Origin of the sequence: Pseudomonas sp. NPDC085632, assembly GCF_044541255.1 — a bacterium.
GTDB lineage: Bacteria > Pseudomonadota > Gammaproteobacteria > Pseudomonadales > Pseudomonadaceae > Aquipseudomonas.
Window position 1 is genome coordinate 1 of the sequence record NZ_JBITSX010000002.1, and the last position, 57,671, is coordinate 57,671.

Sequence of the window (57,671 nt, forward strand, 5' to 3'; positions counted from 1 at the left end):
TCGGGTAGAAGCGTTTGATCGCCAGATCCGCGTTGTCGATCAGGGTCATGCACGCCCACACACCGCGCGCGGAATCGCGGGCGGCGTTGGCGTCGCCTTCGAGGTACATGTTCAGACCGCCGGCGTTCCACACACCGAAACTCTGACCGGCAGTGCCCTTGAAGCGGAAGGTGATCGGCGCTTTAGCCATCCCCTGGTTGCCGTGCTTGCGGGCGATTTCGCCGGAGATCCGCGCGCCGATCGAACGGTCGCAGTTGCAGATGTCCAGGTCAAACTCGGCGCCGCTCATGTCGTTGATCGCCGACGAAGCCATCTCGACCATTTTCTCGGCCAGCAGACCTTTGTCGAACGGCGGGTTGCGCTCAACGCCGCAGAACTGTGGCTTGTCCGCCGGAATGTGATCGCTGCCCAACAGCGGCGTCAGATCCAGGTGGTTTTGCTTGGCGGTCTGGCCTTCGAGGATTTCCAGCAGATCAGTACGACCGATCAGCTCTTCGAGGGAACGCACGCCGAGCTTGGCCAGCCACTCACGGGTTTCTTCGGCGACGTAGGTGAAGAAATTCACCACCATGTCGACGGTACCGATGTAGTGATCCTTGCGCAGCTTCTCGTTCTGAGTCGCAACGCCGGTGGCGCAGTTGTTCAGGTGGCAGATACGCAGGTATTTGCAGCCCAGCGCGATCATTGGCGCAGTACCGAAGCCGAAGCTTTCCGCGCCAAGGATCGCCGCCTTGATCACGTCGAGGCCGGTTTTCAGGCCGCCGTCGGTCTGCACCCGGACTTTGCCGCGCAGGTCGTTGCCGCGCAGGGTCTGGTGGGTTTCGGCGAGGCCGAGTTCCCATGGTGCGCCAGCGTATTTGATCGAAGTCAGCGGCGAAGCACCGGTGCCACCGTCGTAACCGGAAATGGTGATCAAGTCCGCATAGGCCTTAGCCACACCGGCGGCGATGGTGCCGACGCCCGCTTCAGCCACCAGCTTCACCGAAACCAATGCTTTCGGGTTGACTTGTTTCAGGTCGAAAATCAGCTGCGACAAGTCTTCGATCGAGTAGATGTCGTGGTGCGGCGGTGGCGAAATCAGGGTTACGCCCGGCACCGCATAACGCAGCTTGGCGATCAAACCGTTCACTTTACCGCCCGGCAGTTGCCCGCCCTCGCCCGGTTTGGCGCCTTGCGCGACCTTGATCTGCAGCACTTCGGCGTTGACCAGGTATTCCGGGGTTACACCGAAACGGCCAGTCGCAACCTGCTTGATTTTCGAGCTCTTGATGGTGCCGTAACGTGCCGGATCTTCACCACCTTCGCCGGAGTTCGAACGCGCACCGAGGCGGTTCATGGCTTCGGCCAGGGCTTCGTGAGCTTCCGGCGACAAGGCGCCCAGCGAGATACCGGCGGAGTCGAAGCGCTTGAGCACCGATTCCAGCGGTTCGATTTCACTGATGTCCAGCGGCGTGTCGAGGGTCTTGACCTTGAACAGGTCGCGGATCATCGACACCGGACGATTGTCCACCAGCGAGGTGTATTCCTTGAACTTGGCGTAGTCGCCCTGCTGCACAGCGGCTTGCAGAGTGTTGACCACATCCGGGTTGTAGGCGTGATATTCGCCACCGTGGACGAACTTCAGCAGACCGCCCTGCTGGATCGGCTTGCGCGGACTCCAGGCTTCGGTGGCCAGCGCTTTCTGCTCGGCTTCGATGTCGACGAAACGCGCACCCTTGATGCGGCTCGGTACGCCACGGAAGCTCAGATCGCACACTTCTTCGGACAGGCCGATGGCCTCGAACAGTTGTGCACCACGGTACGAAGCAATGGTCGAAATGCCCATCTTCGACAGGATCTTCAGCAGACCTTTGGTGATGCCTTTGCGGTAGTTCTTGAACACCTCGTAGAGGTCGCCCAGCACTTCACCGGTGCGGATCAGGTCGCCCAGCACTTCGTAGGCCAGGAACGGATACACCGCCGAGGCGCCGAAACCGATCAGCACGGCGAAGTGATGCGGGTCACGGGCGGTTGCGGTTTCAACAAGGATGTTGGAATCGCAACGCAGGCCTTTTTCGGTCAGGCGGTGGTGCACGGCACCGGTCGCCAGCGAGGCGTGGATCGGCAGCTTGCCCGGAGCGATATGACGGTCGCTCAGGACGATCTGGGTCCGGCCGGCACGCACGGCTTCTTCAGCCTGATCGGCAACGTTGCGGATCGCCGCTTCGAGGCCGACGCTTTCATCGTAGTTGAGGTCGATGATCGCCCGTTCGAAACCCGGGCGGTCGAGGTTCATCAGCGAGCGCCACTTGGCCGGCGAGATCACTGGCGAGCTGAGGATCACGCGCGAGGCGTGTTCCGGCGACTCCTGGAAAATGTTGCGCTCGGCACCGAGGCAGATTTCCAGCGACATCACGATCGCTTCACGCAGCGGGTCGATCGGCGGGTTGGTGACCTGCGCGAACTGCTGGCGGAAATAGTCGTACGGCGTGCGCACGCGCTGGGACAGCACGGCCATCGGCGTGTCGTCGCCCATCGAGCCAACGGCTTCGTAGCCTTGTTCGCCGAGCGGACGCAGGACCTGATCGCGTTCTTCGAACGTGACCTGATACATCTTCATGTATTGCTTGAGCTGATCGACGTCGTAAAACGCCGAACCGTGGTCGTTGTCTTCCATGGTCGCCTGAATGCGCAGGGCATTCTTGCGCAGCCATTGCTTGTACGGATGACGGGATTTCAGACGGTTGTCGATCGCATCGGTGTCGAGGATCTGCCCGGTTTCGGTGTCCACGGCGAAGATCTGGCCAGGGCCGACACGACCTTTGGCAATCACATCTTCCGGCTTGTAGTCCCACACGCCGATTTCCGATGCGAGGGTGATGAAACCGTTGGTGGTGGTCACCCAGCGCGCCGGGCGCAGACCGTTACGGTCGAGCAGGCACACCGCGTAGCGACCATCGGTCATGACCACACCGGCCGGGCCGTCCCACGGCTCCATGTGCATCGAGTTGTACTCGTAGAACGCACGCAGATCCGGGTCCATGGTTTCGACGTTCTGCCACGCTGGCGGAATGATCATCCGCACGCCACGGAACAGGTCGATGCCACCGGTGACCATCAGCTCCAGCATGTTGTCCATGCTCGAGGAGTCGGAACCGACACGGTTGACCAGCGGGCCGAGCTCTTCCAGATCCATCAGATCGTTAGTGAACTTGGTCCGACGAGCCTGGGCCCAGTTACGGTTACCGGTGATGGTGTTGATCTCGCCGTTGTGGGCGAGGAAGCGGAATGGCTGAGCCAGCGGCCATTTCGGCAGGGTGTTGGTGGAGAAGCGCTGGTGGAATACGCAGATCGCGGTTTGCAGGCGCTCGTCACTCAGGTCCGGATAAAACGCGGCCAGGTCGGCCGGCATCATCAGGCCTTTATAGATGATGGTCTTGTGCGAAAAGCTGCAGATGTAATGGTCGGCGTCGACGGCGTTGGATACCGACGAACGACGACGCGCACTGAACAGCTTCACGGCCATGTCCTGATCGCTCAGGCCTTCGCCGCCGATGTACACCTGCTCGATCTGCGGCAGGCGCTCAAGGGCGAGGCGGCCGAGGACGCTGGTGTCGATGGGCACTTTGCGCCAGCCGATCAACTGCAGGCCTTCAGCGAGGATCTCGCGGTTCATGTTCTCGCGAGCGGCTTCGGCCTTGGCCGGATCCTGGTTGAAGAAGACCATGCCCACTGCATATTGCTTGGGCAACTCGACGCTGAAGGTTTCCTGGGCAATGGCCCGCAGGAACGCATCAGGCTTTTGAATCAGCAGACCGCAACCGTCACCGGTCTTGCCGTCGGCATTAATCCCACCGCGGTGGGTCATGCAGGTCAGGGCCTCAATGGCCGTTTGCAAAAGGGTATGACTGGGTTCGCCCTGCATATGGGCTATCAGGCCGAAACCGCAGTTATCCTTGAATTCATCTGGTTGGTACAGACCTGCTTTCATAGACACTTTCTCACCAGGCTGCCTCTTTTCGAGGCAAATTTCTTTTCAATTCAACCACTTGCATCCCGCGCCGAACGTACGCCAGCTTAGCAGGGGCAAAAGGGTGGTCATTGTACACAGCGACACAGAGGCTCACAAATTTGACGACGAAATGTCGCAAATTCATGTCGCATTTGTGAAAGGTTTAAAGCGATATGCTGTGCTAGTCAAAACTTTTTTAATTTTGACCGCAACGACTCAAAGACTACTGTGACGCAGACACCACAAGGCACGCGGCCCGTAAGGGCGGCGCGCACTCGTAGAAATTTTGAGGTGCTTGGAGAGGCGGCCTGGGTAAGGCCGCCGAATCTTCAGCGAGTTGTTGCCAGTTCCTGTTGGACGCTGGCGACAGTGCGAGGCCAAGGTTTACCAGCCTGAACCTTCGCTGGCAAGGCCTTGATGGCAGAAACGGCCGCATCACGATTGGCAAAGTTGCCGTAGGTGATCACGTAAAGTGGTTTGCCGTTGAGGACTTTCTTGAAATAACGGTACTCGCCGCCCTGCTCCTTGACGAAGTTTTGCGCGGCGGATTCCGAGCTCGTACCAAGGATCTGCACCACGTAGTTGCCGGTCGGCTGACCCGCGTACCAACTGCCACCGGCAGCTTTTGCGACGGTAACCGGCTTCTCGGCCGGTTTAGCCGCTGCAACTGGCTTGGCTGGCGCTGGAGCCGGTTTCGCTGCAGGTGCTGCCGGAGCAGGCTTGGCGGTGGCGACTTGCGTCGGCGCTGGCGTAGGCTTGGTGGCTGGCAACGGCACCGGTGTCGGCGCAGGACCGGCCGGAACCCCGGCAGGCGGTGCGGAAGTGGTTACGGTTGGCGGCGTGGCGCTGGAGCCTTCGAGCGGCACGCCGTCGTCACCTTCAGTAATACCACCGGCCGCCTCGGCCAGCGGGCCGCGCATCACCGGTTGCGAGTTGCCGACCAGCGGCAGCGGCATCGGTTGTGTATTACCGGCGAACTCGACGTTCGGCGCGCCGCCATTGGCTGCGCCCTGGCCCAATGGCAACTGTGCCTGCTCATTGGCCGGTGCACCGGTGGTCGGCGCCTTGTTGCGACCCGGCATCAGCCAGGCGGCAGCGACCGCGACCACAACGACGGCGGAAATCGCCAATACGTGTTTCTTCGGCATGTTGAACCCCATACTTGGACGCTTGACCGCAGAGCGGCTGGCAATCATGACTTCGATCAGAGCATCGCGAGCGACCTGGTTGATGTTGCCCGGCCAACCCTCGGCGCTTTCGTGAATATCAGAGATCTGATCCGCGGTGAAAAGTTCGACACCCCGGCCGGCCCCTTCGAGCCGTTGGTCGAGATACTCGCGGGTCTCTTCTTCGGTGTACGGCTGCAATTCGATGACATGGAAACGCTCTTCCTCAAGGTGCAAAGCCTCAAGCTGAGCGATCAGCGACGACTCACCGAACAGGAACACATGCGGACGGCCTTCCGGTGCGCCGGCACCCAGCGCCATCAGCGCTTCGAGCGCGGATTCGTCGAGCTGCTCGGCATCATCCACCAGCAGATAGACTTCCTGGCCGGTCAGTGCGAGCTGCACCACCTGATCCAGAATCGCACCAACTTCGGCCTGAGCGACATTCAGTGCCTGCGCCACTTGGCGCAGCACGCCAGCGGCATCACCGGCGCCACGGGCGGAAATCACCACGCTCTGCACAGACTGCTTGTTGGTGCTGGCGACCAGCGCTTGGCGCAGCAGCGTCTTGCCGCTGCCTTGCGGGCCAGTGACCACCAGCAGCAACTGGCTGTAACGCGCCAGATGATGCAATTGACCCAGCACCGGTTTGCGCTGGGCCGGGAAGAACTTGAAGCCCGGTACGCGTGGCGCGAACGGGTCGTGACTTAACTGGAAATGGCCGAGGAACGCCTCGTCGGCATGCAAACTAGTCATCGGAATCTTATTAACCTTTAAGCTGAGCCAGGGCGCGGTAATCCGCTCCCAGCGTGGCCTGTAGAACCTCTTTCGGATAATCGTCGGTCACTACCGCTTCGCCCATCCGGCGCAGCAGCACCAGGCGCAGACGACCGTCGATCACTTTTTTGTCGATTGCCATGTGTTGAAGAAAATCGGCCTGGGTCATTTCAGTCGGTGGCACCACCGGCAAACCGGCGCGCAGGAACAGACGGATGCCACGATCGCGCTCCGCATCACTGATCCAGCCCAGGCGCGCGGACATTTCCAGCGCCATCACTGTGCCAGCGGCGACCGCCTCTCCATGTAGCCAGACACCATAGCCCATGTGGGTCTCGATGGCGTGGCCGAAGGTGTGGCCGAGATTGAGCGTGGCGCGTACGCCGGTTTCCTTCTCATCGGCGCCGACCACCGCAGCCTTGGCCGCGCAGGAACGCTCGATGGCGTAAGTCAGGGCCTTCTGGTCCAGGGCGCGCAGGGCGTCGACGTTGTCTTCGAGCCAGCTCAGAAACGGCTCGTCGCAGATCAGCCCGTACTTGATGACTTCGGCCAGACCGGCGGACAGCTCGCGCTCTGGCAGGGTTTTCAGGGACGCCGTATCGATCAGCACCACGTTCGGCTGATAGAACGCGCCGACCATGTTCTTGCCCAGCGGATGGTTGATGCCGGTCTTGCCACCCACCGACGAATCGACTTGGGACAGCAACGTGGTAGGAATCTGGATGAAGTCGACGCCGCGCTGATAGCAGGACGCGGCGAAACCAGCCATGTCGCCGATCACACCGCCGCCGAGGGCGATCACGGTGGTGCGGCGGTCATGACGGGCGGTCAGCAGGCCGTCGAAGATCAGTTGCAGGGTTTCCCAGTTCTTGAAGGCTTCGCCGTCCGGCAGCACCACGGAGATCACCGAGAACTGCGCCAGGCTGCGGGTCAGACGTTCGAGATAGAGCGGCGCAACGGTCTCGTTGGAGATGATTGCCACCTGCCGCCCATGGATGTGCGGAGCCAGCAGCTCAGGCTGATCCAACAAACCTTCGCCAATATGAATCGGGTAGCTGCGCTCGCCTAGATCGACCTTGAGTGTCTGCATGTGTCCCCACAGTGAAGATGGAAGCAGGCGTCCTGCCCTGAATTATTGGTTGTCTGCGGCCTATAGCGGGTATGACGCCGCTCGCACGCCATCCGCCACAACCTCGGTGGGCTGTGACAGGACGTCGAGGATAGCGCATTTCGGGCGATGCTTTAACGGGGTGGCAGCTGCGCGAGGCGATCAAGAATGTCGAGGACCACCATGCGTGGCGGCCGTTCGTCGGTTTCCACCACCAGATCGGCGATTTCCCGATAAAGCGGATCACGGATCGCCAGCAGATCACGCAGGGTTTTTTCAGGATTGGCGGTGCGCAGCAACGGCCGATTGCGGTCGCGCGCGGTACGGCCGACTTGCTGTTCGACAGAGGCGTGCAGGTACACCACGCGCCCGCCCTCATGGAGGGCCTTGCGATTGGCATCGCGCATCACCGCGCCACCACCGGTCGCCAACACCACACCATCGAACGCGCACAGCTCGGCGATCATCGCCTGCTCACGGTCACGAAAGCCGGGCTCGCCTTCCTTGTCGAAGATCCACGGGATATTGGCGCCCGTGCGCAATTCAATTTCCTTGTCGGAATCTTTGAACGGCAGGCGCAGCTCTTTGGCCAGTAACCGGCCGATGGTGCTTTTGCCAGCACCCATCGGTCCTACAAGAATCAAATTTCGCACAGAATCAACGACTCACAGCAATCGCCTGGTTATTCATGATACGTGGTGTGAGAAATACCAGCAGCTCGGATTTTTTCTCCGAAACCACATCACGCCGGAAAAGGCGGCCAAGATACGGCACATCGCCAAGAAATGGCACCTTATCTACGACCTTGCTTTGAGTATTTGAGAAAACGCCCCCAATCACGATGGTTTCGCCGTCGTTGACCAGCACCTTGGCGTTGACCTCGTTTTTCTTGATCGGCGGCACATCCTGCACCTTGTTCAGGTAGTCCGGTTCGTCCTTGGTGACCTTGACCTCCATGATGATGCGGTTGTCCGGGGTGATCTGCGGGGTGACTTCCAGCGACAGCGAGGCCTCCTTGAACGACACCGACGTCGCGCCGCTGGAGCTGGCTTCCTGATACGGAATCTCGGTGCCCTTGAGGATCTTCGCGGTTTCCTTGTCGGAGGTGACCACTTTCGGCTGCGAGACGATTTCGCCGTTGCCGGTCTTCTCCATCGCGGTCAGCTCGAGATCCAGCAATACGTTGTCAGTGATGAAGGCGATACCGATACCGGAGGTATTGCCCACTGTGCCCATGTCGACGAACGGCGAGTTGGTGCTCGTGCTACCCGGCGTGCCGATCGTGGTCGATGAGCCATTGCTGACGCCCGAGGTATTCCAGTTACCCTTGTTCTGGATCGACCCACCCCAACGCACGCCCAGGCTCTTGTCGTAATCGACGTTGGCCTCGACGATGCGCGCCTCGATCATCACCTGCCGCACCGGAATATCCAGTTGTGCCACGATCCGCCGCAGCTCATCGAGTCGATCCTGGGTCTGATAGGCAATGATGTTGTTGGTCCGCTCATCGACCGTGATCGAGCCACGTTCGTCGATTTTCGTCTCAGCACTGGTCACCGACTGAAAGAGCTTGGCGATGTCCGCCGCCTTGGCGTAATTCACTTGTAGCAGCTCGCGGCGCAACGGTGCCAGTTCGGCGATCTGTTTCTGCGACTCCAGTTCCTGCCGCTCGCGGGCGGCAATTTCATCGGCCGGCGCAACAAGCAGTACATTGCCGATCTTGCGTTTATCCAGCCCCTTGGTTCTCAAAACCAGATCCAGCGCCTGATCCCACGGCACATTCTGCAGGCGCAAGGTGATACCACCCTGCACGGTATCGCTGGCGACCAGGTTGAGGTTGGTGAAGTCGGCGATCAGTTGCAGCACCGAGCGCACGTCGATGTCCTGGAAGTTCAGCGAGAGCTTTTCGCCGACGTAAGCCTGACGATCAGCGTTACGCTTTTGCAGGTCATCGACCGTCATCGGGCGGACGCTGATGGTCAGTTTGTTGTCGGTCTGGAAGGTCGAGTACTCATAAGTGCCGCTGGGTTCAACGGTAATAACCGTGCGATCAGCGGTCACTCCGGCATTGACGAACTGCACCGGGGTGGCGAAATCCTTGACGTCGAGGCGCACCCGCAGCTTGTCCGGCAACTGCGTGCGGGCGAAGCTGAGGATGATCTTGCCGTCATGCTCCTGAATATCCGGGGCGATGGTCGGATCGGACAGATCGATGACGATATTGCCTTCCCCCGCCGTACCGCGCTGGAAGTCCACACCACGAATCGCCCGGTTTTTCGGCACAAAGGCCTTGGCGGGCGCAGCCGCTTTAGCATTAGCACGAGGTGCAACGGCAGCAGGACGCGGCGCCGCTGCGGGGGCGCCCTGACCGACCACCACGAACAGGTTATTGCCTTCGACCCGCGTCGTGTAAGGCGCCAGTTGCGTGAGACTGACAATCAGCCGAGTCCGCTCCTTGGCCTCGACCACCGTGGCCGTGCGCGCATTACCACTGCCCAGATCAAGGTTCTTGCTGGCCAGTTGACTGGCGACACCGGGCAGATCCAGCGCAATCCGCGCCGGTGATTCGGTGGTGTAGCCCTTCGGTTGTGGCGGTGGGCCGTCGAACGACAACTTCAGCTCGACGCGATCACCCGGCAACGCCGCCACGTCCAGCGTCTTCAGATTGGCCGCGACTACCATCGGCGACAACAGCGCTATCCATAGCGAAAAACCGAGGGTGGAGAAAATCCTGTTCATTGTTCGACTTCCACTATGAGTGCTCTTTCAAAGGAATGGTGCGCGGACGCTCCAGCCAGGCGCCTTCGCCGTCGGGCACGATTTCGACCACATCGACCTGGGTGGCGCTGATGGCGACGATGCGACCGTCGTTGCGCCCAAGGTAATCGCCGACTTTCAGCCGGTGCACCCCGCCTGCTCCGCGCAACAACGCGAAGGAGCCGGAAACATTGGCGATCGTGCCGACCATCTCGAACTGCTCGATGTTGAAACCTTCGAGGTATTGCTTGACCCGGTTGGGGTCGGGTTTGACGTTGCGTGACCCATGCTTCTGCCCGGCCAGATCGACCCGCACCTGGCGCGAGAACGGACTGCGCAGATTGGCCGCGCTATAAGTGAATATGGGGTAAGACCGGAATGTCGGTGCGGGTTCAATCTTGCCTGCCGGGCGCAGGCGTACTTCATTCATGTAGGCATCAAGATCGCTGAAGTCATCGCTGCCACCACAACCGTTCAGCGCGAGCAACGTCATCGACAAAGCGATGTAACGAATCGGGGTCATTTCTGCAGCCCCTTGTCGTTATAGCGATAGGTCTTGGCAAGGATGCTCATGCGCAGCTTCGGCCCGCCCTCTTTGTCGACGGGGGCAAGTTCGAAATCATGCAAGGTGACAATGCGCGGCAGCCCGGCCACGCCACTGACGAAAGTGGCCAGGTCGTGATAGGCGCCGGTGACGGTGATCTGGATCGGTAGCTCGATGTAAAACTGCTGAGTGACCTCCGGCAGCAGTTTGATCTCTTCGAACTCCAGGCCACTGCCCAGACCAGTGCGGGTGATATCTTCGAGCAGGCCCGGCACTTCAGTGTCACTGGGCAATTGCCGTAGCAACACGCCGAAGGTATTTTCCATCTCCTTCATTTGCTGGGTGTACAGCTCAAGATTGGCTGACAAGCGCGCCTTGCTCGCGAATTGTTCCTTGAGCGTGGCCTCTTCTTCGCGCTTGGCCTCCAACTGGTTTTCCATATCACTGATAAAAAAGTTATAGCCCAGCGCCAACACCAGCACCATCAACAGCGCCCCGGCGATGGCTTTCACTGCCGCCGGCCACGAGCCGATGTTGCTCGTATCGAGGTCGTTGAAATCAATGTCCCGCAGAGTTTCCAGCCAGTTGGACGGCTTCATTGCTCGTCCTCCAGGGTCTTGGGCTGGGTCTGCCGAACGGTCAGTTCAAAGGTGTTGGCCTGATCCACCTGGCCTGCGGTCGTCGACTTCACCTCATTGAGGCTCGGCGCGTCGAACCAGTCGGAGGCATCCAGATTGCGCATCAGCTCGGAGACCCGGTTATTCGATTCTGCTGCACCGTTGATCGACAGGGTTTTACCGACCATCTTCACGTCGGTGAAATACACACCGTCCGGCAACGTACGCGCCAACTGATCGAAGATTCGCCCGCTGATCTGCCGGTTGCCTTGCAAATCCTGAATGATGCGCATGCGTTCGACCAGTTGCTGACGGCGTGCCTTGAGTTCGCTGATCTGCTTGATTCGTTCGTCGACCACGGCGATCTGCTTGCCGATGTAGTCGTTGCGTACCACTTGTCGCTCAATGGCCGCACTGATGATCTGATCGGCAATGAGCACCGCACCGACCGATCCTGCCACAACGCCGATCAAGGCCAGCAGGAAGCGCTTGCGCCGCTCTTCACGACGCTCCTCGCGCCAGGGTAGGAGGTTGATCCGCGCCATCAGTCGAAACTCCTGAGCGCGAGCCCGCAGGCGATCATCAGGGCTGGCGCATCGCTGGCCAATGCTCCGGCGTTGACCTTGCTGCTCAAGGCCATATTGGAAAACGGGTTGGCCACTTGTGTTGGCGTGCTCAGACGCTGCTCGATCAGCCGATCCAGCCCAGGCACTGACGCCGTGCCGCCGGCCAGCAGAATGTGGTCAACCGCGTTGTATTGCCCCGAGGCGAAGAAGAACTGCAGCGAGCGTGACACCTGCTGTACCAGCGCCTCACGAAACGGCTGCAAGACTTCGCTGATGTAATCATCGGGCAGGCCACCCTGTTTTTTCGCCAGCCCCGCCTGTTCGACGGTCAGGCCATAACGCCGCTGGATTTCCTCGGTCAGTTGTCGGCCGCCGAACAATTGCTCGCGGGTGTAGATGATCTTGCCGTTGTGCAGGACGCTGAGGGTGGTCATGGTTGCACCGATGTCGACCACAGCGACGGTCAGGCGCTCCTGCGAGGCGGCCAGTTGCGTCGCGAGCAAGCCGAACGAGCGCTCCAGCGCATAGGCTTCGACATCGACTACCCGCGCCGTCAGTCCGGCCAGAGCCAGTGCTGCTTCGCGGACTTCGACGTTTTCCTTGCGACACGCGGCCAGCAGCACGTTGACCCGCTCAGGGTTGCGCGGCGATACACCCTGGACTTCGAAATCGATGGCGACTTCGTCCAGCGGATAGGGAATGTACTGGTCGGCTTCGATCTTCAGCTGGTTTTCCAGTTCATCGTCGGAAAGCCCCGCGTCCATCTCGATGACTTTAGTGATCACGGCGGAACCGGCCACCGCAACCGCCACGCTCTTGAGCCCGGTACGGGCCTTGATCAGCACCCGGCTCAGGGCCTGACCAACGCCTTCCAGCTCGGCGATGTTCTTTTCGACCACGGCGTTGACCGGCAAAGGTTCAACCGCGTACGCCTCGACCCGGTAGCGATCACCCTGACGGCTCAGTTCCAGCAGCTTCACTGACGTGGAGCTGATGTCGATCCCCAGTAACGTATTGGTCTTTTTATTGAAGAGTCCCAGCACTACCAATTCCCTATGACTTTCCGTGAGTTACGGACTCTGTAATACGCATTGCGTTCCTTCACCCCGTCTTGACAGAAGCGCAAATGACGCCTCCAGCAGAAAAGTGCTTATAATGCCCAGCGTTTTTTTCCGCTTTTTACTGCCCGCGCGGATGGTTCTGTGTGTAGCCGGAACCCCGTCGCCAAATTCATTCTTTGCACTGGATGTCCAAACGCCTTGATTCGTCTGCTGAAATTTTTCGGTTGGTCCATCGTCGCCGTTTTCTGCGGACTGCTTTTAGGTCTCAGCGGCGCGTTTCTTTACCTTAGTCCGGGTTTGCCGTCTGTGGAGGCTCTGCGAAGCATTCAGTTGCAGATTCCGTTGCGGGTCTACTCCAGCGACAACAAGTTGATCGCAGAATTTGGCGAAATGCGCCGGACTCCGATCCGTTTCGCCGACATTCCCCCCAATTTCATTAATGCGTTACTAAGTGCTGAAGACGACAATTTCGCCAACCACTATGGCGTCGATCCGAGCAGCCTGATGCGCGCCGCGACGCAACTGGTCAAAAGCGGGCACATTCAGTCGGGCGGCAGCACCATCACCATGCAGGTGGCGAAGAACTTCTTCCTGACCAGCGAACGCAGCTTCTCGCGCAAAACCACCGAAATCCTTCTGGCCCTGCAGATCGAACGACAGCTGACCAAGGACGAGATCCTTGAGCTGTACGTGAACAAGATCTATCTGGGCAACCGTGCCTATGGCATCGAAGCGGCCGCGCAGGTGTATTACGGCAAGTCGATCCGTGACGTTAGCCTGGCGCAGATGGCGATGATCGCCGGTCTGCCGAAAGCGCCTTCGCGCTTCAATCCGCTGGCCAACCCGGCGCGCAGCAAAGAACGTCGCGACTGGATCCTCGGGCGCATGTACAAGCTCGGCAAGATCAGCGAAACGGACTACACCGCCGCGATCAACGAGCCGCTGAACGCCAGCTATCACGTGCCGACCCCGGAAGTGAACGCGCCGTACATCGCCGAGATGGCCCGCGCCGAAATGGTCGGCCGCTATGGCAGTGACGCCTACACCGAAGGTTTCCGCGTCACTACCACAGTGCCGAGCAACCTGCAGGAAATGGCTAACACCGCGCTGCACGAAGGCCTGATGACCTACGACCAGCGTCACGGCTATCGTGGCCCCGAGTCGCGCCTGCCAGGCAAGACTCGCGAGGCCTGGGCCAGCGAACTGACCAAACAACGCACCATCAGCAGCCTCGAGCCGGCCATCGTCACCCAAGTCGACAAGAACGGCCTGCAAGTGCTGACCCGCACCGGCGAAGAACACGTCGCCTGGGACACCATGAAATGGGCGCGACCATTCCTCAACACCAACAGCATGGGCGCCAATCCGCGCCAGCCGTCGGATGTTGCGCAGGTCGGCGATCTGGTTCGCGTGCAGCGTCAGAAAGACAATTCGCTGAAATTCAGCCAGATCCCGCAGGCACAAGGCGCGCTGGTGTCGCTGGATCCGCAGAACGGTGCGATTCGCTCGCTGGTCGGCGGCTTCGCATTCGAACAGAGCAACTACAATCGCGCCATGCAGGCCAAGCGTCAGCCGGGTTCGAGCTTCAAGCCGTTCGTCTACAGTGCTGCGCTGGACAGCGGCTACACCGCTGCCACGCTGGTCAACGACGCGCCGATCGTATTCGTCGACGAGTACCTGGACAAGGTCTGGCGTCCGAAGAACGACACCAACACCTTCCTCGGCCCGATCCGCTTGCGTGAGGCGCTGTACAAGTCGCGCAACCTCGTATCGATCCGCTTGCTGCAGGCGATGGGCGTGGGCAAGACCATCGACTACATTACCCGCTTCGGTTTCAACAAGCAGGACCTGCCGCCAAACCTGTCGCTGGCGCTGGGCACCGCAACGCTGACACCGATGGAGATTGCGACCGGTTGGAGTACGTTCGCCAACGGTGGCTACAAGATCACCCCGTACATCATCGACAAGATCGAAAGCCGCAACGGCGACACGCTGTTCGTCGCCAACCCGCCGACCGTGCCACAGGGTGGTTCGGCGACGGACGGTATCGCTGCGCCGGATGCTCAATCTTTCACGGTCAATGCCGCACCGGTTCCGGGTGAAGCACCGGGCAACGCTGCCGTACCGCAAGCGCCGGCGGTGGCTGAGCGGATCGTCGATGGTCGCACCACGTACATCCTCAACAGCATGCTGCAGGACGTGATCAAGCTCGGCACCGGCCGTCGCGCACTGGCCATGGGCCGCAGCGACATCGCCGGCAAGACCGGTACCACCAACGAATCGAAAGATGCCTGGTTCTCCGGTTACAACGCCGATTACGTGACCACGGTCTGGACCGGTTTCGACCAGCCGGAAAGCCTCGGTCGTCGCGAGTTCGGCGGTACTGTGGCGTTGCCGATCTGGATGAACTACATGTCGGCTGCGCTGAAAGACAAGCCGCCGCACGTGCAGCCTGAGCCGGAAGGCTTGCTGAGCCTGCGCGTGGACCCGGTCAGTGGCCGTGCGGCGACGCCGAGCACGCCGGGCGCGTACTTCGAGCTGTTCAAGTCTGAAGACACGCCACCGTCGGTGAATGAACTGGGCAATGGCACGGCGCCGGGCAGCCCGCTGCCGGCGGATGAGCAGGCGCCGATCGATTTGTTCTGATCCAGCGGCATTGAAAAGCCCCGCCTTCGTGAGAAGTGCGGGGCTTTTTTATGGCTGAAGATCAAGAGCCCCTCACCCTAGCCCTCTCCCAGAGGGAGAGGGGACTGACCAAGTTGTCTAGCGCTCTACATCGACCTGAGAGAGCTGTGTCGATTATGGATTCAAAACAATACGTTCAGGTCGGCGTAACTTCCGAACATCCCCCAATCAGTCCCCTCTCCCCCTGGGAGAGGGTTAGGGTGAGGGCCCTTGTCGATATGAAATGCGATCCTGAGAATTCCCGAAAACAAAAAAGCCCCGACTCTCACGAGCCGGGGCTTTCGGTTGAAGCGCTACAACGGCTTAGCCGTTGAACACGTCATCCACGCTTTTCAGCGGGTAGTTCTTCGGATACGGCAGGGTAGCCACACCGGTCTCGATTGCGGCTTTGGCCACAGCATCGGAGATCAGGGTGATCAGGCGCTTGTCCATTGGCTTCGGAATGATGTACTCACGACCGAATTCCAGCGGAGCGCCACCGTAGGCATCGCACACGTCCTGTGGAACAGGCAGCTTGGCCAGTTCACGCAGGGCGTTGGCGGCAGCCACTTTCATTTCTTCGTTGATGCGCTTGGCGCGAACGTCCAGGGCACCACGGAAGATGAACGGGAAGCCCAGTACGTTGTTGACCTGGTTCGGGTAGTCCGAACGGCCGGTGGCCATGATCACGTCGCTACGGGTGGCGTGTGCCAGTTCCGGGGAGATTTCCGGATCCGGGTTCGAGCACGCGAACACGATCGGGTTGGCTGCCATCGACAGCAGGCCTTCAGCGCTCAGCAGGTTCGGGCCGGACAGACCGACGAACACGTCAGCGCCTGCCAGTGCGTCAGCCAGGCTGCGCTTGTCAGTGGCGTGAGCGAACACGGCTTTGTACTGGTTCAGGTCGTCACGGCCGGAGTGGATCACGCCGGTACGGTCAACCATGAAGATGTTTTCGATGCGTGCGCCCATGCTCACCAGCAATTTCATGCAGGAGATGGCGGCAGCACCGGCGCCCAGGCAGACGATTTTCGCTTCCGGCAGGGTTTTGCCAGCGATTTCCAGGGCGTTGATCATGCCCGCAGCGGTCACGATCGCGGTGCCGTGCTGGTCATCGTGGAATACCGGAATGTCACACTGCTCGATCAGAGCACGTTCGATCTCAAAGCACTCGGGTGCCTTGATGTCTTCCAGGTTGATGCCACCGAAGGTGATGGAGATGCGTTTTACGGTGTCGATGAAGGCTTGCGGGCTTTCGGAATCGACTTCGATGTCGAAAACGTCGATGCCGGCGAAGCGCTTGAACAGCACGCCTTTACCTTCCATCACTGGCTTGGAAGCCAATGGGCCGAGGTTGCCCAGACCGAGAATCGCGGTGCCATCGGAAATGACTGCAACCAGGTTGCCCTTGCCGGTGTATTTGTAGGCCAGTTCAGGATCGCGAGCGATCTCACGCACTGGTTCAGCTACGCCGGGGCTGTAGGCCAGCGACAAGTCGCGAGCGGTAGCAGTGGCCTTGGTGAGCTCGACACTCAGCTTCCCTGGACGAGGATTGGCATGATATTCGAGAGCGGCAGTTTTCAGATCAGACATTTTGGCATTCCGCTTTTTACTGTTGGACAGACTGGTCAGCGAGGATACGCGCCTCGCAAAGTCCCCACAAGACTGAGCGGTCACCCCTGTCAAGCGCCCTGCCCTACGACTTTGGGCCAAGAGCCACGGCGCACAAGGGCTGGACTGTTCACAATCGACAGAAAAAATGTCTACAATTTTTCTTCAGGGCGGCGTTTGCAACATTGATGGATCGGTCAGCGGAAGTAGCCAACGCGACTGACCGGATTGCAATCCGCCGCGCCGCGAGCGATCAACGATCCAGCCGCGAGCCTCGATTTGCCTGCCTTTCAGCGCCTGTACCCGGGCATTGTCGAATTGTCCGACCAGATTGGGCGCAACGCGCAATACAAGCGCGTCCTGCAACTCGATCCAGATTCCCCCGCGATTGCGCTGAACCTTGCTCACACGCCCACTGACCACAGCAAAACCCGAGCGCTGGATCTGCTCCGCTTTCAGTACAGGCGACTGCCGCCAGAGGCCCAACCCGGCCTTTCGCGCGCTGCGTTCGGCGGCCTGCTGACAGGCAACAAGATCGACATTCGGCGCAACGGCGACCTGGAAACCGAGGCCATCGGCGAGCATCTGCGCTTCGAGATTGGCACCGCTGGCGCTGTAAATATGCGCAAGCGTACGCCCGTAATGGTCTTTGGCTTGCTTGCCGGCGCGCAAACCGACACGTCCGCCGCTGGCATCGACCAGCGCTTGCAGGCGCTTGCGTGCGGCCACCGCGAAGGCTTCATCGCTGCGGCCCTGCTTGCCCAGTTCAGGCGTGTTGAGGCCGATCATCCGCACGCTGCGGCCATCGCTCAAACGCAAGGTGTCGCCATCGACCACGCGCTGCACTGCGACGCTGGTCAGTCCCGAAGGCGCCGGACAAAAGGCTTGCGCGCCGGACAACCAAATCGCAGACACAAAAAAGGCGCCCGCGAGGGACGCCTTTTTCAGCAACGAGGAAAAGCCCACCGGGCCCTTCAACCTTACTCTGCAGCAGGTTTCTTGCCGAAAGCACCGAAACGGTCTGCGAACTTCTGAACGCGACCACCGGTGTCCAGAGTCTTCTGCTTACCGGTGTAGAACGGGTGGCATTCGTTGCACACGTCGATTGGCAGAGCTTTGCCGAAAGTCGAACGGGTTTCGAACTTGTTGCCACAGCTGCAGGTAACAGCGATGACTGGGTAATTCGGGTGGATATCAGCTTTCATGGTGTCTTCCTCAGCTAGCGTGCCGCCATCCAACACTATTGTTGAATACCGCACGTAATTAGGCCGCGGATTCTACCAGACCTTTTCAATCACGCAAGCTGTCACCGAGACCGACCGTCTGCTAGGCTCCCGGCCCAATACGCGATCCCCTGTAGGAGCGAGCCTGCTCGCGATAGCGGTCTGCCATTCAACATTGATGTCATCTGATACACCGCTATCGCGAGCAGGCTCACTCCTACATTAGGTATGTGCCATGCCCTTGTTCTGCTTATAGAGATCCCCCCGCGTGCCCGACGCCATTCTGCGCCTCGCTTTGCCTTCGCCCCTGCGCCGCCTGTTCGACTATCGAGCGCCGGCCGGCGTGCTGCGCGAGCAATTGCAGCCGGGCATGCGCCTGCGGGTGCCGTTCGGTCGACGCGAGATGATCGGAATTCTGGTCGAGGTCACCGACACCAGTGAAGTGCCGGTGGAGAAACTCAAACCGGCGCTGGCCCTGCTCGATGCCACGCCGCCGCTGCCACCGGCGCTGTTCAAGCTGTGCCTGTGGACATCACAGTATTATCAGCACAGCCTCGGCGACACCCTGAACTGGGCACTGCCAGTCCTGCTGCGTCAGGGTGAGCTGGCCGAAGCCCGTCAAGAGCGCTTCTGGTCGATCACGCCCGGTGCCAGCCTCGATGACCCGCGCATTGCCCGCGCCCCGCGCCAGCGTGAAGCACTGGCGACGCTGGCCCAGCACCCCCACGGCGTTGCCCATCAGTTGCTGAGCAAACTGATGCTGAGCAAGGACAGCCTCGACCTGCTGCTGGCCAAGGGTCTGGTGCAAGTCGAGATCCGTCGTCACGCACCAGGCGCGCGCCATGAACATTGGCTGGCGCAACCGGAATTGCCGCTGAACACCGAACAACGCGCCGCGTACGAAGCGATCCGCGCCGGTTTCGACAGTTATCACGCGTTCCTGCTGGCCGGGGTTACCGGCAGCGGCAAGACCGAAGTTTATTTGCAGTTGATCCGCGAAACCCTCGAAGCCGGCAAGCAGGCGCTGGTGCTGATCCCGGAGATCAACCTCGGCCCGCAGACCCTGGCGCGCTTTGAGCAGCGTTTCAACGCGCGGATCGCCTTGCTGCACTCGGCAGTCAATGACCGCGAGCGCCTCGACGCCTGGCTCGCCGCCCGGGATGGCGAGGCCGACATTATTATTGGCACCCGATCGGCGCTGTTTACGCCGATGAAGAATCCCGGGCTGATTATCATCGACGAAGAGCACGACGGCTCTTATAAACAGCAGGAAGGTTTGCGCTACCACGCCCGCGATCTGGCGCTGGTGCGTGCGCGCCAGGAAAACATCCCGATCGTGCTTGGCTCCGCAACGCCGTCGCTGGAAAGCCTGCACAACGCCTACACCGGTCGCTACGGCCTGCTGCGCCTCAACGAGCGCGCCGGTGGCGCCAAACAACCTCGTTTCCTGCGCCTGGACGTGAAAAGCCGCCCACTGGACAGCGGGATTTCCGGGCCGATGCAACAAGCCATCGGCCAGACCCTCGCCAACGGCCAACAGGTGCTGGTGTTCCTCAACCGTCGCGGCTTTGCGCCGACGCTGCTCTGCCACGATTGCGGCTGGATGTCCGAGTGTTCACGTTGCGATGCGCGAATGACCGTGCACCAGCGTTACGGAGAACTGCGCTGCCACCATTGCGGTTACGTCGAGCGCACCCCGCGCCAGTGCCCGAAGTGCAACAAGGTTGACTTGCGGCCCGTGGGCGCCGGCACCGAGCGCGCCGAAGAACGCCTGGCGATTCTGTTTCCGGACTATCCGGTGCTGCGCGTTGACCGCGACAGCACATCGCGCAAAGACGCGATGAATCAGCTGTTCGCGACGATTCAGAAGGGCCAGCCGTGCATTCTGGTCGGCACGCAGATGTTGGCCAAGGGGCACCACTTTCCACGAGTGACGCTGGTGTCGATCCTCGATGCTGACGGCGGCTTGTTCTCCGGCGACTTCCGCGCCAGCGAGCGCATGGCGCAGTTGATCGTGCAGGTCGCCGGACGTGCCGGGCGAGCGGAAGAGCCGGGCAAGGTGATCATTCAGACGCACCTCGCCGACCATCCTTTACTGGTGCAACTCACCGAACAAGGCTACTTCGCCTTTGCCGAACAAGCCTTGAGCGAACGCCGGGCTGCCGGGTTGCCACCGTTTGCGCATCTGGCGTTGTTGCGTGCCGAAGCGCACAAACCCGGACAGGCGGAAGGCTTTCTCGATGAGGCGTGCAGTGAGGCTGAGCGCCTGTTGGCTGAACAGAATTTGAGCGGAATCGAATTGCTCGGGCCAGTGCCGGCACCGATGGAGCGCCGTGCCGGCCGGTATCGCGCGCAGCTGTTGTTGCAGGCGAACGCGCGGGCACCGCTGCATCGGTTGCTGGCGAGCTGGTTGCTGGTACTGGAGCAAATGCCGAGCGGGCGGGCGGTGCGCTGGTCGCTGGATGTCGATCCGGTCGATTTGTATTGAAGATCAAAAGATCGCAGCCTTCGGCAACTCCTACAGGGTTAATCGCGTTTACCTGTAGGAGTTGCCGCAGGCTGCGATCTTTTGCCTTTAATGTCACCACATATCCATAAGCTGCCTGCTAAGGTTGGCAAGCCCGTCTTCGCAACGGATAATGCCCAGTTTTTCCACCCGCGCATCGATGCGCCCGCCGCGCTTGCGGTCGAAAGAGAAGACCATGAAAGACACCATTCGCCAGCTGATCCAACAAGCCCTCACCCAACTCGTCAACGAAGGTGTGTTGCCTGAAGGCCTGACGCCGGCGATCCAGGTGGAGAACGCCCGCGACAAGACCCACGGCGACTTCGCCAGCAACATCGCGATGATGCTGGCCAAGCCTGCGGGCATGAAGCCGCGCGATCTGGCGGAAAAAATCATCGCCACGCTGCCGGCTGACGAGAACGTCACCAAGGCCGAAATCGCCGGCCCGGGCTTCATCAACTTCTTCCAGAACACCCAGGCGCTGGCTTCGCGTCTCGACGCTGCGTTGGCTGATGCCCATGTTGGCGTGCGCAAGGCCGGCCCGGCGCAGCGCACCGTGGTCGACCTGTCGGCACCGAATCTGGCCAAAGAGATGCACGTTGGCCACTTGCGCTCGACCATCATTGGCGACGGCGTGGCCCGCGTCCTCGAATTCCTCGGCGACGAGGTGATCCGTCAGAACCACGTCGGCGACTGGGGCACCCAGTTCGGCATGCTGATGGCCTATCTGCAGGAAAACCCGATCACCAGCGACGAGCTGTCTGACCTGGAAAACTTCTACCGCGCCGCCAAACAGCGTTTCGACGAGTCCGCAGAATTCGCCGACCGCGCCCGTGGTCTGGTGGTCAAGCTGCAGGCCGGCGATGCCGAGTGCCTGGCGCTGTGGACCAAGTTCAAGGACATCTCGCTGTCGCACTGCCAGAAGATCTACGAACTGCTCAACGTCAAACTGACCATGGCCGACGTGATGGGCGAAAGCGCCTACAACGACGACCTGATCAACGTGGTCAACGACCTGAAAGCGGCCGGCATGCTGGTCGAGAGCAACGGCGCGCAGTGCGTGTTCCTCGACGAGTTCAAGAACGCCGACGGCGGCCCGCTGCCGGTGATCATCGTCAAGGCTGACGGCGGTTACCTCTACGCCACCACTGACCTCGCGGCCGTGCGCTACCGCAGCGGCAAACTGAAAGCCGATCGCGCGTTGTACTTCGTCGACCAGCGTCAGGCCCTGCACTTCCAGCAAGTGTTCGCCGTGGCGCGCAAGGCTGGCTTCGTGACCCATCCGATGGAGATGGAACACATGGGCTTCGGCACCATGAACGGCGCCGACGGCCGTCCGTTCAAGACCCGTGACGGCGGCACCGTGAAGCTGATCGACCTGCTGACCGAAGCGCAGGAACGCGCCTACAACCTGGTGAAAGAAAAGAACCCTACGCTTGCCGAAGACGAGCTGCGCAACATCGCCAAAGTCGTCGGCATCGGCGCGGTGAAATACGCCGACCTGTCGAAGCACCGCACCAGCGACTACAGCTTCAACTTCGACCTGATGCTGAATTTCGAAGGCAACACCGCGCCGTACCTGCTTTACGCTTACACCCGCGTGGCCGGCGTGTTCCGCAAACTGGGCAAGGACTTCAGCGAAGTCGACGGCCAGATCGTCCTCGAAGCGGCGCACGAACAAGAACTGGCGGCGAAACTGGCGCAGTTCGGCGAAGTGCTGAACAACGTGTCCGACAAAGGCACGCCGCACATTCTCTGCACTTATCTGTACGACGTTGCCGGCCTGTTCTCCAGCTTCTACGAGAACTGCCCGATCCTCGCTGCCGAAACCCCGGCCCAGATGCAGAGCCGTCTGCGTCTGGCCGCGCTGACCGGTCGCACCCTCAAGCAAGGCCTGGAGCTGTTGGGTCTGGAAACTCTGGAGCGTATGTAAGTTGGCTGCCAAGAAAAAACCTGCACCCAAGCGTGGCGCCAGCCGTTACCAAGCTCCTGCGAAGCAACCGATTCCGGGTTGGCTGTGGATGGCCATCGGCCTCACGGTCGGCGCGTTTATCGTGTTCCTGATGAAGCTGGAACCAGGCAAGGGCAGCGACACGGTCAAGCGTGAGAAGGTCGAACAGGCGCAACAGCAGAAAGCGTCGAAAATCGCCGAGGCCAACAAGACCCCGCCGAGCCCGACCCAACCAGTGAAGCCGAAGTACGACTTCTACACCCTGCTGCCGGAATCGGAAGTGATCGTGCCGCCGGATGCGGTGCCGGAGAAGACCTTGCCGACGCCACAAGTGCCGGCCATCCCGACCACGCCGGTGACCCCGGCGGAAGCGGCGAAGATCGACACCGCGCGCGCTCAGGCAGCCTTGGCCGGTATTACCCCGCCGCCAGCGCCACCGGTGAGCAAAGCGGCGCCGGTGACCAAGTTCTTCCTGCAGGCCGGTTCGTTCCGCAAGGAAACCGATGCCGACAAGGTCCGCGCGCAGATCATTCTGCTCGGTCAGGCGGTGGCGGTTGAATCCGGCACGGTGAAGGATGAAACCTGGTATCGCGTTTTGGTCGGCCCGTTCAGTAACCGTGAACAGCTGACCACGGCGCAGAAACAACTGGCCGGCGCCGGCTTCAGCAACCTGTTGTTACAACAACGCCAGAGCCGCTGATACACCGACGATCGTTCCCTCGCTCTGCGTGGGAATGCCTCAAGGGACGCTCTGCGTCGCAGCAGTGAAGGGACGCGGAGCGTCCCGGGCTGCATTCCCACGCAGAGCGTGGGAACGATCAAATAAAAGACGCCGCTCGTCCCCTCTCCTGCGCTACGGTTGAAATCCTCTCCAGCACCCCCATATGAATGGGCATAAGGCACTTTCGCCCCGCTGTGTGGAGACTCTTCCCTTGACCACCATCGTTTCAGTCCGCCGTCACGGCAAAGTCGTCATGGGCGGCGACGGCCAGGTTTCTCTCGGCAATACCGTGATGAAAGGCAACGCGAAAAAAGTTCGTCGCCTGTACCACGGTCAGGTCATCGCCGGTTTTGCCGGTGCCACCGCCGACGCCTTTACCCTCTTCGAACGTTTCGAAGGCCAGCTCGAGAAACACCAGGGCCACCTGGTGCGCGCCGCTGTCGAACTCGCCAAAGAATGGCGCACCGACCGCTCCCTGAGCCGCCTCGAAGCGATGCTCGCGGTTGCCAACAAAGACGCTTCGCTGATCATCACCGGCAACGGTGACGTGGTCGAACCTGAAGATGGCCTGATCGCCATGGGTTCCGGCGGCGGTTACGCGCAGGCTGCGGCCAGCGCCCTGTTGAAAAAGACCGACCTGTCGGCCCGCGAAATCGTCGAAACCGCGCTCGGCATCGCTGGCGACATCTGTGTATTCACCAACCACACTCAGACCATTGAGGAGCAGGATCTCGCCGAATAAGCCTGTCTTGGCCACCGTGCCACGGCTTGTTTGTGCTTGAGGACCGCCAACTACTATGTCCATGACTCCCCGCGAAATCGTCCACGAACTCAATCGCCACATCATCGGCCAGGACGATGCCAAGCGCGCCGTCGCGATTGCCTTGCGCAACCGCTGGCGCCGCATGCAGCTACCTGAAGAGCTGCGCGTTGAAGTGACCCCGAAAAACATCCTGATGATCGGCCCGACTGGTGTCGGTAAAACCGAGATCGCCCGTCGCCTGGCGAAACTGGCCAACGCGCCGTTCATCAAGGTCGAAGCGACCAAGTTCACCGAAGTCGGTTACGTCGGTCGTGACGTCGAATCGATCATCCGTGATCTGGCCGACGCTGCGATCAAGATGCTCCGCGAGCAGGAAATGACTCGCGTGCGTCACCGCGCCGAAGACGCTGCCGAGGATCGTATCCTTGACGCGCTGCTGCCGCCGGCCCGCATGGGCTTCAGCAATGAAGAAGCGCCGAGCTCCGATTCCAACACCCGTCAGTTGTTCCGCAAGCGTCTGCGCGAAGGTCAGTTGGATGACAAGGAAATCGAGATCGAAGTGGCCGAGGTTGCCGGCATCGAAATTGCCACGCCGCCGGGCATGGAAGAGATGACCAACCAGCTACAGTCGCTGTTTGCCAACATGGGCAAGGGCAAGAAGAAGGCGCGCAAGCTCAAGGTCAAAGAAGCACTCAAGCTGGTGCGCGACGAAGAAGCCGGGCGTCTGGTCAACGAAGAAGAGCTGAAAGCCAAGGCGCTGGAAGCGGTTGAGCAGCACGGCATCGTGTTCATCGACGAGATCGACAAAGTCGCCAAGCGCGGCAATGTCGGCGGCGCCGATGTGTCCCGTGAAGGCGTACAGCGCGACCTGCTGCCGCTGATCGAAGGCTGCACCGTCAACACCAAACTGGGCATGGTCAAAACTGACCACATCCTGTTCATCGCGTCCGGCGCGTTCCACCTGAGCAAGCCGAGCGATCTGGTGCCTGAGCTGCAAGGTCGTCTGCCGATCCGCGTTGAACTCAAAGCGCTGAGCCCGTCGGACTTCGAACGTATCCTCAGCGAACCGCATGCCTCGCTCACCGAGCAATATTGCGCGCTGCTAAAAACCGAAGGCCTGAACATCCAGTTCCAGCCCGAAGGCATCAAGCGTCTGGCGGAGATCGCCTGGCAGGTCAACGAGAAGACCGAGAACATTGGTGCCCGTCGTCTGCACACGCTGCTTGAGCGCCTGCTCGAAGAGGTGTCGTTCAGCGCCGGCGATCTGGCCAGCACCCACGATGAGAAGCCGATTCTGATCGACGCCGAATACGTCAACAGCCACCTCGGCGAATTGGCGCAGAACGAAGACCTGTCCCGTTATATCCTGTAGGTCACTTCTCCCTGTAGGAGCTGCCGCAGGCTGCGATCTTTTGACTTTGATTTTTAACAGACAAGATCAAAAGATCGCAGCCTGCGGCAGCTCCTACAGGGTGTTCCTCTAGTCGGATGACCTGCAATGACTACTATCCCCACCGACATCAAACTGCACAAAGCCTCGAAAACCCTGACGCTCACTTACGCGTCCGGCGAGGAATACACTCTGCCCGCCGAATTCCTGCGCGTGCATTCTCCCTCCGCCGAGGTCCAGGGCCACGGCAAACCAATCCTGCAATTCGGCAAGATCAATGTCGGTCTGAGCAAACTGGAACCGGCCGGTCACTACGCACTGAAACTGACCTTCGACGATGGTCACGACAGCGGCCTCTTCACCTGGGATTATCTCTACGAGCTGGGGCGACGTTATGACGCACTCTGGGCCGATTATCTGGCCGAGCTCAAAGCCGCCGGAAAAACCCGCGATCCGAACGAGTCGATCGTCAAGCTGATGCTCTAGTCCGAGCGTTGCGCTCATTAGAGGGCATTTTCTAAATTCATCTGTTTGAATGCTCCGCTTAAGTGGTCGAGGATCGGCTGCTTGCGAAAAAAATTAAACTCGGGTAACCAATGGAGCTGGCAAGTTCCCTGCAGTGCTCTACGACTGTAAAGCAGCTATGCAGAATTAACGGTCACCCGAGCAGTAGTACCTGGCATTGGCTGTGGAACTGCACAGCAGAAAACCGGGTACTCGTCTCAGGACAATGGAGCGTCGTAGATGAGTAACAAGAATAACGATGACCTGAAGTACCAAGCCTCGGAAAACACCCTGGGGCTTAATCCCGTCGTTGGGCTACGCGGAAAGGATCTGCTGGCCTCTGCTCGTATGGTGCTGAAACAGGCCATTAAACAACCGATCCATAGCGTCAGGCACGTCACCCATTTCGGCCTCGAACTGAAGAACGTGCTGTTTGGCAAATCCGAACTGCAACCGGCTGGCGATGACCGTCGCTTCGCCGATCCTGCGTGGAGCCAGAACCCGCTCTACAAACGTTATCTGCAAACTTACCTGGCGTGGCGCAAGGAACTCCACGCCTGGATCGACGACAGCAGCCTGTCACCCAAAGACATCGCGCGCGGCCACTTCGTTATCAACCTGATGACCGAAGCCATGGCCCCGACCAACACGGCCGCCAACCCGGCTGCCGTCAAACGTTTCTTCGAAACCGGCGGCAAAAGCCTGCTCGACGGTCTCTCGCATCTGGCCAAGGATCTGGTCCACAACGGCGGCATGCCGAGCCAGGTCAACATGGGCGCGTTCGAGGTCGGCAAGAGCCTTGGTGTCACCGAAGGCGCGGTGGTGTTTCGCAACGACGTGCTGGAGCTGATCCAGTACAAGCCGATCACCGAGCAAGTCCACGAGCGCCCGTTGCTGGTGGTGCCGCCGCAGATCAACAAGTTCTACGTATTCGATTTGAGCCCGGACAAGAGTCTGGCGCGCTTCTGCCTGCGCAATAACGTGCAGACGTTTATCGTCAGCTGGCGCAACCCGACCAAGGCGCAGCGCGAGTGGGGCCTGTCGACCTACATCAATGCGCTGAAAGAAGCCGTCGACGTGGTTACCGCCATCACCGGCAGCAAAGATGTGAACATGCTCGGCGCCTGCTCCGGCGGCATCACCTGCACCGCCCTGCTCGGCCACTACGCGGCGATCGGCGAGAAGAAGGTCAATGCCCTCACGCTGCTGGTCAGCGTGCTCGACACGACGCTGGACAGCGACGTCGCCCTGTTCGTCGACGAGCAGACCCTGGAGACCGCCAAGCGCCACTCGTACCAGGCCGGCGTGCTCGAAGGCAAAGACATGGCCAAGGTCTTTGCGTGGATGCGCCCGAATGACCTGATCTGGAACTACTGGGTCAACAACTACCTGCTCGGCAACGAGCCGCCGGTGTTCGACATCCTGTTCTGGAACAACGACACCACACGGTTACCGGCGGCGTTCCACGGTGACCTGATCGAGATGTTCAAAAACAATCCACTGATCCGCCCGAATGCACTGGAAGTGTGCGGCACGCCGATCGACCTCAAGCAGGTCACGGCCGACATCTTCTCGCTGGCTGGCACCAACGATCACATCACACCGTGGAAGTCCTGCTACAAGTCGGCGCAGTTGTTTGGCGGCAAGGTCGAATTCGTGCTGTCGAGCAGCGGGCATATCCAGAGCATTCTGAACCCGCCGGGCAACCCGAAATCGCGTTACATGACCGGCGAAGAAATGGCGGCCAATGCCGATGAGTGGCAAGAGAACTCGACCAAGCACACCGATTCCTGGTGGCTGTACTGGCAGGCGTGGCAGGCCGAGCGCTCGGGCAACCTGAAAAAGGCTCCGTTGAAACTGGGCAACAAGGCGTATCCGGCGGGTGAAGCCTCGCCGGGCACTTACGTACACGAGCGGTAACTGACACACCCGGCCCAATGTAGGAGCTGCCGCAGGCTGCGATCTCTTGATTCTGTTTTTAAAATCAAGATCAACAGATCGCAGCCTTCGGCAGCTCCTACACAGGGGCGGGGTGTACTTGAAATCCACAGGGCCTGAAGCATGCCGCAACCGTTCATATTCCGTACCGTCGATCTGGATGGCCAGACCCTCCGCACGGCGGTACGCCCCGGCAAGCCTCACTTGACGCCCTTGCTGATTTTCAACGGCATCGGCGCCAACCTGGAGCTGGTGTTTCCGTTTGTCGCGGCGCTGGACCCGGACCTGGAAGTGATCGCTTTCGACGTCCCCGGTGTCGGCGGCTCGTCCACGCCTAATCGGCCTTATCGCTTTCCCGGTCTGGCCAAGCTGACCTCGCGCATGCTCGATTACCTCGACTATGGGCAAGTCAACGTCATCGGCGTGTCGTGGGGCGGCGCCCTCGCGCAGCAGTTCGCCTACGACTACCCCGAGCGCTGCAAGAAACTGGTGCTGGCGGCGACCGCTGCCGGTGCCGTGATGGTACCGGGCAAACCGAAAGTGCTGTGGATGATGGCCAGTCCACGGCGCTACATTCAGCCTTCGCACGTGATCCGCATCGCCCCGCTTATCTACGGCGGCTCGTTCCGCCGCGACCCGACGCTGGCGGCCAGCCACGCGGCGAAAGTGCGTTCGGCGGGCAAGCTCGGTTATTACTGGCAGCTGTTTGCCGGCCTCGGCTGGACCAGCATTCACTGGCTGCACAAGATCCATCAGCCGACGCTGGTGCTGGCCGGCGATGACGATCCGCTGATCCCATTGATTAACATGCGCATGCTCGCCTGGCGCATTCCCAACGCCCAACTGCACATCATCGACGACGGTCATCTGTTCCTGATTACCCGCGCCGAAGCGGTGGCGCCGATCATCATGAAGTTTCTCCAGGAGGAACGTCAGCGCGCGGTGATGCACCCGCATCCGACACCGCTCGGCGGTTAACCCCGGCGGCAGGCTTTATGCAGGCCTTTGGCAGAGAGTGCGCGGCAGGACGCCGCGCAGGCAGCAACCCGCAACAGCGTCTATGGTGTTCTGGTTCGGTGAGTGTGTTTTTGGCCTGAAGACGAAGGAGTGTTGAGTCATGCGCGACAAACCAGCGACGGGCGTGGTGCCCAGCCCCGCCGTGTTTATCAACGCACAAAGTGCGATCACCGGCCTGCGTGGGCGGGATTTGATCTCGACCTTGCGCAGCGTCGCCGCCCATGGCCTGCGCAACCCGATTCACAGCGCGAAGCATGCCTTGAAGCTTGGCGGCCAGCTGGGCCGCGTCCTGCTCGGTGAAACCCTGCACCCGACCAATCCGAACGACAGCCGTTTCGCTGACCCGGCGTGGAGCCTCAACCCGTTTTACCGGCGCAGCCTGCAGGCCTATCTGGCCTGGCAGAAGCAGGTCAAAAGCTGGATCGATGAAAGCAACATGAGCCCGGACGATCGCGCTCGGGCGCACTTCGCCTTCACCTTGCTCAACGACGCCGTGGCGCCGTCCAACACCCTGCTCAATCCGCTGGCGGTCAAGGAGCTGTTCAACTCCGGTGGGCACAGCCTGGTGCGCGGCCTCAGCCATTTATTCGATGACTTGCTGCACAACGACGGCCTGCCACGTCAGGTGACCAAACAGGCTTTCGAGGTCGGCAAGACCGTCGCCACCACCACCGGTTCGGTGGTATTTCGCAACGAAATGCTGGAGCTGATCCAGTACAAACCGATGAGCGAAAAGCAGTACGCCAAGCCGCTACTGGTGGTGCCGCCGCAAATCAACAAGTACTACATTTTCGACCTGAGCCCGCACAACAGCTTCGTCCAGTACGCCCTGAAGAACGGCCTGCAAACGTTCATGATCAGTTGGCGCAACCCGGATGTACGCCATCGCGAATGGGGCCTGTCGACCTACGTCGAAGCGGTAGAAGAAGCGATGAACATCTGCCGGGCGATCACCGGCGCCCGCGAGGTCAATCTGATGGGCGCTTGCGCTGGCGGGCTGACCATCGCCGCCCTGCAAGGGCATTTGCAGGCCAAACGACAACTGCGGCGGGTTTCCAGCGCAACCTATCTGGTCAGCCTGCTCGACAGTGAAATCGAAACCTCGGCCACGCTGTTCGCCGACGAACAAACCCTCGAAGCCGCCAAGCGCCGCTCCTATCAGAAAGGCGTGCTCGACGGTCGCGACATGGCCAAGGTCTTCGCCTGGATGCGCCCCAACGATTTGATCTGGAGCTACTTCGTCAACAATTACCTGCTGGGCAAAGAGCCGCCGGCCTTCGACATTCTCTACTGGAACAACGACAACACCCGCCTGCCCGCCGCGTTTCACGGCGATTTGCTGGACTTCTTCAAGCACAACCCGCTGACCCATCCGGGCGGGCTGGAAGTGTGCGGCACGCCGATTGATCTACAGAAAGTTACCGTCGACAGCTTCAGCGTTGCCGGCATGAACGACCACATCACCCCGTGGGACGCGGTGTATCGCTCGACCCTGCTGCTCGGTGGCGAGCGACGCTTTGTGCTGTCCAACAGCGGCCATGTGCAGAGCATCCTCAACCCGCCGAGCAATCCGAAAGCCGCGTACGTCGAGAACGGCAAAATGAGCAGCGACCCGCGTGCCTGGTACTACGACGGCAAACACGTCGACGGCAGTTGGTGGCCGCAGTGGCTGGAATGGATTCAACAGCGCTCCGGCGCCCAGCACGACACCTCGTTCACCCTCGGCAACCCGAACTATCCACCGATGGAGGCCGCACCCGGTACCTACGTGCGCGTGCGCTGACGCTTAACCGAACTTTTCTAAGAAGACTGGATGAAAACCCGCGACCGGATTCTCGAATGTGCTTTGCAACTGTTCAACGAAAAGGGCGAGCCGAACGTCTCCACCATGGAGGTCGCCAACGAAATGGGCATCAGCCCGGGCAACCTTTACTACCACTTCCATGGTAAGGAACCGCTGATTCTCGGGTTGTTCGAACGCTTCCAGAATGAACTGGCGCCACTGCTCGATCCGCCGGCAGATGTGGAACTGGCGCCGGAAGATTACTGGCTGTTTTTGCATTTGATCGTCGAGCGGTTGGCGCAGTACCGCTTTCTGTTTCAGGACCTGTCGAACCTGGCCGGGCGATTGCCGAAACTGGCCAAGGGGATTCGACATTTGCTCAACGCGCTGAAGCGCACGCTGGCGTCGTTGCTGGCGCGGTTGAAGGCGGGGGGGCAATTGGTCAGTGATACGCAGGCGTTGGGGCAGTTGGTTGAGCAGATCACCATGACGTTGCTGTTTTCGCTGGATTATCAGCGGATTCTGGATCGTGAGGGTGAGGTGAGGTTGGTTGTGTACCAGATCATGATGCTGGTGGCGCCGCATCTACTGCCGCCGGTAAAAGTCGCCACCGAACGTATGGCCCTGCAATACCTCGAAGACCACGAGTGAAATCAAAAGCCCCTCACCCTACCCCTCTCCCGGAGGGAGAGGGGACTGATTGGGGGATATTCGGGAATTACGCCGACGTGAAAACCAAGCGCTGAATCCATAATCGACTCGATCTTTCAGGTCGATGTATAGCGTCAGACACCTCGGTCGGCTCCCTCTCCTTCCGGGAGAGGGCTGGGGTGAGGGTACGCTTTTAAAAAGCACAAACAAAAACGCCCGACCTTCGCAGGCCGGGCGTTTTGTTTTGCCCTGATAAATCAGGACTGACTGGTTGGCGTCGACGGCGTCGATGCAACAGTCGGGGTAGCCGCCGGAGTCGGTGCGGCGGCGGAGTTCGACGCGCTCACCGGAGCTGCCGGGGTGGCCGGCTTGGCTGCAGCAGGTGCTGCTGGCTTCGGCGCAGCGGCTTTCGGCGCGGCCGGTTTTTTCACTGCCGGTTTTTTCGCTGCTGCCGGTTTCGCCGCAGGCTTGGCAGCCGGTTTGGCGGCAGCGGTTTTCGCGGCTGGCTTGGCGGCAGGTTTTGCTGCAGTTTTGGCCGCAGGTTTCGCTGCCGGTTTCGCAGCGGCTTTGGCGGCAACCGGTTTGGCTGCTGCTTTTGCTGCTGGCTTGGCGGCAGCAGTTTTCGCAGCCGGTTTAGCCGCGGCTTTTGCAGCGGGTTTAGCCGCCGCTTTGGCCAGTGGCTTGGCAGCGGATTTTGCTGCTGGTTTGGCCGCCGCAGTTTTCGCTGCCGGTTTTGCCGCTGCGGTTTTCGCCGCCACAGGCTGAGCTTTCAGACCGGTAAGCTTTTCGATCTGTTTGGTCAGCGTGTCGACCTTGCTGTTGAGCGCTTTGACTTCATTGCGGCTCGGTACGCCCAAGCGCGAAATCGCGCTGTTCAGGCGCTTGTCGAAAGCCCCTTCCAGCTCGTCCCACTTGCCCAGTGCGCGATCTTTCACGCCGCTGATGCGCGACTTGGCCGAAGAAGCCGAGTCCTTGGCGGCATCGACTTTTTTGCCGACTGCGGACTTGGTGAGCTTCTCGGCTTTCTCGCCGTCTTTGACCAATGTATCGAAGAGCTTGCTGCCGTCAGTGTCGATCTTCGAGTACACGCCTAAACCAGCCAGCCAGATTTTGCGGGAGTAGTCTTCGACTTTCCCGATCCACGAGCTGCCTTCTTTATCGGTGTTCTTTTTACCAGCCATCCCGTTCTCCTTAAGATTTACGCGCGACGCGTTCGAGCAATGCCGTCAGCTCATCGAGCTTAGCAGAGAGTGTCTCAACGTCATGTTTAGACGGAATGCCGATACGATTCAAGGCGCTTGCGACACGGGAGTCGAACGCCTTCTCGACCTTGTCGAGCTGAACTTCGACACGACCTTTGAAAGAGCTCACTTCGCTCTTGGCTTCATCGATCTCGGCGTTGGCCGCTTCGAGTTTTTCGGTGACGGCTTTTTTGCCTTTCTTTTCAACAGTTTGACCAGCCTTGATCAGCTCTTGAAAGTACTCGCTGCCCTCTTGGCCGACCTTGGCGTAGGCACCCAGGCCTGCCAGCCAGATCTTGCGGGCATAGGATTTGACGTCGCTCAGAGCAGAAGTCGAAGCGTCGATTTTTTTCTTCAAAATAACTTTGGCCATGGTGCACCTCACGCGCAGAAGGTTTGAGGAACTGCCCGGGAAAGTGTCGGGCTCAGGCACAAAGTAGGCAGAAAAATTAGAAACGGCACCCTAACAACTGACATGAATCGGTGGTGCCTGAATGAAAAGACCGCAGCCTTCGGCAGCTCCTACAGGGGAATGTGTATCTCTGTAGGAGCTGCCGAAGGCTGCGATCTTTTGATGTTCAGACCAGAGCTTTATCGAGGGCTTTCTCGATCTCGGCTTTGATCATGCCGCTCATGGCCGACATCATGATGCCCAGTTCCACATCGACCTTGATCGAATCGTCCGCCACATGCACCGCGCCTTTCACGCCCGAGCGCTTGAGGTTCAGCGTGTCGCCCGACCATTGCGGCTCCAGGCCATATTGCTCGGAGAGTTTCTGCGCCAGCTTGTCGGCCTTCTCGCGGGCGGCTTCCTTGCCCAGGCTGTGGGCACGCTCAACAGTGATTTTGGCCATTACATGACTCCTGATTTAAAAAGATGTACCGGTAAATCTTGACCGCCGCTGCGGCAAATCGTCCCGAAGGTTGCCCATCTTACCTTTAGCCATTCCAAGACAAAGCATGGCTTGGGGATTAGAATGTCGCGCATTCTCTTTTGGTGACAGCGATATGACTGATCAGCGCAAAGGCAGCGATGCCGAACCCACCACTCACTTCGGCTTAATAAACGTTCCGGAAAGCCAGAAAGCGGAAAAAGTCGCTGAAGTTTTCCACTCGGTAGCCGCCAAGTACGACCTGATGAACGACCTTCTGTCGGGCGGCATGCACCGTCTGTGGAAGCGTTTCGCGATCGAACTGTCGGGCGTACGCAGCGGTAACCGCGTCCTGGACATCGCCGGCGGTACCGGTGACCTGACCAAAAAATTCTCGCACCTGGTCGGCCCGACCGGTCAGGTGGTCTTGGCTGACATCAACGAATCCATGCTCAAGGTCGGTCGTGACCGCCTGCTGGATCTGGGTGTCGCCGGCAACGTCGAGTTCGTTCAGGCGGACGCCGAAAAGCTGCCGTTCCCGGACAACCATTTCGACTGTGTGACCATCGCCTTCGGCCTGCGCAACGTGACGCACAAAGAAGACGCCCTGCGTTCGATGCTGCGCGTGCTCAAGCCTGGCGGTCGCCTGCTGGTGCTGGAATTCTCCAAGCCAACCAACGCGCTGATGTCGAAAGCCTACGACGCCTATTCGTTCGCCTTCATGCCGCTGATGGGCAAGCTGATCACCAACGACTCGGAAAGCTATCGCTACCTGGCCGAATCGATCCGCATGCACCCGAATCAGGAAACCCTGAAGTCGATGATGGTCGACGCCGGTTTTGACCGCGTGACCTATCACAACATGACCGCAGGCATCGTTGCCCTGCACCGTGGCATCAAGCCCTGATGTTGCTTACCGGGCTGCTCGCCAGCGTTGAACTCGGCCTCAACCGGGTGCTGCGTCTCGACAGCACGGCGCTGCCGCGGCTGGCGCATTTGACCGGCAAGGTGATTGCCGTCGACTGCCGCAGCCCGGCGCTGCAACTGTTCATATTGCCGAGCGACGAAGGTCTGATGCTGGCCTCGCACTGGGAAACCGGTGTCGACTGCACCCTGCGTGCGCCGGCCTCCAGCCTGGTCAAACTGGCCGTGAGCAAAGACAAGACCGCGGTGTTGCACGCCCCGGAAGTCGAACTCGATGGCGACAGCAGCGTGTTGCTGGAGCTGGCCGGTGTGCTGCAGGATCTTGAGCTGGACTGGGAGTACGAACTCTCGCGCTGGCTGGGACCTGTCGCCACGCAACTGGTCGGTGGCCATCTGCGCAGCCGCGCGCGCTGGTATCAACAAGGATTTGCCAGCCTCAACCAGAACCTCGCCGAATACCTCGCCGAAGAATCGCGCACCCTCGTCGGGCAGCGCGAAGCCGAAGCGCGGTTCAGCGAACTGGACCGGATCAAACTTGATCTGGAACGTCTCGAGGCGCGTTTCGAGCGCCTTTCCCGATCCCTCGACCCAAGCGATAACGCATGAAGCTGCTTGCCGTCCGCCGTCTGTTGCGCATCCAGCGCGTCGTGATCCGCTACCGCCTCGATGACCTGCTGTTCGATCTGCCGCTGCCCTGGTTCCTCCTCGCGCTGCGCTATGTGCTGCCGTGGCGCTGGTTCCCGCGCAAGCCGCTGGATCTGAGCCGGGGCGCGCGTTTGCGTCTGGCGTTGCAGGATCTCGGGCCGATCTTCATCAAGTTTGGGCAGATTCTCTCGACCCGCCGTGACCTGCTGCCGGAAGACATCGCCGATGAGCTGATGCGCTTGCAGGATCGCGTGCCGCCGTTCGATTCGCAGCTGTCGATCAAGCTGATCGAAGAACAGCTCGGCAAGAAGATCAGCGACGTGTTCAGCCGTTTCGACGTCGAACCGCTGGCCTCGGCCTCGGTGGCGCAAGTGCATGCCGCGCAGTTGAAAACCGGCGAAGAAGTCGTCGTAAAGGTCATACGCCCGGGTCTGAAGCCGATCATTGCGCAGGATCTGGCGTGGCTGTTCATCCTTGCTCGCGCTGCCGAGAAAGTGTCTGCCGACGCGCGTCTGCTGCACCCGGTCGACGTGGTCCAGGACTACGAAAAAACCATTTACGACGAACTCGATCTGCTGCGCGAGGCGGCCAACGCCAGCCAGTTGAAGCGCAACTTCGAAGGTTCGCCGCTGCTCTATGTGCCGCAAGTCTATTGGGACTGGTGCCGGCCGAAAGTGCTGGTGATGGAGCGCATCTACGGCATTCAGGTCACCGATCTGGCGACCCTCGCCGACCAGCGCACCGACATGAAAATGCTTGCCGAGCGTGGCGTGGAGATTTTCTTCACCCAAGTATTCCGCGACAGCTTCTTCCACGCCGACATGCACCCGGGCAACATCTTCGTCAGCACCGTCAATCCCTGGAGTCCGCAGTACATCGCGATCGACTGCGGCATCGTCGGCAGCCTGACCCCGGAAGACCAGGATTATCTGGCGCGCAACCTGTTCGCCTTCTTCAAGCGTGACTACCGGCGTGTGGCGCAATTGCACATCGATTCCGGCTGGGTGCCGGCAGAAACCAAACTCAACGAATTCGAAGCGGCGATCCGTACCGTGTGCGAACCGATCTTCGAAAAACCGTTAAAAGATATTTCATTTGGCCAGGTGCTGATGCGCCTGTTCCAGACCGCACGGCGCTTCAACATGGAAGTGCAGCCGCAACTGGTGCTGCTGCAAAAGACCCTGCTGAACATCGAAGGTCTCGGCCGTCAGCTGTATCCGGATCTGGACCTGTGGAACACCGCGCAGCCATTCCTCGAACGCTGGATGCGCGAGCGTGTGAGCCCGAAAGCCTTGCTCGGCAACGTGCAGAGCCAGTTCGAACAACTGCCGCATCTGGCCAACATGGCCCGCGATCTGCTCGAACGCATGTCGCAACCGCACGCCTACGACCCGCCGCCACCGTGGCATAAACGCAAGGACGACTGGTTCCTGCGCCTGCTTGGTTGCTCGCATCTGGCCGGCGGGGTGATCCTCGCCATCGGTGGCCCGCTGCATGAACTGGGGCATTGGCCGGCCGGAATCATGGTGGCAGTCGGCTTGTATCTGGTCGTTCGCCGATAGCACGAATCAGCTGCAAGTTATAAGCTGCGAGCTGCAAGCCTGACGATACTGGAACACCGCAATCTGCTTTTACTTGCAGCTTGAAGCTCAAAGCTTGTAGCTGCGTTTCGGGAATTGAAGATGAAAAACTGGCTGGACGAGATCAAGTGGGACGCTGATGGCCTGGTGCCGGCGATTGCCCAGGATCACAAGACCGGACGCGTGCTGATGATGGCCTGGATGAACCGCGAAGCGCTCGAACTGACCGCTGCGGAAAACCGTGCAATCTACTGGTCACGTTCCCGTGGCAAGCTGTGGCGCAAGGGCGAAGAGTCCGGCCATGTGCAGACCTTGCATGAGATGCGTCTGGACTGTGACGCCGACGTGATCATCCTGATGGTTGAACAGATCGGCGACATCGCTTGCCATACCGGCCGTCAAAGCTGCTTTTACCGGGTCTTCGAAAACGGCGACTGGAAGACAGTCGACCCGGTTCTGAAAGACCCGCACGCCATTTATTCCGCAGGACACAAACATGAGTGACACCCTGACCCGCCTCGCTCAGGTGCTTGAAGAGCGCAAGGGCGCCGCTGCCGACAGCTCATATGTAGCTAGTCTGTATCACAAGGGCCTGAACAAGATTCTGGAGAAAGTCGGCGAAGAGTCGGTCGAAACCATTATTGCCGCCAAGGACGCCGCGATCAGTGGCGACTGCAGCGATGTGATCTACGAGACCGCCGACCTGTGGTTCCACAGCATGGTCATGCTCGCCCAACTGGGGCAGCATCCGCAGGCCGTGCTGGATGAACTGGATCGTCGCTTCGGCCTGTCCGGACACGTCGAGAAAGCCTCGCGTCCGTCCGCCTGAACAATTTTTAGAGAGGAACAGCAACATGGGCATTTTTGACTGGAAACACTGGATCGTCATTCTGGTTGTCGTGGTGCTGGTGTTCGGCACCAAGAAACTGAAAAACCTCGGCACCGACGTCGGCGAGTCGATCAAGGGCTTTCGCAAAGCCATGAACGACGACGAGAAACCGGCCGCTGATCCAACCGTGACGCCTGCGCAGCCGGTGCCACCGGTGCAGCCGCAAGCCACCGCTCAGGCTAACCCGCCGCACACCATCGACGTGCAGGCGCAGAAAGTCGAAGAGCCGATCCGCAAAGACGTGTGAGCACTGACTAATGTTTGGTATCAGCTTCTCTGAACTGCTGCTCGTCGGCCTCGTCGCCCTGCTGGTGCTGGGCCCCGAGCGTCTGCCGGGCGCTGCGCGCACCGCTGGCCTGTGGGTCGGACGGCTGAAGCGCAGCTTCAACGCGATCAAACAGGAAGTTGAACGTGAAATCGGTGCCGACGAAATACGTCGGCAACTGCACAACGAGCACATTCTGTCGCTGGAGCAGGAGGCGCGGAAGATTTTCAATCCGGTTCAGCAGGAGCCGACGCCGGTTGAAGTCGAACATGTCGGGCAGCAGACGATTCATGCGCCAGCTGCGCCCGCTGTAGCCGCACCTGCTGCCGTTGTAGCACCGACAGAACCGGCAGCCGTAGAAACTTCGGTTGAACACGTAGCCCCGACCGCCGCGCCGATCCAACCAGCGCCTCACGACCCAACATTGCCGCCGCGAGCCCCATGAGCGATCTCCCCGAAAACGACCAGCACATGCCGCTGGTTTCGCACCTCACCGAGTTGCGCACCCGCCTGCTGCGTTGTGTGGCGGCGATCTTCATCATCTTCGCCGGGCTGTTTGCGTTCACCCAGCAGATCTACACCTTCGTCTCGACGCCGCTGCGCCAGTACCTGCCGGTCGGCGCGACAATGATCGCCACCGACGTGTCGTCGCCGTTCCTGACGCCACTGAAGTTGACGATGATGGTTTCGCTGTTCCTCGCGATCCCGGTGATCCTGCATCAGATCTGGGGCTTTATCGCGCCAGGTTTGTACAAACATGAGAAACGCATCGCCGTGCCGTTGCTGGTGTCGAGCATTCTGCTGTTCTACACCGGCATGGCGTTCGCCTATTATTTCGTGTTCCCGCTGATCTTCAAGTTCTTCGCCGCAGCCACCCCGGCCGGCGTGGAAATGATGACCGACATCGCCAGTTACCTCGATTTCGTCATGACGCTGTTCTTCGCCTTCGGCGTGGCGTTCGAGATCCCGGTGGCCGTGGTGCTGCTGGTATGGATCGGCGTGGTCGACGTCAAATACCTGAAGAAAATCCGCCCGTACGTGATCATCGGCTGCTTCGTGGTCGGCATGATCCTGACGCCGCCGGACATTTTCTCGCAGACCTTGCTGGCCGTGCCGATGTGGATGCTGTTTGAAATCGGCATTCTGTTCGGCGGTTTGATCAGCAAGCGCGAACGTCCGGACGAGAACCCGGCCGACGATCACAACGACCAGCCGCCAGCGACCCAGGCATGAACCTGCTGTTGCTCGAAGAGGCCGATTTCATTGCGGCCGACCGTGTGGTGCTGCGTGATCGCCGCTTGACGCACATGCAGGAGGTTCACCGTTCGGAAGTCGGTGACAGCCTGCGCGTCGGCCGCATCAACGGACTGATGGGTTCCGCTGAGTTGCTGCGCCTCGAAGCGGGTGAAGCCGAATTGCGCGTCAGCCTCGATCAGCCACCGCCAGCCAAGCTGCCATTGACCTTGGTACTGGCGCTGCCGCGTCCGAAGATGCTCCGTCGGGTGTTTCAGACGGTGGCGACCATGGGCGTGTCGAAGGTGATTCTGGTCAACAGTTATCGGGTCGAGAAGAGCTTCTGGCAAACGCCGTTTCTTGAGCCTGAGGCGATTCGCGACAATTTGATCCTCGGCCTCGAACAGGCCCGCGACACCGTGTTGCCGGAAATCATCATCGAAAAGCGCTTCAAGCCTTTCGTTGAAGACCGGCTGCCGGCGATTACCGAAGGCACTCTCGGTCTGGTCGGCCATCCCGGCAACTACCCGCCGTGCCCGCGCGCGCTCAGCGAACCGGTGACACTGGCCATCGGCCCTGAAGGCGGCTGGATTCCTTACGAAATCGATCTGCTCGCCAAGTCCGGCCTGCAACCGGTGCAACTGGGCGAACGTATCCTGCGCGTCGAAACCGCCGTCACCGCCCTGCTCGCCCGCCTCTTCTAACCAAACACCGCTCCCCTGTAGGAGCTGCCGAAGGCTGCGATCTTTTGATGTTGTTTTTTAGAAGCAAGATCAAAAGATCGCAGCCTCGTTCCACTCGACAGCTCCTACACGATGGCGGCGTCTCGGATAAATGGTGTTACAGATTGCCATCATTCGGCCGATACCCTCCCCATAAGTCCAATTAGTGGTCGGGGAGTCGTCGCATGTACCGTTGGTTAGCCGAGAATCTTGGGAACGTCAGCGTCAAACGCAAGCTGGGAATCGGTTTCGGCCTGGTGCTGTTGCTGACACTGTTGATCACCTTCACCGGCTGGACCGGCATGAGCGGCATTATCAGCCGTGGTGACAAGCTCGGTTTTATCTCCAGCCTCAATGAGCTGACCAAGGACCTGCGCCTCGCGCGTCTGGACTACGAAGCACGCCGTGGCGAACAAGGCCCGGGCGCGGTCACCGATCTGCTCAACAAACTCGACAGCGGCCTGCAAACCGCGCGCAGCCTGATTGAACAGCCGTCCGACGCGGCGATGGTCGATCAACAACTGGCCGCCGTTGCCGAATACAAACGCGCTTTTGCCGACATGACCCAAGCCACCGTGCAGCGCGAAGACGCCCGCAGCAAGCTTGGCGCGAGTGCCGACAACGCCGTGGCGAAAGTCGCGGAAGTGGAAAAATCCATGCTGGCGGGTGACAGCGTCGCGCAATTCAACAGCGTGATCGAGCTGAGCAAACTGCTGCAGCAAGCACGCTACCAAGTGCGCGGCTACACCTACAGCGGCAAGGCCGAAGCCGAGCAACCGGCGCTCGACGCCATCGACAACGCCCTGAAAAACCTCGACAGCCTGCCAGCCAAGCTGCCGGAGCAACACATTGCCAACCTGCAACAGGCCACTGATTCGATCAAAGCCTATCGTGCGGCGGTCGCTCAGTTCCGCGACTCGCAGGTCAACAACGCCAAGGCCGCAGCGCGCATGTCGACTCAGGGCGACATCCTCATCGACGTCAGCAAGAAACTCACTGAATCGCAGACCGTGGTGCGCGACACCGATGCCGCTCACGCCAAGAACATGCTGATCATCGCCACTCTGCTGGCCGTGGCGTTCGGTCTGCTGGCCGCTTGGGCGATCACTCGCCAGATCATCATCCCGCTGAACCAGACCCTGAAAGTTGCCGAGCGCGTAGCCGCCGGCGACCTGACCCACAACCTCGTTTCCCTGCGTCGCGACGAACTCGGCCAACTGCAACGCTCGATGCAGAGCATGACCCAAGGCTTGCGCGAACTGGTGGGCGGGATCAGCGATGGCGTCACTCAGATCGCCAGCGCTGCCGAAGAACTCTCGGCGGTGACCGAGCAGACCAGCGCCGGGGTCAACAATCAGAAGATCGAGACCGACCAGGTCGCCACGGCCATGAACGAAATGGCCGCCACCGTGCAGGAAGTCGCGCGTAACGCCGAAGAAGCTTCCGAAGCCGCCGTCGCCGCTGACCAACAGGCCCGAGAGGGCGACAAAGTGGTGGGCGAAGCCATCGCGCAGATCGAGCGTCTGGCCGTTGAAGTCGGTCACTCCACCGAAGCCATGGGCGAGCTCAAGCGCGAGAGCGACAAGATCGGCAGCGTCCTCGACGTGATTAAATCCGTGGCCCAGCAAACCAACCTGCTGGCCCTCAACGCCGCCATCGAGGCCGCGCGTGCCGGTGAAGCCGGGCGTGGTTTCGCGGTAGTTGCCGATGAAGTTCGCAGCCTCGCCCAGCGCACGCAGAAGTCCACCGAAGAGATCGAAGAGCTGATCGTCGGCCTGCAAAACGGCACCCAGCAAGTGGCAACGATCATGGACAACAGCCGCACCCTCACCGACAGCAGCGTTGAGCTGACCCGTCGCGCGGGCGGTTCGCTGGAAAGCATCACCCGTACCGTGTCGGCGATTCAGGCGATGAACCAGCAGATCGCGGCGGCCGCCGAGCAGCAGAGCGCGGTGGCGGAAGAGATCAACCGTAGCGTGCTGAATGTGCGGGATGTGTCGGATCAAACTTCGGCGGCGAGTGAAGAGACGGCGGCTTCCAGCGTTGAACTGGCGCGGCTGGGCAATCACCTGCAGATATTGGTGGGGCGCTTCAAGGTTTGAGGTGATTGATTTGCCTCGGTTCGCTGTGGACCGAGGTGATGCTATCGCTGGCAAGCCAGCTCCCACAGTGAAGGTGTTGAACACAAACTTTGTGATCGACTACAAACCCTGTGGGAGCTGGCTTGCCAGCGATGGCGTCCGAGAGGACGCCGCAGTTACAGAACCTGACGCAGGAAGGCCTGCGCGCGCGGATCCTTCGGTGCATCAAAGAACTCCGCCGGCGCGGCATCTTCCAGCAACTTGCCGTGATCGAAGAACAACACCCGATCCGCCACTTCCCGGGCAAAGCCCATCTCGTGGGTCACGCAGACCATGGTCATGCCTTCCACGGCCAGGTTTTTCATCACGTCCAACACCTCACCGACCATCTCAGGGTCAAGCGCCGAGGTTGGCTCATCGAACAACATCACCTTCGGCTCCATCGCCAGCGCCCGGGCAATCGCCACGCGCTGTTGCTGACCGCCGGACAAGCGTGACGGAAATTCGTTGGCCTTCTGCGCAATGCCGACCTTTTTCAGCAACTCCATCGCCTTGGCTTCGCGCTCCTTCTTGTCGCGCTTGCGCACGACTTTCTGCGCCAGGCAAAGGTTTTCCAGCACGGTCATGTGCGGGAACAGGTTGAAATGCTGGAACACCATGCCGACTTCACGGCGGTAGGCGTTGACGTCGGTTTTCGGGTCGGCCAGTTGCAGACCATCGATGCTCACCGAGCCGGAATCGAACTCTTCCAGACCATTGAGGCAACGCAGGAAGGTCGATTTGCCGGAACCCGACGGGCCGATGACCACCAGCACTTCGCCCTTGGCTACCGTGGTGCTGACGTTATCCACCGCGCGCACCACTTGCCCACGGGTGTCGAAGACTTTTACCAGATCGCGGACTTCAATCACTTTGCGCGAGCCTCCGCTCAAGCCGGCTGGCGATTTTCGACAGCGGCAGGTTGATCAACAGGTACAGACCGGCGACGCAGAACAGAATCTCGAACGGCGAAAACGAAGTGGTGATCACTTCACGGCCGCTTTTCAGCAGCTCCGTGATGGCGATCACCGACACCAGCGAGGTGTCCTTGACCAGACTGATGAACTGCCCGGCCAGCGGCGGCAGCACGCGTTTCAGCGCTTGCGGCAGTACCACATGGCGCATCGACTGGCCGGCACTCAAGCCGAGCGAGCGCGCCGCCTCGTTCTGGCCCCGCGCAATCGATTGCACGCCGGAACGGATGATCTCCGCCACGTAGGCACCAGTGAACAGCGACAGTGCGGCGATCCCGGCGAACTCGCGGGACAGGTTCATCACCGTGCCGATGAAGAAGTAGAAAATGAATATCTGCACCAGCAGCGGCGTGCCGCGTACCAGTTCGACATAGATCGTCGAGAGGTCGCGCAGGGTCGGGTTGTTCGACAGACGGCAGAGACCGGTGATCAGACCGATCAGCAACCCGAGAATCCCGGAAACGACTGACAGCCAAAGCGTCGTCCACAGTCCCCACAACAGCGGCCCTGCCGCCCAATGCCGGGTCACGCCCACGACGTCACCTTCGGCCACATCGTCGCCCTGCGCGAATTGCAGGCTGTTCTCGTCGACGGTCAGGTGCTGCTCGTCACCGGCGTCATTGCGCAGGGTGACTTGCGCGCTGCTGCCCTTGCGCACGAGTTCAGTGACGGTGGAAATGTCCGTGGCACGCTGGGTTTCTTCCGCCTGATAGGCGAAGTACTGCGGCACACGGTTCCAGCGCCATTCGTAAGACATCAGCGACGTCGCGTAATACAACGCGCCCGCCAGGCCGACCAGCACCAGCACGGTGAGGACGTGCCAGGGCCATTGGGCTTTTTTCTGTTTCATTGCAGGTTCTCGGATGATCGTTCCCACGCTCTGCGTGGGAATGCCGCTCGGGACGCGGAGCGTCACAGGATGCGTTACCACGCAGAGCGTGGGAACGATCAGCGGATGCGCGTTATTCCATGTCCTTGAGCCACTCGGTGCTCTTGAACCACTTGTCATGGATGCGATCGTAGGTGCCGTCTTCGTGGATCTGGTGCAGGAAGTTGTTGATGAAGTTGAGGCTGTCGTAGTCGCCCTTCTTCAGACCAAACGCCAATGGCTCGTAGGTGAACGGCTTGTCGAGGAACACCAGCTTGCCGGCGCCGACCTTGGTCACCGCGACCACGTTGTACGGGGCGTCGTAGATGAAGGCGTCAGCCTTGCCGTTGACCACGTCGAGCACCGCTTCCTGCTCGTTGTCGTAGCCGTGGTACTTGGCTTTGGAGATCAGCTTCTTGGCGACCATTTCGCCGGTGGTGCCGAGCTTGGAGGTGATGCGGTAGTCGGCGGTGTTCAGGTCTTTGTACGACTTGATGGTGCCTTCCAGTTCCTTGCGGATCAGCAGGGTCTGGCCGACCACAATGAACGGTTCGCTGAAGTTCAGGCGCAGGTTGCGCTCCTGAGTCAGGGTCATGCCGCTGCCGATCATGTCGAACTTGTCGGTCATCAGCGCCGGGATGATGCCGTCGTAACCGGTGGAAACCAGCTCCAGCTTGACGCCCATGGCCTTGGACATGGCTTTGAGGATGTCGACTTCGAAGCCGATGATTTCGCCGCGCTTGTTGGTCATTTCGAACGGCATGTAGGTCGGATCCATACCGACTTTCAACGTGCCGCGCTTGACCGCGTCATCGATCGCGCCAGCCTGCGCCGCGTTGACTGCAACCAGTGCCGTGACGCCGACCAGCAGCATCGACAGATACTTCTTCATCTTCAAGTCCCCAAAACCATTGCGTATGCGGCGCGAAAACCAACAGAAATGGGCCAAAAAGCCCGGGTGCGCCAATTCGGGGACGGATGCTAACGCACTCGTTTTTTTGCACAAGGTTTAATGGACGATTTGTTTAACAATCAAGATCGCTCCCCCTCACCCCAGCCCTCTCCCCCAAGGGGGCGAGGGGGAAGGGAGCAGATCGGGGAATGTTCAAAACTCGAGTTCGACTCAATATCTCAGGTCGGCGTATCTCGAACATTCAACTCGGTCAGTCCCCTCTCCCTCTGGGAGAGGGCTAGGGTGAGGGGCTTTTCAGCAGGCAAAAAAAACCCCGCAACATCGCGGGGTTTCTTCATCAGGCCGGCTGAGCCTGCAGGCTCACCGGTCGCAACGGCAGCAGCGGCGCATGCGGATCAGCTTTCACCGAAGCCCGCCACGCATCCAGCCACTCGGCATGACCTTCAGCCCAAACCTGCTCATGCAGACGCGCCAAGGCAACAGGGTCGCTCAGCAATTGCAGACGATCATGGTTGTTCAGCCCGGCCGGGCCAACCTTGATCGCGTGACGCACACGTTCCTGACGCAGCCACTCGATCGGCTCGGCCTGACCGTGACGCGAGGTTGCCAGCGAGCACGCCAAAGCGTTCTGCTGTGGGTCGACCACCGCGCGGACAAAACCGTCGTTGAGGGCGTGGTAACGATTTTCGTGGGTGTACTGATCAGTCGCCAGCAGCGCCTGTGGCGGATTGTATTCCTCAGGGATGAGGAACAGGCTCTCGTCACGGGACTTCAGACCCAGACCGACACGGCTGGAGATCACCGACACCGGGATCGACAGCATCAGCGAACCGACGATTGGCACCAGCCACCAGAGGAAGCTCGGGTTCAGCCAGATCACCAGCAGAGCCCAGCAGAAGCCCAGCAGAGTCTGCGGGCCGTGGCGTTTGACTGCTTCGCTCCATGGCGTCGAGTCGTCGTCACGTTGCGGCGAGTTCCAGGTCGCGGCCCAGCCGAGGAACGCGGCCAGGACGAAACGGGTGTGAAAAATCATCCGCACCGGTGCCAGCAGCATGGAGAACAACATCTCCAGCAGCATCGACAAGGTCACCTTGAACTTGCCACCGAACTCTTTCGCGCCCTTGGCCCAGATCAGGATGATGCTCAACAGTTTCGGCAGGAACAGCAGCACGATGGTCGTCGAGAACAGCGCGATCGCCTTGTCCGGGTGCCATTGTGGCCACAGCGGATAAAGCTGACGTGGTTCAAGGAAGTACTGCGGCTCCATCAGTGTGTTCACCGCCAGCAGCGCGGTCGACAGCACCAGGAAGAAGAACCACAACGGCGCCGACAGGTACGACATCACGCCGGTGAGGAACACCGCGCGGTGCACCGGGTGCATGCCTTTGACCAGGAACAGACGGAAGTTCATCAGGTTGCCGTGGCACCAGCGACGGTCACGCTTGAGTTCGTCGAGCAGGTTCGGCGGCAGTTCTTCGTAGCTGCCCGGCAGGTCGTAGGCAATCCATACACCCCAACCGGCACGGCGCATCAGCGCGGCTTCAACGAAGTCGTGAGACAGAATCGCCCCCGAGAACGCGCCTTTACCCGGCAACGGCGCCAGGGCGCAGTGGTCGATAAACGGCTTCATGCGGATGATCGCGTTGTGACCCCAGTAGTGGGATTCACCCAACTGCCAGAAGTGCAGCCCGGCGGTAAACAGCGGGCCGTACACGCGGGTCGCAAACTGCTGCATACGCGCATAGAGAGTGTCCATGCCCGACGCACGCGGCGCGGTCTGGATGATCCCGGCGTCCGGCGTGGCTTCCATCAAGCGCACCAGACTGGTCAGGCACTCGCCGCTCATCACCGAGTCGGCATCGAGAACGACCATGTACTTGTAGTCACCGCCCCAACGACGGCAGAAGTCGTCGAGGTTGCCGCTCTTGCGTTTCACACGGCGGCGACGGCGACGATAGAAGATCTTGCCGAAACCTTTGGCTTCGCGGCAGACGTCCAGCCAGGCCTGTTGCTCGGCGACGCAGATATCGGTGTCGTTACTGTCGCTGAGGACGAAGAAGTCGAAGCGATCCAGATCACCGGTGGCGGCGACCGATTCGAACGTAGCGCGCAAACCGGCGAACACGCGCGGCACGTCTTCGTTGCAGATCGGCATGACCAGCGCGGTACGCGCGTCTTTGGCAATCGGCTCGTTGCCGGCGCTTTTGCCGGAAATACGGTATTTATCGTGACCGGTGAGCAACTCGAGGAAGCCCATCAACGCGGTCCAGAAACCGGCCGACACCCAGCAGAACAAAATCCCGAACAGAATCAGGATGCTGGTTTGCAGCGCATACGGCAGCACTTGCGTGGCGGTCTGCAGCAACGGCTGATGCAGGACTTCTTCCAGATCGACGAACGACCAACCCTGGTACGGCATGATGCCTTTCATGTACCAGCCAGCGACGATGGTCTGGCCAAGCATCAGCAGCAACAGAATGTAGCGACGGATCGAACCGACGGTGCGCCAGCGCGCAGCCGGCAGGACGTTCTCGTCTTTCGGCGGCTGCGGCGGGTTGGTGCGACCGGTCATACGACGCCAGCCACGCACCAGAATATTGGTGCGCCACGGCTCCGGAACGACCTTGGTGCGGCGGATCGGCGGCGTTGCCTTCAGGCTGACGCGACCGCTGGCATCAAGCACCAGCATCTCCGCTTCTTCCAGCTGTTCGGCAGTGCTCAGGATCAGACGCTTGCCCACCGAAGCCTGGGCGGCTTCGGCAGGTGCGTCGAATGTCGAGGACGACAGGCGTTCATGCAACTCGCTGAACGACTGGCAGCCCGCGAGTTCCGCGCGCTGCTCGTCGGTCATCGGCAGATGCGCCAGATACTCGGACAGAGTCTCTGGCTGTACTTGAGAGTTACTCATCGGCAGGCAACTGATAGCTCCAGGTCTCGGTCAGGACTTCTTCAGTCGGTGCCGATTCCGGTGTGGCTGGGGCCGCGTCGGCAGCAACAGGCTGCTTGGCGTCTTTGTTGGCCTTGTCCTTGGCTTCTGCCGCTGGCTTGGCGTCGGCCTGTTTGGCCTCGGCGGCCTTGGCTTCCTTATCGATTTTCTCTTGTTGCTTGGCGGCAACCTTGTCAGCCTTGGCAACGGACGAGTTGGACGCCGGCACCGATTTCGCCAGATCAGCGGTCACGACTGGTTGAACCAGTGCGGCACGCATCTCGGTCGACTTGCTCGCGTCCTTGATCTTCATCCGCAGGGTCAAGCGCCAGCCCTTGGTTTCCGGGTTGTAGCGCACGCTGTTCTCAACCAGTTCGGCGTTGTCGCCAACGCTGACTTGACTGCGCACGTCGGCATCCGGGGTCAGCGCGGCCAGCGATGGACCTTCGAAGTCGACCAGATAGGCAACGCTGCCGTCCGGCTGACGGATCAGGTTCGATTGCTTGACGTCACCGGTCGAACGCAGGGTCTGCGAAACCCAGGCGCTGTCCGGCGCGTGAATTGCCGATTCGTCCATGGTCCAGTGCATGCGGTAGGCGAAGTCCAGCGGCTGGCCCGGCTCCGGCATTTTTTCCGGGCTCCAGAACGCAACGATGTTGTCGTTGGTTTCGTCGGCGGTCGGAATTTCTACCAGATCAACGGTGCCCTTGCCCCACTCGCCCTTCGGCTCGATCCAGGCGCTTGGGCGCTTGTCGTAGCGATCGTCGAGGTCTTCGTAGTGGCTGAAGTCGCGACCACGTTGCAGCAGACCGAAACCACGCGGGTTCTCAATGCTGAAGTTGCTCACGGCCAGGTGTTTCGGGTTGTTCAACGGGCGCCAGATCCACTCGCCGTTGCCGGCATGGATCGACAGGCCGCTGGAGTCGTGCAGTTCACGACGGTAGTTGAGGACTTTCGACGGCTGGTTGGCGCCGAACAGGAACATGCTGGTCAGCGGCGCGATGCCCAGTTTGCCGACCTTGTCCCGCAGGAACATCTGCGCCTTGACGTCGACAATGGTGTCGCTGCCCGGACGCAGGATCAGACGGTAGGCGCCGGTAGCGCGTGGCGAATCCAGCAGGGCGAAGATCACTAGGTGCTTGTCGCCCGGCTTCGGCTGTTGAATCCAGAACTCGCGGAAACGCGGGAATTCTTCACCCGACGGCAGCGCGGTATCAATCGCCAGACCACGTGCCGAGAGGCCGTAGGTATGGCCCTTGCCGACAACGCGGAAGTAACTCGCGCCGAGCATGGTCATGATTTCGTCTTGCTTGTCAGCCTTGTTGATCGGGTACAGCACACGGAAACCGGCATAACCCAGCTGTTCGGTGGCTTTCGGATCGAATTTCAGGTCGCCGAAATCGAAGCGCGTCGGATCATATTTGATCTCTTCGACGGTGTTCGCCGTGATTTCGTTGATTTTCACCGGCGTATCAAAGTGCATACCCTGGTGATAGAAGGACAATTTGAACGGGGTCTTCTGATCAGCCCACTCAGCCTTTTCGGTGAGGAAGCGGATTTTCTGATAATCCGCGAACTTCATGTCGCGGAATTCGTTCGGCAGGTTGCTGCGCGGGGCTTCGAACTTCTGCCCGGCCAGTTCTTTAGCCTTCGCCGATACATCGTCAAGATTGAACGCCCAAAGCTGGCCGGCGCTGAGCAGGCACAGGAGCGCCGAACCCGCTACCAGGGCACTTCGCATGCGTTTGGCAGACATTTTTGCTGCATTACAGGGACTAACAATCACGAGCAACCCTCGCCGAAAACAGATCAATAAACCAACGGCCAGATGAAGTGCCTTTGAGATTTTCGGCAGTGAAAAGCCGACCTTCCAGAACACCCTTGCCAAGTTGGCGAGCATTGTTCCGACTCCGCTGGGGCAAAATGATTCCCCAATCGGATCCGGACAAGTCTCTACCTAAGTCAAAAATGAATCAGCGAACGCTGATCCCAGTGCGCGCGATTATCTAGTAGCCCGCATGACAACGCATCAGGGGTAACAAAGTATTTATCGCGAAAACACCCTAAAAACAGTCGAAATTTCCCAAAAAGGTGTTTCAAGCGCTTTCAGGTCTGTAACAAAAAGGTAACCGGGCCATCGTTGACCAAATGCACCTGCATATCGGCGCCGAATCTACCTGATGCCACAGTGCCATGCACCTGTTTCGCACTGCTCAATAGATAGTCGAACAATTCCTCGCCCAAGGCCGGAGGCGCCGCCGTCGAAAAGCTCGGGCGCAACCCGCTTTTGGTGTCGGCCGCCAGGGTGAACTGAGAGACCAGCAGCAACCCGCCACCGACATCGGCGAGGGACAAGTTCATCTTGCCCTCCGCGTCACTGAATACCCGATAGTTAAGCAGCTTATGCAGAAGTTTGTCGGCGCTGGCACGCGAGTCGTCGGGTTCGACCGCCACCAGCACCAGCAAACCGTGATCAACGGCGCCCACTACCGCTCCGTCTACTTCGACGCGCGCACCGCGAACGCGCTGTAAAAGCCCCTTCATGCTTCTTCAGGCGGCAGGTCGAGCAGGCGCCGGGCCATGTTGCCCGCGGCGCGCACCAGCGCATCGGTGATGCCCGGTTCAGAGGCGGCGTGACCGGCATCACGGATCACCTGCAGTTCGCTGTTCGGCCAGGCTTGATGCAATTCCCAGGCGTTGTCGAGCGGGCAGATTACGTCGTAGCGGCCGTGAATGATCACGCCCGGCAGATGAGCGATTTTGCCCATGTCGCGAATCAGCTGGTTCGGCTCAAGGAAAGCGTTATTGGTGAAGTAATGGCATTCGATCCGCGCAATCGACAGCGCGCGCTGCGGCTCGGAGAAGCGATCAACCACCAGCGGGTTCGGCCGCAGGGTCGCGGTGCGCCCTTCCCAGGTCGACCAGGCTTTGGCGGCGTGCATCTGCGCAATCTGGTCGTTGCCGGTCAGGCGTTTGTGGAATGCACTGAGCAGGTCATCGCGTTCGTCAAGCGGGATCGGTGCGATGTAATCCTGCCAGTAATCCGGGAACAGACGGCTCGCGCCGGCCTGATAGAACCACTCGATTTCCTGCGGACGGCAGAGAAAGATCCCACGCAGGATCAGACCGTGAACGCGCTCAGGGTGGGTTTGCGCGTAGGCCAGCGCCAGGGTCGAACCCCACGAGCCGCCGAACAGCACCCATTTGTCGATGCCCAGGTGTTTGCGGATGCGCTCAAGGTCGGCGACCAGATCCCAGGTGGTGTTGTTTTCCAGGCTGGCGTGCGGCGTGGAGCGCCCGCAACCGCGCTGGTCGAAGGTGACAATGCGATAGAGGTTGGGATCGAAATAGCGACGACTTTGCGCGTCGCAGCCGGCGCCGGGGCCGCCATGAATGAACACAACCGGCAAACCCTCCGGTGAACCGCTTTCGTCGACGTACAACGTATGGGTGTCATCGACAGCCAGATCGTGCCGGGCGTGAGGTTTGATCTGCGGAAACAAAGTCTGCATTGCGCGCTCCGTAAGGGGTCGAGGTCATCCCTGGGGGGACTTCTATTATTCTGCCGTTGGGCATCATAAACCCGATTTACGTCAATGAGCATGCTCCGGAGCCTGATCGTTCCCATGCTCTGCGTGGGAATGCCTCTTGGGACGCTCCGCGTCCAGTGACGCGGAGCGTCACGGGCTGCATTCCCACGCAGAGCATGGGAACGATCAAAAGATCGCAGCCTTCGGCAGCTCCTACAGGGGTGGATCAGCCGGTGTAGTGAGACTTTGCCCAGGCCAGATAGCCTTGTAGCAGTTCCTTGAGTACGACTTGCGTCGGCTCGGCCAGGTCGGCGCGATAGCGGAACGGTTCGAACTCCTCCATGTAGGTGCTCTGGCACAACTCCAGTTGCACCGCGTGGATGTTCTCGGCCGGGTTGCCGTAATGGCGGGTGATATGGCCGCCCTTGAAGCGGCCGTTGAGCACGTGGCTGTAGTTGCTGTGGCCGGCGCAGATTGCTTCGAGCTGACTGGCCAGTTGCGGATCACAACTGGCGCCGTTGAAGGTACCGAGGTTGAAGTCCGGCAGTTTGCCGTCGAACAGGTGCGGGATGATCGAGCGGATCGAGTGCGCATCGAACAGCAGCGCGTAACCGAATTCGGCTTTCAGCCGCGCCAACTCTTCTTGAAGCGTGCGGTGATACGGCGTCCAGATCTGCTCCAGATAAGTCGCGCGTTCTTCTTTCGACGGCTCGTGGCCTTCGCGGAACAACGGAATCCCGTCAAACAGCGTCGCCGGGTAGAGCCCGGTGGTAGCGCCCGCATATAACGGTTTGTCGTCGGACGGACGATTCAGGTCAATCACAAAACGCGAATACTCGGCGGCCAAGGTGCTGGCGCCCAGTTCTTCAGCAAAATCGTAGAGCTGCGGGATGTGCCAGTCGGTGTCCGGCAGGCTTTTCGCATCGGGGATCAACCCGGCTTCCACCGCAGGCGTCAGGCGCACACCGGCGTGAGGCATGCTGATCAGCAGCGGCACGCGCCCTTGTTTGAAGCTCAGAACCTTATCCACAAACGCCCTCCTACAGATTTGATTCGACGCCGTGACGCACGACGCGTTTGTCCAGATCGCCGCCGAGCCAATAGGCCAGATCCGCCGGACGATCAATATGCCAGGCCACGAAATCCGCGACCTTGCCGACTTCCAGCGAACCGTGAGTATCAGCCATGCCCAGCGCTTGCGCCGCATGGATGGTGGCGCCGGCCAAGGCTTCTTCCGGGGTCATGCGAAAGCAGGTGCAAGCCATGTTCAGCATCAGGCGCAACGACAGCGCCGGCGAGGTACCGGGGTTGAGGTCGCTGGCGATGGCGATTTTCACCTTGTGCTTGCGCAGGGCTTCCATCGGCGGCAACTGGGTCTCACGCAGGAAGTAGAACGCGCCGGGCAGCAGCACCGCGACGGTGTCGGACTCGGCCATGGCGATGGCGTCAGCCTCGTCCATGAACTCCAGGTGATCGGCGGACAACGCCTTATAGCGCGCAGCGAGGCTGGAGCCGTGCAGCGACGACAGTTGTTCGGCGTGCAGCTTCACCGGCAGACCGAGTTTTTGCGCGGCGATGAACACACGCTCGACTTGTTCCGGCGAGAACGCCAGGTATTCGCAGAACGCATCCACGGCGTCGACCAGCCCTTCGGCGGCCAGTGCGGGCAGCATTTCCGTGCAGATCAGCGCGATGTAATCATCGGCACGATCCTTGTATTCCGGCGGCAACGCATGGGCGGCGAGGCAGGTGCTGCGTACGCTGATCGGCAGCTCTTTGGCCAACCGTCGGATGACCCGGAGGATTTTGCGTTCATTGGCCAGATCGAGACCGTAGCCGGACTTCATTTCCACCGTGGTCACACCGTCGCGCATCAGGCTTTTCAGGCGTTTGGCGGCGCTGGCGAACAACTCGTCTTCAGTAGCTTCACGCGTCGCTCGCACGGTGCTGGCGATACCGCCGCCGGATGCCGCGATTTCGGCATAGCTGACGCCTTGCAGACGTTTTTCGAATTCGCCGCTGCGATTGCCGCCGAACACCGTGTGGGTGTGGCAATCGATCAGGCCGGGGGTGACCCACGCGCCCTGCAGGTCATTGACCGCCGGGTATTCGCCGGAGGGCAATTGATTGCGCGGGCCGATCCACTCGATGAGCGCACCGGACGTCACGATGGCCGCATCCTCGATGATCGAGTAGACGCCCTGCGCCATGGTTGCAACGTTGCAGTGTTGCCAGAGGGTTTTCACTGTTGGCCTCCGTTGGGGTTGGTTTGGTGGGCAGCCTTGAAAAGCCCCTCACCCTAGCCCTCTCCCGGAGGGAGAGGGGACTGACCGTGTTGTTCTGTCGAGGTGCGCCGACCTGAAAGTCTTGAGCCGAACTCAGGTCTTGAAGCTCACCGAGACCGGCGCCCTTTTCCCTCTCTCTCACAGGGACGAAAAAGGACTGACCGTGTTGTTCTGTCGAGGTACATCAACCTGAAAATCTTGAGCTGAACTCAGGCTCTGAAAACCACGAAGATCGGCTCCCTTCCCCCTCTCCCCCATGGGGGAGAGGGCTGGGGTGAGGGGGATCGATGTCAGTAACAACAAAGCTCTCCCTGAAAAAACACTTACAAACTAGGCAGCAACTTCGCTGAAACCAGCTCGGTCAAACACCGCGAAGCCAACAACTCAGTCGCCGCATTGATGTCTGGCGCAAAGAAGCGGTCCTTCTCGTAAAACGGCACTTCCTTGCGCAGTATCGCCCGTGCCTGTTCCAGCTTCGCCGAGGTCTTCAGGCCGTTACGCAGATCCAGTCCCTGCACCGCCGCCAGCCATTCCACCGCAAGAATCCCGCGGGTGTTTTCAGCCATTTCCCACAGACGCTTGCCAGCCGCCGGCGCCATCGACACGTGGTCTTCCTGGTTGGCCGAGGTCGGCAGGCTGTCCACCGAATGCGGATGGGACAGTGCTTTGTTTTCGCTGGCCAGCGCCGCAGCGGTGACCTGAGCAATCATGAAACCGGAGTTCACCCCGCCATTGGCGACGAGGAACGGCGGCAGCTGCGACATATGCTTGTCCATCATCAGCGAGATACGCCGTTCGCTCAGCGAGCCGATTTCCGCAATGGCCAGCGCCATATTGTCAGCGGCCATGGCCACTGGTTCGGCGTGGAAGTTACCGCCGGAAATCACGTCACCTTCAGCAGCAAACACCAACGGGTTGTCGGAAACCGCGTTGGCTTCCACCGCCAGCACTTCAGCGGCCTGACGGAACTGGGTCAGGCAGGCACCCATGACTTGCGGCTGGCAACGCAGCGAGTAAGGATCCTGAACCTTCTCGCAGTTCTGGTGCGAGTCCGAGACTTCACTGCGTTCACCGAGCAGATCGCGGTAAGCGGCAGCCGCGTCGATCTGACCTTTCTGGCCACGCGCCGCGTGAATACGTGCATCGAATGGCGAGCGCGAACCCAATACCGCTTCAACCGTCAGACCGCCCAGCGCCAAAGCACCGGCAAACAGGTCTTCACCTTCAAACAGACCACGCAATGCAAACGCAGTGGAAACCTGAGTACCGTTGAGCAGCGCCAGACCTTCTTTAGCCGCTAAAGTCAGCGGCCTCAGGCCGGCGACTTTCAGCGCTTCAGTAGCTTCCATCCACTCACCCTTGTAGCGCGCCTTGCCCTCGCCCAGCAGCACCAGCGACATGTGTGCCAACGGCGCCAGATCGCCCGAAGCACCTACCGAACCCTTCAACGGAATGTGCGGATACACCTCAGCGTTGATCAGCGCAATCAGCGCATCGATCACCACGCGGCGGATGCCGGAAAAACCACGGCTGAGGCTGTTGACCTTGAGCACCATGATCAGCCGCACCAGCTCATCACTGATCGGCTGGCCAACACCGGCGGCATGGGACAGCACCAGCGAGCGCTGGAGGTTTTCCAGGTCTTCGCTGGCGATGCGTGTCGAGGCCAGCAGGCCAAAACCAGTGTTGATGCCGTACGCGGTGCGATTCTCGGCGAGGATCTGCTCGACACAGGCGACGCTGGCTTCGATCTGCGCCGAGGCACTGTTATCCAGAGTCAACTTGACCGGGTTGAGGTAGACGTCACGCAGTTGGGCCAGGCTCAGTTGGCCGGGAATCAGGTTCAGCGCAGTCATTTTGTGCTCCTTTTGAGAGTTTGTTATTAACTCGCCAGACGCTCCGGAGATGTCCGTTGTCCGTCGCGTCTCGCCTTTTGGGGAGTCGCGCCTTGGCACGCTGGCGTGGGTATTGGTCAGTGCAAATTCGGTAAAACGTTGTGCGGCAGATGCGTGTTTTTCAACACGCTCGCAGCGGCAGCGATGTCCGGCGCCAGCCAGCGATCCTGATCGTAGGCCGGGACTTTTTCGCGCAGCAGTCGCCAAGCGATATCGGTGCCCGCGCCGAAGCGCAGGTCCTTGAGAAACTCAAACGCCTGCGCCGCCAGCAGGTATTCGATGGCGAGGATCTGCGTGCAGTTTTCCAGCGCGCGGTGCAGCTTCAGTGCGGCGTTGGTGCCCATGCTCAAGTGGTCTTCCTGCAGACCCGAAGTGATGTAGTTGTCGAGCACCGCCGGTTGCGCCAATTGGCGGTTTTCTGCGCACAACGATGCGGCGACGTATTGGACGATCATCATTCCGGAGTTAACCCCTGGATTTGCGACCAGAAACGCCGGCAGACCGCTGACGTGCGGGTTGACCAGACGATCGAGACGACGCTCGGCGATCGAGCCGATTTCAGCCATGGCAATCGCCAGCAAATCCGCCGCCATCGCCACCGATTGCCCGTGCGGGTTGGCTTGCGACATCACCCGGAAGTTGTCCGGAGTGCCCAGCAACAACGGGTTGTCGGTGCAGCCGTTGAGTTCGGCTTCGATTTGCTTGATCGCGTGATCGAGTTGATCACGCGCCGCGCCGTGCACCTGCGGGATCGAACGAATGCTCAGCGCATCTTGCGTGCGAATACCTTTGCTCGACGCGATCACTTCACTGCCGTCGAGCAATGCGCGCAAATTGATCCCGACTTGCTGCATGCCCGGGTGCGGTTTCAGCGCGATGATCTCGGCATCGAACGCGTCGATCTGACCGCGCTGCGCTTCGAAGCTCATGGCGCCGATGACATCGGCCCACTGCACCAGACGCGTGGCATCGGCAATCGCCAGACAGCTGAGGCCGGTCATGCACGGCGTGCCGTTGACCAGGCACAAACCGTCCTTCGCGCCGAGTTGCACCGGTTGCAGGCCCTCTTCGGCCAACGCCTGTTGCGCCGAGGTGATCTGACCGCGATAGCTGACATTGCCGACACCGAGCAGCGTGATGCCGATGTGCGCCATGTGGGTCAGGTAGCCCACCGAACCTTGCGACGGCACTTGCGGGGTGATCCCGCGATTGAGCAGCGCCAGCAGCGCTTCGACGACGCGGCGATGAATGCCGGATTTGCCGTGGCTGTAGTTGTGAATGGCGGCGCAGATGATCGCGCGGGTCTGCTCGTCGGCGAGTACCGGGCCGACGCCACAGGCGTGGCTGAGCAAGGTGTTGCGCGAGAGCTGGCTGAGTTGTTCGTCTTGCAGCGAGACGTTGGACAAACCGCCCAGGCCGGTGTTGACGCCATAGGCGCGCTCGCCGCTTTCGACGATGCGCTGGACGATGCCTTGGGCGTTTTCGATGCGCGCCCAGGTGTCGCTGGACAGCTCAAGTTGCGCGCCGTGACGGGCGACGGCAACCACGTCCTGCCAACGCAGAGGGGCGCCGGTGATAACGATTTTTTCAGCCTGGGACATCTAAAACCTCAACCGTAATATTGATGCAGCTTTACCGGCCTCATCGCTGGCAAGCCAGCTCCCACAGGATCTCCTGTGTTCACAAAATCTCTGTAGGAACTGGGCCAGCCAGCTCTCATTGTTCACACAACCCCTGTGGGAGCTGGCTTGCCAGCGATAGGGCCAGTCAGTGCACTGCATAATTCAGATCAAACCACCGCCGCCCGCCGCTGCACGAACCGGTCGACATACTCATCCGCCGGCGAATGCAGAATCTCGCGCGGCGTGCCGACCTGAATCAGGCGACCATCCTTGAGAATCGCAATCCGGTTACCAATACGCACCGCCTCATCAAGGTCGTGGGTGATGAACACAATGGTCTTGTGCAACGTCTTCTGCAGTTCCAGCAACTGATCCTGCATCTCCGCGCGGATCAGCGGGTCCAGCGCACTGAAGGCTTCGTCCATCAAGATGATGTCGGTGTCCGCCGCCAAGGCGCGGGCCAGACCAACACGCTGACGCATGCCGCCGGAGAGCTGGTGCGGGTATTTGTTTTCGTAGCCCTTCAGGCCCACGGTGTTGATCCAGTGCAGCGCACGTTCCGCGCACATCTGCTTGCTCTCGCCACGCACTTTCAGGCCGTAGGCGACGTTGTCGAGTACGGTCTTATGCGGCAACAGGCCAAAGCTCTGGAACACCATGCTGATCTTGTGCCGGCGAAATTCGCGCAGAGCGTCCATGTCGTATTGCAGGATGTCCACACCGTCGACGAGGATCGCGCCGCTGGTCGGGTCGATCAGCCGATTGAAGTGACGCACCAACGTCGACTTGCCGGAGCCGGACAGGCCCATGATCACGAAGATCTCGCCGGTGCCGATGCTCAGCGACAGGTCGTTAACG

The 57,671-nt window shown here is 60.3% G+C and carries 49 protein-coding genes and 1 pseudogene (1 of these 50 running past the window's edge); 22 read left to right on the plus strand and 28 right to left on the minus strand.

The window, feature by feature from the left end:
- From gltB to ACIF4X_RS01925, 9 genes are all read right to left on the minus strand, one after another.
- Nucleotides 1–3,970 (minus strand): glutamate synthase large subunit (gltB, locus tag ACIF4X_RS01885; protein WP_397480717.1); only part of this gene is annotated, 3,970 nt, incomplete at its 3' end.
- A gap of 350 nt (nt 3,971–4,320) precedes the next feature.
- Entirely contained in the window at nt 4,321–5,913 is a 1,593-nt protein-coding gene (locus tag ACIF4X_RS01890) for an AAA family ATPase (RefSeq protein WP_397480718.1), read from the minus strand.
- Nucleotides 5,914–5,923: 10 nt separating this feature from the next.
- The gene (gene aroB / locus ACIF4X_RS01895) at nt 5,924–7,024 is read right to left on the minus strand and encodes a 3-dehydroquinate synthase (RefSeq protein WP_397480719.1); all 1,101 of its coding nucleotides are present in this window, start codon (nt 7,022–7,024) and stop codon (nt 5,924–5,926) included.
- A gap of 152 nt (nt 7,025–7,176) precedes the next feature.
- Nucleotides 7,177–7,695 (minus strand): shikimate kinase AroK, encoded by a 519-nt coding sequence (aroK, locus tag ACIF4X_RS01900; protein ID WP_025110261.1) that lies wholly within the window; start codon nt 7,693–7,695, stop codon nt 7,177–7,179.
- Between the two features lie 4 nt (nt 7,696–7,699).
- The gene (gene pilQ / locus ACIF4X_RS01905; RefSeq protein WP_397480720.1) at nt 7,700–9,781 is read right to left on the minus strand and encodes a type IV pilus secretin PilQ; all 2,082 of its coding nucleotides are present in this window, start codon (nt 9,779–9,781) and stop codon (nt 7,700–7,702) included.
- A 13-nt stretch (nt 9,782–9,794) separates the two neighbouring features.
- Entirely contained in the window at nt 9,795–10,322 is a 528-nt protein-coding gene (locus ACIF4X_RS01910) for a pilus assembly protein PilP (RefSeq protein WP_397480721.1), read from the minus strand.
- On the minus strand, nt 10,319–10,942 hold the full coding sequence (gene pilO, locus ACIF4X_RS01915) for a type 4a pilus biogenesis protein PilO (RefSeq protein ID WP_397480722.1): 624 nt from the start codon (nt 10,940–10,942) through the stop codon (nt 10,319–10,321). The genes ACIF4X_RS01910 and pilO overlap by 4 nt, the downstream gene beginning before the upstream one ends.
- A complete protein-coding gene (locus tag ACIF4X_RS01920; protein WP_397480723.1) occupies nt 10,939–11,505 on the minus strand; it encodes a PilN domain-containing protein in 567 nt (188 codons plus the stop codon). The genes pilO and ACIF4X_RS01920 overlap by 4 nt, the downstream gene beginning before the upstream one ends.
- Entirely contained in the window at nt 11,505–12,569 is a 1,065-nt protein-coding gene (locus ACIF4X_RS01925; RefSeq protein ID WP_397480724.1) for a pilus assembly protein PilM, read from the minus strand. Before ACIF4X_RS01925 ends, ACIF4X_RS01920 begins: the two co-directional genes overlap by 1 nt.
- Nucleotides 12,570–12,785: 216 nt before the next feature.
- Between ACIF4X_RS01925 and ACIF4X_RS01930 the strand changes: the two genes are divergently transcribed.
- The gene (locus ACIF4X_RS01930; RefSeq protein ID WP_397480725.1) at nt 12,786–15,233 is read left to right on the plus strand and encodes a penicillin-binding protein 1A; all 2,448 of its coding nucleotides are present in this window, start codon (nt 12,786–12,788) and stop codon (nt 15,231–15,233) included.
- Nucleotides 15,234–15,575: 342 nt separating this feature from the next.
- On the opposite strand, the gene ACIF4X_RS01935 is transcribed toward ACIF4X_RS01930, so the two are convergent.
- The 3 genes from ACIF4X_RS01935 to rpmE form a co-directional block, all read right to left on the minus strand.
- Nucleotides 15,576–16,844 (minus strand): malic enzyme-like NAD(P)-binding protein, encoded by a 1,269-nt coding sequence (locus tag ACIF4X_RS01935; protein ID WP_064117089.1) that lies wholly within the window; start codon nt 16,842–16,844, stop codon nt 15,576–15,578.
- A 183-nt stretch (nt 16,845–17,027) separates the two neighbouring features.
- Complete coding sequence (locus ACIF4X_RS01940; protein WP_397480726.1) at nt 17,028–17,828, minus strand: thermonuclease family protein; 801 nt, start codon at nt 17,826–17,828, stop codon at nt 17,028–17,030.
- Between the two features lie 14 nt (nt 17,829–17,842).
- A complete protein-coding gene (rpmE, locus tag ACIF4X_RS01945) occupies nt 17,843–18,067 on the minus strand; it encodes a 50S ribosomal protein L31 (RefSeq protein ID WP_397480727.1) in 225 nt (74 codons plus the stop codon).
- A gap of 286 nt (nt 18,068–18,353) precedes the next feature.
- Between rpmE and ACIF4X_RS01950 the strand changes: the two genes are divergently transcribed.
- Nucleotides 18,354–20,573, plus strand: coding sequence for a primosomal protein N' (locus tag ACIF4X_RS01950; protein WP_397480728.1), 2,220 nt, complete (start codon nt 18,354–18,356; stop codon nt 20,571–20,573).
- 93 nt (nt 20,574–20,666) lie between these two features.
- On the opposite strand, the gene ACIF4X_RS01955 is transcribed toward ACIF4X_RS01950, so the two are convergent.
- Nucleotides 20,667–20,789 carry a hypothetical protein gene (locus ACIF4X_RS01955; protein ID WP_256579857.1) on the minus strand — a complete coding sequence of 41 codons (123 nt, stop codon included), beginning with the start codon at nt 20,787–20,789 and terminating at the stop codon, nt 20,667–20,669.
- On the opposite strand from ACIF4X_RS01955, the gene argS reads away from it, so the two are divergent.
- The 9 genes from argS to ACIF4X_RS02000 all read left to right on the plus strand — a co-directional run bounded on the left by argS (nt 20,788) and on the right by ACIF4X_RS02000 (nt 31,309).
- A complete protein-coding gene (gene argS / locus ACIF4X_RS01960; protein ID WP_397480729.1) occupies nt 20,788–22,524 on the plus strand; it encodes an arginine--tRNA ligase in 1,737 nt (578 codons plus the stop codon). The genes ACIF4X_RS01955 and argS overlap by 2 nt on opposite strands.
- A gap of 1 nt (nt 22,525) precedes the next feature.
- Entirely contained in the window at nt 22,526–23,242 is a 717-nt protein-coding gene (locus ACIF4X_RS01965; protein ID WP_007909385.1) for an SPOR domain-containing protein, read from the plus strand.
- A gap of 232 nt (nt 23,243–23,474) precedes the next feature.
- Nucleotides 23,475–24,005, plus strand: a complete 531-nt coding sequence (gene hslV / locus ACIF4X_RS01970) for an ATP-dependent protease subunit HslV (protein WP_016984593.1) — start codon at nt 23,475–23,477, stop codon at nt 24,003–24,005.
- A gap of 55 nt (nt 24,006–24,060) precedes the next feature.
- Entirely contained in the window at nt 24,061–25,398 is a 1,338-nt protein-coding gene (gene hslU / locus ACIF4X_RS01975) for an ATP-dependent protease ATPase subunit HslU (RefSeq protein ID WP_064388878.1), read from the plus strand.
- A gap of 126 nt (nt 25,399–25,524) precedes the next feature.
- A complete protein-coding gene (locus ACIF4X_RS01980) occupies nt 25,525–25,902 on the plus strand; it encodes a DUF971 domain-containing protein (protein ID WP_283437984.1) in 378 nt (125 codons plus the stop codon).
- A 258-nt stretch (nt 25,903–26,160) separates the two neighbouring features.
- The gene (gene phaC / locus ACIF4X_RS01985) at nt 26,161–27,840 is read left to right on the plus strand and encodes a class II poly(R)-hydroxyalkanoic acid synthase (RefSeq protein WP_397480730.1); all 1,680 of its coding nucleotides are present in this window, start codon (nt 26,161–26,163) and stop codon (nt 27,838–27,840) included.
- Between the two features lie 141 nt (nt 27,841–27,981).
- Nucleotides 27,982–28,836, plus strand: a complete 855-nt coding sequence (phaZ, locus tag ACIF4X_RS01990) for a poly(3-hydroxyalkanoate) depolymerase (RefSeq protein WP_034152967.1) — start codon at nt 27,982–27,984, stop codon at nt 28,834–28,836.
- 139 nt (nt 28,837–28,975) lie between these two features.
- Nucleotides 28,976–30,658, plus strand: a complete 1,683-nt coding sequence (gene phaC / locus ACIF4X_RS01995) for a class II poly(R)-hydroxyalkanoic acid synthase (protein ID WP_397480731.1) — start codon at nt 28,976–28,978, stop codon at nt 30,656–30,658.
- Between the two features lie 30 nt (nt 30,659–30,688).
- On the plus strand, nt 30,689–31,309 hold the full coding sequence (locus ACIF4X_RS02000; RefSeq protein ID WP_064388882.1) for a TetR/AcrR family transcriptional regulator: 621 nt from the start codon (nt 30,689–30,691) through the stop codon (nt 31,307–31,309).
- A gap of 257 nt (nt 31,310–31,566) precedes the next feature.
- Here ACIF4X_RS02000 and ACIF4X_RS02005 read toward each other — a convergent pair whose 3' ends face one another.
- The 3 genes from ACIF4X_RS02005 to ACIF4X_RS02015 all read right to left on the minus strand — a co-directional run bounded on the left by ACIF4X_RS02005 (nt 31,567) and on the right by ACIF4X_RS02015 (nt 33,404).
- Entirely contained in the window at nt 31,567–32,490 is a 924-nt protein-coding gene (locus ACIF4X_RS02005; protein ID WP_397480732.1) for a phasin family protein, read from the minus strand.
- 10 nt (nt 32,491–32,500) lie between these two features.
- Nucleotides 32,501–32,923 (minus strand): phasin family protein, encoded by a 423-nt coding sequence (locus ACIF4X_RS02010; RefSeq protein ID WP_025110281.1) that lies wholly within the window; start codon nt 32,921–32,923, stop codon nt 32,501–32,503.
- A 205-nt stretch (nt 32,924–33,128) separates the two neighbouring features.
- A complete protein-coding gene (locus tag ACIF4X_RS02015; RefSeq protein ID WP_008080628.1) occupies nt 33,129–33,404 on the minus strand; it encodes a polyhydroxyalkanoic acid system family protein in 276 nt (91 codons plus the stop codon).
- A gap of 154 nt (nt 33,405–33,558) precedes the next feature.
- Between ACIF4X_RS02015 and ubiE the strand changes: the two genes are divergently transcribed.
- From ubiE to ACIF4X_RS02070, 11 genes and pseudogenes are all read left to right on the plus strand, one after another.
- The gene (gene ubiE / locus ACIF4X_RS02020) at nt 33,559–34,329 is read left to right on the plus strand and encodes a bifunctional demethylmenaquinone methyltransferase/2-methoxy-6-polyprenyl-1,4-benzoquinol methylase UbiE (RefSeq protein ID WP_397480733.1); all 771 of its coding nucleotides are present in this window, start codon (nt 33,559–33,561) and stop codon (nt 34,327–34,329) included.
- Nucleotides 34,329–34,952 (plus strand): SCP2 domain-containing protein, encoded by a 624-nt coding sequence (locus tag ACIF4X_RS02025; protein WP_397480734.1) that lies wholly within the window; start codon nt 34,329–34,331, stop codon nt 34,950–34,952. The genes ubiE and ACIF4X_RS02025 overlap by 1 nt, the downstream gene beginning before the upstream one ends.
- The gene (ubiB, locus tag ACIF4X_RS02030; protein ID WP_397480735.1) at nt 34,949–36,553 is read left to right on the plus strand and encodes a ubiquinone biosynthesis regulatory protein kinase UbiB; all 1,605 of its coding nucleotides are present in this window, start codon (nt 34,949–34,951) and stop codon (nt 36,551–36,553) included. The genes ACIF4X_RS02025 and ubiB overlap by 4 nt, the downstream gene beginning before the upstream one ends.
- Nucleotides 36,554–36,673: 120 nt before the next feature.
- Nucleotides 36,674–37,075: a phosphoribosyl-AMP cyclohydrolase gene (gene hisI, locus ACIF4X_RS02035; protein WP_007909357.1), complete on the plus strand. Its 402-nt coding sequence runs from the start codon at nt 36,674–36,676 to the stop codon at nt 37,073–37,075.
- Nucleotides 37,068–37,400, plus strand: a complete 333-nt coding sequence (locus tag ACIF4X_RS02040) for a phosphoribosyl-ATP diphosphatase (RefSeq protein ID WP_003220849.1) — start codon at nt 37,068–37,070, stop codon at nt 37,398–37,400. The genes hisI and ACIF4X_RS02040 overlap by 8 nt, the downstream gene beginning before the upstream one ends.
- Nucleotides 37,401–37,425: 25 nt before the next feature.
- Nucleotides 37,426–37,707, plus strand: a complete 282-nt coding sequence (locus tag ACIF4X_RS02045) for a twin-arginine translocase TatA/TatE family subunit (protein WP_003220847.1) — start codon at nt 37,426–37,428, stop codon at nt 37,705–37,707.
- 10 nt (nt 37,708–37,717) lie between these two features.
- On the plus strand, nt 37,718–38,170 hold the full coding sequence (gene tatB, locus ACIF4X_RS02050) for a Sec-independent protein translocase protein TatB (RefSeq protein ID WP_397480736.1): 453 nt from the start codon (nt 37,718–37,720) through the stop codon (nt 38,168–38,170).
- A complete protein-coding gene (tatC, locus tag ACIF4X_RS02055) occupies nt 38,167–38,958 on the plus strand; it encodes a twin-arginine translocase subunit TatC (RefSeq protein WP_016984605.1) in 792 nt (263 codons plus the stop codon). Before tatB ends, tatC begins: the two co-directional genes overlap by 4 nt.
- Entirely contained in the window at nt 38,955–39,662 is a 708-nt protein-coding gene (locus ACIF4X_RS02060) for a 16S rRNA (uracil(1498)-N(3))-methyltransferase (protein ID WP_397480737.1), read from the plus strand. The genes tatC and ACIF4X_RS02060 overlap by 4 nt, the downstream gene beginning before the upstream one ends.
- A 320-nt stretch (nt 39,663–39,982) precedes the next feature.
- A pseudogene (locus tag ACIF4X_RS02065) lies at nt 39,983–40,927 on the plus strand (methyl-accepting chemotaxis protein); the annotation flags it as partial.
- 141 nt (nt 40,928–41,068) lie between these two features.
- Nucleotides 41,069–41,782 (plus strand): methyl-accepting chemotaxis protein, encoded by a 714-nt coding sequence (locus tag ACIF4X_RS02070; RefSeq protein ID WP_397480926.1) that lies wholly within the window; start codon nt 41,069–41,071, stop codon nt 41,780–41,782.
- Between the two features lie 155 nt (nt 41,783–41,937).
- Here the strand turns inward: ACIF4X_RS02070 and ACIF4X_RS02075 are convergent, their stop codons facing one another.
- From ACIF4X_RS02075 to ACIF4X_RS02130, 12 genes are all read right to left on the minus strand, one after another.
- On the minus strand, nt 41,938–42,672 hold the full coding sequence (locus tag ACIF4X_RS02075) for an amino acid ABC transporter ATP-binding protein (protein ID WP_397480738.1): 735 nt from the start codon (nt 42,670–42,672) through the stop codon (nt 41,938–41,940).
- A complete protein-coding gene (locus ACIF4X_RS02080) occupies nt 42,665–43,624 on the minus strand; it encodes an amino acid ABC transporter permease (protein WP_397480739.1) in 960 nt (319 codons plus the stop codon). The genes ACIF4X_RS02075 and ACIF4X_RS02080 overlap by 8 nt, the downstream gene beginning before the upstream one ends.
- A gap of 112 nt (nt 43,625–43,736) precedes the next feature.
- Nucleotides 43,737–44,534 carry a transporter substrate-binding domain-containing protein gene (locus ACIF4X_RS02085; protein ID WP_034152980.1) on the minus strand — a complete coding sequence of 266 codons (798 nt, stop codon included), beginning with the start codon at nt 44,532–44,534 and terminating at the stop codon, nt 43,737–43,739.
- A gap of 358 nt (nt 44,535–44,892) precedes the next feature.
- A complete protein-coding gene (gene mdoH, locus ACIF4X_RS02090) occupies nt 44,893–47,463 on the minus strand; it encodes a glucans biosynthesis glucosyltransferase MdoH (RefSeq protein ID WP_397480740.1) in 2,571 nt (856 codons plus the stop codon).
- The gene (locus ACIF4X_RS02095) at nt 47,456–49,237 is read right to left on the minus strand and encodes a glucan biosynthesis protein G (protein WP_397480741.1); all 1,782 of its coding nucleotides are present in this window, start codon (nt 49,235–49,237) and stop codon (nt 47,456–47,458) included. The genes mdoH and ACIF4X_RS02095 overlap by 8 nt, the downstream gene beginning before the upstream one ends.
- A gap of 350 nt (nt 49,238–49,587) precedes the next feature.
- Nucleotides 49,588–50,025, minus strand: a complete 438-nt coding sequence (dtd, locus tag ACIF4X_RS02100) for a D-aminoacyl-tRNA deacylase (RefSeq protein ID WP_397480742.1) — start codon at nt 50,023–50,025, stop codon at nt 49,588–49,590.
- Nucleotides 50,022–50,993, minus strand: coding sequence for a prolyl aminopeptidase (gene pip / locus ACIF4X_RS02105; RefSeq protein ID WP_008080611.1), 972 nt, complete (start codon nt 50,991–50,993; stop codon nt 50,022–50,024). The genes dtd and pip overlap by 4 nt, the downstream gene beginning before the upstream one ends.
- A gap of 244 nt (nt 50,994–51,237) precedes the next feature.
- Nucleotides 51,238–52,041 carry an N-formylglutamate deformylase gene (hutG, locus tag ACIF4X_RS02110; RefSeq protein ID WP_397480743.1) on the minus strand — a complete coding sequence of 268 codons (804 nt, stop codon included), beginning with the start codon at nt 52,039–52,041 and terminating at the stop codon, nt 51,238–51,240.
- A gap of 10 nt (nt 52,042–52,051) precedes the next feature.
- Entirely contained in the window at nt 52,052–53,257 is a 1,206-nt protein-coding gene (gene hutI, locus ACIF4X_RS02115; RefSeq protein WP_397480744.1) for an imidazolonepropionase, read from the minus strand.
- A 362-nt stretch (nt 53,258–53,619) separates the two neighbouring features.
- Nucleotides 53,620–55,152: a histidine ammonia-lyase gene (gene hutH / locus ACIF4X_RS02120; protein ID WP_397480745.1), complete on the minus strand. Its 1,533-nt coding sequence runs from the start codon at nt 55,150–55,152 to the stop codon at nt 53,620–53,622.
- A gap of 116 nt (nt 55,153–55,268) precedes the next feature.
- Nucleotides 55,269–56,792 (minus strand): histidine ammonia-lyase, encoded by a 1,524-nt coding sequence (hutH, locus tag ACIF4X_RS02125; RefSeq protein WP_397480746.1) that lies wholly within the window; start codon nt 56,790–56,792, stop codon nt 55,269–55,271.
- A gap of 188 nt (nt 56,793–56,980) precedes the next feature.
- Nucleotides 56,981–57,671, minus strand: the 3' portion of a protein-coding gene (locus ACIF4X_RS02130) for a glycine betaine/L-proline ABC transporter ATP-binding protein (RefSeq protein ID WP_064117063.1). It continues 140 nt past the right edge of the window; only the last 691 of its 831 coding nucleotides appear in the window; its start codon lies beyond the right edge, outside the window; it ends in the stop codon at nt 56,981–56,983.

Coding starts and splice junctions, on each gene's coding strand:
- ACIF4X_RS01890 (WP_397480718.1), bottom strand. CDS start 5,913: ATGACTAGTTTGCATGCCGACGAGGCGTTCCTCGGCCATTTCCAGTTA.
- aroB (WP_397480719.1), bottom strand. CDS start 7,024: ATGCAGACACTCAAGGTCGATCTAGGCGAGCGCAGCTACCCGATTCAT.
- pilQ (WP_397480720.1), bottom strand. CDS start 9,781: ATGAACAGGATTTTCTCCACCCTCGGTTTTTCGCTATGGATAGCGCTG.
- ACIF4X_RS01910 (WP_397480721.1), bottom strand. CDS start 10,322: ATGACCCCGATTCGTTACATCGCTTTGTCGATGACGTTGCTCGCGCTG.
- pilO (WP_397480722.1), bottom strand. CDS start 10,942: ATGAAGCCGTCCAACTGGCTGGAAACTCTGCGGGACATTGATTTCAAC.
- ACIF4X_RS01920 (WP_397480723.1), bottom strand. CDS start 11,505: ATGGCGCGGATCAACCTCCTACCCTGGCGCGAGGAGCGTCGTGAAGAG.
- ACIF4X_RS01935 (WP_064117089.1), bottom strand. CDS start 16,844: ATGTCTGATCTGAAAACTGCCGCTCTCGAATATCATGCCAATCCTCGT.
- rpmE (WP_397480727.1), bottom strand. CDS start 18,067: ATGAAAGCTGATATCCACCCGAATTACCCAGTCATCGCTGTTACCTGC.
- argS (WP_397480729.1), top strand. CDS start 20,788: ATGAAAGACACCATTCGCCAGCTGATCCAACAAGCCCTCACCCAACTC.
- ACIF4X_RS01955 (WP_256579857.1), bottom strand. CDS start 20,789: ATGGTCTTCTCTTTCGACCGCAAGCGCGGCGGGCGCATCGATGCGCGG.
- hslU (WP_064388878.1), top strand. CDS start 24,061: ATGTCCATGACTCCCCGCGAAATCGTCCACGAACTCAATCGCCACATC.
- ACIF4X_RS01980 (WP_283437984.1), top strand. CDS start 25,525: ATGACTACTATCCCCACCGACATCAAACTGCACAAAGCCTCGAAAACC.
- phaC (WP_397480730.1), top strand. CDS start 26,161: ATGAGTAACAAGAATAACGATGACCTGAAGTACCAAGCCTCGGAAAAC.
- phaZ (WP_034152967.1), top strand. CDS start 27,982: ATGCCGCAACCGTTCATATTCCGTACCGTCGATCTGGATGGCCAGACC.
- phaC (WP_397480731.1), top strand. CDS start 28,976: ATGCGCGACAAACCAGCGACGGGCGTGGTGCCCAGCCCCGCCGTGTTT.
- ACIF4X_RS02000 (WP_064388882.1), top strand. CDS start 30,689: ATGAAAACCCGCGACCGGATTCTCGAATGTGCTTTGCAACTGTTCAAC.
- ACIF4X_RS02005 (WP_397480732.1), bottom strand. CDS start 32,490: ATGGCTGGTAAAAAGAACACCGATAAAGAAGGCAGCTCGTGGATCGGG.
- ACIF4X_RS02010 (WP_025110281.1), bottom strand. CDS start 32,923: ATGGCCAAAGTTATTTTGAAGAAAAAAATCGACGCTTCGACTTCTGCT.
- ACIF4X_RS02015 (WP_008080628.1), bottom strand. CDS start 33,404: ATGGCCAAAATCACTGTTGAGCGTGCCCACAGCCTGGGCAAGGAAGCC.
- ubiE (WP_397480733.1), top strand. CDS start 33,559: ATGACTGATCAGCGCAAAGGCAGCGATGCCGAACCCACCACTCACTTC.
- ACIF4X_RS02025 (WP_397480734.1), top strand. CDS start 34,329: ATGTTGCTTACCGGGCTGCTCGCCAGCGTTGAACTCGGCCTCAACCGG.
- ubiB (WP_397480735.1), top strand. CDS start 34,949: ATGAAGCTGCTTGCCGTCCGCCGTCTGTTGCGCATCCAGCGCGTCGTG.
- hisI (WP_007909357.1), top strand. CDS start 36,674: ATGAAAAACTGGCTGGACGAGATCAAGTGGGACGCTGATGGCCTGGTG.
- ACIF4X_RS02040 (WP_003220849.1), top strand. CDS start 37,068: ATGAGTGACACCCTGACCCGCCTCGCTCAGGTGCTTGAAGAGCGCAAG.
- ACIF4X_RS02045 (WP_003220847.1), top strand. CDS start 37,426: ATGGGCATTTTTGACTGGAAACACTGGATCGTCATTCTGGTTGTCGTG.
- tatB (WP_397480736.1), top strand. CDS start 37,718: ATGTTTGGTATCAGCTTCTCTGAACTGCTGCTCGTCGGCCTCGTCGCC.
- tatC (WP_016984605.1), top strand. CDS start 38,167: ATGAGCGATCTCCCCGAAAACGACCAGCACATGCCGCTGGTTTCGCAC.
- ACIF4X_RS02060 (WP_397480737.1), top strand. CDS start 38,955: ATGAACCTGCTGTTGCTCGAAGAGGCCGATTTCATTGCGGCCGACCGT.
- ACIF4X_RS02070 (WP_397480926.1), top strand. CDS start 41,069: ATGAACGAAATGGCCGCCACCGTGCAGGAAGTCGCGCGTAACGCCGAA.
- ACIF4X_RS02080 (WP_397480739.1), bottom strand. CDS start 43,624: ATGAAACAGAAAAAAGCCCAATGGCCCTGGCACGTCCTCACCGTGCTG.
- ACIF4X_RS02085 (WP_034152980.1), bottom strand. CDS start 44,534: ATGAAGAAGTATCTGTCGATGCTGCTGGTCGGCGTCACGGCACTGGTT.
- mdoH (WP_397480740.1), bottom strand. CDS start 47,463: ATGAGTAACTCTCAAGTACAGCCAGAGACTCTGTCCGAGTATCTGGCG.
- ACIF4X_RS02095 (WP_397480741.1), bottom strand. CDS start 49,237: ATGTCTGCCAAACGCATGCGAAGTGCCCTGGTAGCGGGTTCGGCGCTC.
- dtd (WP_397480742.1), bottom strand. CDS start 50,025: ATGAAGGGGCTTTTACAGCGCGTTCGCGGTGCGCGCGTCGAAGTAGAC.
- pip (WP_008080611.1), bottom strand. CDS start 50,993: ATGCAGACTTTGTTTCCGCAGATCAAACCTCACGCCCGGCACGATCTG.
- hutH (WP_397480745.1), bottom strand. CDS start 55,152: ATGACTGCGCTGAACCTGATTCCCGGCCAACTGAGCCTGGCCCAACTG.
- hutH (WP_397480746.1), bottom strand. CDS start 56,792: ATGTCCCAGGCTGAAAAAATCGTTATCACCGGCGCCCCTCTGCGTTGG.